Source organism: Flavobacterium poyangense (assembly GCF_011751075.1).
In the GTDB taxonomy this organism is placed as follows: domain Bacteria; phylum Bacteroidota; class Bacteroidia; order Flavobacteriales; family Flavobacteriaceae; genus Flavobacterium; species Flavobacterium poyangense.
Map to the genome: position 1 here is coordinate 287518 of NZ_JAALLN010000003.1, position 57671 is coordinate 345188.

General features: G+C 35.4%; 51 protein-coding genes and 1 riboswitch (2 of these 52 only partly in view). Of the genes, 19 read left to right on the plus strand and 32 right to left on the minus strand.

Going from position 1 to position 57671, the window contains the following annotated elements; genetic code table 11:
• The 3 genes from G3A47_RS09265 to G3A47_RS09275 form a co-directional block, all read left to right on the plus strand.
• Window positions 1-286 carry the 3' end of a porin family protein gene (locus G3A47_RS09265; protein WP_166921878.1) on the plus strand. It extends 293 nt beyond the left edge of the window, so the window shows 286 of its 579 coding nt (coding positions 294-579); its start codon lies off the left edge, out of view; its stop codon occupies window positions 284-286.
• 81 nt (window positions 287-367) lie between these two features.
• Complete coding sequence (xerD, locus tag G3A47_RS09270; RefSeq protein WP_166921938.1) at window positions 368-1264, plus strand: site-specific tyrosine recombinase XerD; 897 nt, start codon at window positions 368-370, stop codon at window positions 1262-1264.
• A gap of 230 nt (window positions 1265-1494) precedes the next feature.
• The gene (locus tag G3A47_RS09275) at window positions 1495-2943 is read left to right on the plus strand and encodes a sensor histidine kinase (protein ID WP_243860405.1); all 1449 of its coding nucleotides are present in this window, start codon (window positions 1495-1497) and stop codon (window positions 2941-2943) included.
• Between the two features lie 75 nt (window positions 2944-3018).
• On the opposite strand, the gene rny is transcribed toward G3A47_RS09275, so the two are convergent.
• From rny to G3A47_RS09290, 3 genes are all read right to left on the minus strand, one after another.
• Window positions 3019-4581 carry a ribonuclease Y gene (gene rny / locus G3A47_RS09280; protein WP_166921880.1) on the minus strand — a complete coding sequence of 521 codons (1563 nt, stop codon included), beginning with the start codon at window positions 4579-4581 and terminating at the stop codon, window positions 3019-3021.
• 207 nt (window positions 4582-4788) lie between these two features.
• Window positions 4789-5082 (minus strand): cell division protein ZapA, encoded by a 294-nt coding sequence (locus G3A47_RS09285; RefSeq protein WP_166921881.1) that lies wholly within the window; start codon window positions 5080-5082, stop codon window positions 4789-4791.
• Between the two features lie 5 nt (window positions 5083-5087).
• Complete coding sequence (locus tag G3A47_RS09290; protein ID WP_166921882.1) at window positions 5088-5378, minus strand: hypothetical protein; 291 nt, start codon at window positions 5376-5378, stop codon at window positions 5088-5090.
• Between the two features lie 179 nt (window positions 5379-5557).
• Between G3A47_RS09290 and G3A47_RS09295 the strand changes: the two genes are divergently transcribed.
• The 3 genes from G3A47_RS09295 to G3A47_RS09305 all read left to right on the plus strand — a co-directional run bounded on the left by G3A47_RS09295 (window position 5558) and on the right by G3A47_RS09305 (window position 10623).
• Window positions 5558-7255, plus strand: a complete 1698-nt coding sequence (locus G3A47_RS09295; RefSeq protein WP_166921883.1) for a M23 family metallopeptidase — start codon at window positions 5558-5560, stop codon at window positions 7253-7255.
• A gap of 10 nt (window positions 7256-7265) precedes the next feature.
• Window positions 7266-9731 carry a TonB-dependent receptor gene (locus tag G3A47_RS09300; RefSeq protein ID WP_166921939.1) on the plus strand — a complete coding sequence of 822 codons (2466 nt, stop codon included), beginning with the start codon at window positions 7266-7268 and terminating at the stop codon, window positions 9729-9731.
• A gap of 169 nt (window positions 9732-9900) precedes the next feature.
• Entirely contained in the window at window positions 9901-10623 is a 723-nt protein-coding gene (locus G3A47_RS09305; RefSeq protein WP_166921884.1) for a hypothetical protein, read from the plus strand.
• Window positions 10624-10909: 286 nt separating this feature from the next.
• Here G3A47_RS09305 and G3A47_RS09310 read toward each other — a convergent pair whose 3' ends face one another.
• The 6 genes from G3A47_RS09310 to G3A47_RS09335 all read right to left on the minus strand — a co-directional run bounded on the left by G3A47_RS09310 (window position 10910) and on the right by G3A47_RS09335 (window position 17849).
• Entirely contained in the window at window positions 10910-11611 is a 702-nt protein-coding gene (locus G3A47_RS09310; protein WP_166921885.1) for a DUF2971 domain-containing protein, read from the minus strand.
• A 56-nt stretch (window positions 11612-11667) separates the two neighbouring features.
• Window positions 11668-13494: an ABC transporter ATP-binding protein gene (locus G3A47_RS09315; protein WP_166921886.1), complete on the minus strand. Its 1827-nt coding sequence runs from the start codon at window positions 13492-13494 to the stop codon at window positions 11668-11670.
• On the minus strand, window positions 13491-14531 hold the full coding sequence (locus G3A47_RS09320) for a PDDEXK nuclease domain-containing protein (RefSeq protein ID WP_166921887.1): 1041 nt from the start codon (window positions 14529-14531) through the stop codon (window positions 13491-13493). The genes G3A47_RS09315 and G3A47_RS09320 overlap by 4 nt, the downstream gene beginning before the upstream one ends.
• 4 nt (window positions 14532-14535) lie before the next feature.
• Complete coding sequence (locus G3A47_RS09325) at window positions 14536-16263, minus strand: phospho-sugar mutase (protein WP_166921888.1); 1728 nt, start codon at window positions 16261-16263, stop codon at window positions 14536-14538.
• An 87-nt stretch (window positions 16264-16350) separates the two neighbouring features.
• Window positions 16351-17307 (minus strand): glycosyltransferase family 2 protein, encoded by a 957-nt coding sequence (locus G3A47_RS09330; RefSeq protein ID WP_166921889.1) that lies wholly within the window; start codon window positions 17305-17307, stop codon window positions 16351-16353.
• 8 nt (window positions 17308-17315) lie between these two features.
• A complete protein-coding gene (locus G3A47_RS09335; protein ID WP_166921890.1) occupies window positions 17316-17849 on the minus strand; it encodes a DUF4199 domain-containing protein in 534 nt (177 codons plus the stop codon).
• 266 nt (window positions 17850-18115) lie between these two features.
• Here G3A47_RS09335 and G3A47_RS09340 point away from each other — a divergent pair, with 266 nt between their 5' ends.
• The 3 genes from G3A47_RS09340 to G3A47_RS09350 all read left to right on the plus strand — a co-directional run bounded on the left by G3A47_RS09340 (window position 18116) and on the right by G3A47_RS09350 (window position 22021).
• Window positions 18116-18370, plus strand: a complete 255-nt coding sequence (locus G3A47_RS09340) for a type B 50S ribosomal protein L31 (RefSeq protein ID WP_011921626.1) — start codon at window positions 18116-18118, stop codon at window positions 18368-18370.
• Window positions 18371-18690: 320 nt separating this feature from the next.
• Window positions 18691-19866, plus strand: a complete 1176-nt coding sequence (locus tag G3A47_RS09345; protein ID WP_166921891.1) for a GlmU family protein — start codon at window positions 18691-18693, stop codon at window positions 19864-19866.
• A 520-nt stretch (window positions 19867-20386) separates the two neighbouring features.
• The gene (locus tag G3A47_RS09350) at window positions 20387-22021 is read left to right on the plus strand and encodes an ABC-F family ATP-binding cassette domain-containing protein (protein WP_166921892.1); all 1635 of its coding nucleotides are present in this window, start codon (window positions 20387-20389) and stop codon (window positions 22019-22021) included.
• A gap of 68 nt (window positions 22022-22089) precedes the next feature.
• Here G3A47_RS09350 and G3A47_RS09355 read toward each other — a convergent pair whose 3' ends face one another.
• From G3A47_RS09355 to G3A47_RS09365, 3 genes are read right to left on the minus strand one after another with little or no spacing between them, the layout of a single operon-like run.
• Window positions 22090-23247, minus strand: coding sequence for an ABC transporter permease (locus G3A47_RS09355; protein WP_166921893.1), 1158 nt, complete (start codon window positions 23245-23247; stop codon window positions 22090-22092).
• 2 nt (window positions 23248-23249) lie between these two features.
• Window positions 23250-24203 (minus strand): HlyD family secretion protein, encoded by a 954-nt coding sequence (locus G3A47_RS09360; protein WP_166921894.1) that lies wholly within the window; start codon window positions 24201-24203, stop codon window positions 23250-23252.
• Window positions 24204-24215: 12 nt separating this feature from the next.
• Window positions 24216-25598, minus strand: a complete 1383-nt coding sequence (locus G3A47_RS09365; protein WP_243860406.1) for a TolC family protein — start codon at window positions 25596-25598, stop codon at window positions 24216-24218.
• A gap of 491 nt (window positions 25599-26089) precedes the next feature.
• Between G3A47_RS09365 and G3A47_RS09370 the strand changes: the two genes are divergently transcribed.
• Complete coding sequence (locus G3A47_RS09370) at window positions 26090-27241, plus strand: porin (RefSeq protein WP_166921895.1); 1152 nt, start codon at window positions 26090-26092, stop codon at window positions 27239-27241.
• Window positions 27242-27262: 21 nt separating this feature from the next.
• Window positions 27263-28693: an anion permease gene (locus G3A47_RS09375; protein ID WP_166921896.1), complete on the plus strand. Its 1431-nt coding sequence runs from the start codon at window positions 27263-27265 to the stop codon at window positions 28691-28693.
• A gap of 5 nt (window positions 28694-28698) precedes the next feature.
• Here G3A47_RS09375 and G3A47_RS09380 read toward each other — a convergent pair whose 3' ends face one another.
• Window positions 28699-29004: a GNAT family N-acetyltransferase gene (locus G3A47_RS09380; RefSeq protein WP_409994007.1), complete on the minus strand. Its 306-nt coding sequence runs from the start codon at window positions 29002-29004 to the stop codon at window positions 28699-28701.
• A gap of 296 nt (window positions 29005-29300) precedes the next feature.
• Between G3A47_RS09380 and G3A47_RS09385 the strand changes: the two genes are divergently transcribed.
• Window positions 29301-29960, plus strand: a complete 660-nt coding sequence (locus G3A47_RS09385; RefSeq protein ID WP_166921897.1) for an alpha/beta hydrolase — start codon at window positions 29301-29303, stop codon at window positions 29958-29960.
• A gap of 203 nt (window positions 29961-30163) precedes the next feature.
• On the opposite strand, the gene G3A47_RS09390 is transcribed toward G3A47_RS09385, so the two are convergent.
• Window positions 30164-30679 carry a DUF2892 domain-containing protein gene (locus tag G3A47_RS09390; protein WP_166921898.1) on the minus strand — a complete coding sequence of 172 codons (516 nt, stop codon included), beginning with the start codon at window positions 30677-30679 and terminating at the stop codon, window positions 30164-30166.
• Window positions 30680-30845: 166 nt separating this feature from the next.
• Here G3A47_RS09390 and rpmH point away from each other — a divergent pair, with 166 nt between their 5' ends.
• Window positions 30846-31007: a 50S ribosomal protein L34 gene (gene rpmH / locus G3A47_RS09395; protein WP_008464848.1), complete on the plus strand. Its 162-nt coding sequence runs from the start codon at window positions 30846-30848 to the stop codon at window positions 31005-31007.
• Window positions 31008-31152: 145 nt separating this feature from the next.
• Entirely contained in the window at window positions 31153-34008 is a 2856-nt protein-coding gene (gene carB / locus G3A47_RS09400; RefSeq protein ID WP_166921899.1) for a carbamoyl-phosphate synthase large subunit, read from the plus strand.
• A gap of 68 nt (window positions 34009-34076) precedes the next feature.
• Here carB and G3A47_RS09405 read toward each other — a convergent pair whose 3' ends face one another.
• From G3A47_RS09405 to G3A47_RS09435, 7 genes are all read right to left on the minus strand, one after another.
• Entirely contained in the window at window positions 34077-34637 is a 561-nt protein-coding gene (locus G3A47_RS09405; RefSeq protein ID WP_166921900.1) for a DUF6252 family protein, read from the minus strand.
• A 145-nt stretch (window positions 34638-34782) separates the two neighbouring features.
• Window positions 34783-35181 (minus strand): inner membrane protein YiaA, encoded by a 399-nt coding sequence (gene yiaA / locus G3A47_RS09410; protein ID WP_166921901.1) that lies wholly within the window; start codon window positions 35179-35181, stop codon window positions 34783-34785.
• A 15-nt stretch (window positions 35182-35196) separates the two neighbouring features.
• Window positions 35197-35871 carry a TIGR02117 family protein gene (locus tag G3A47_RS09415; RefSeq protein ID WP_166921902.1) on the minus strand — a complete coding sequence of 225 codons (675 nt, stop codon included), beginning with the start codon at window positions 35869-35871 and terminating at the stop codon, window positions 35197-35199.
• A 486-nt stretch (window positions 35872-36357) separates the two neighbouring features.
• Window positions 36358-36897, minus strand: coding sequence for a DUF4252 domain-containing protein (locus G3A47_RS09420; RefSeq protein WP_166921903.1), 540 nt, complete (start codon window positions 36895-36897; stop codon window positions 36358-36360).
• Window position 36898: 1 nt separating this feature from the next.
• A complete protein-coding gene (locus G3A47_RS09425; protein ID WP_166921904.1) occupies window positions 36899-37426 on the minus strand; it encodes a DUF4252 domain-containing protein in 528 nt (175 codons plus the stop codon).
• A gap of 16 nt (window positions 37427-37442) precedes the next feature.
• Complete coding sequence (locus G3A47_RS09430; protein ID WP_166921905.1) at window positions 37443-37901, minus strand: hypothetical protein; 459 nt, start codon at window positions 37899-37901, stop codon at window positions 37443-37445.
• The gene (locus G3A47_RS09435) at window positions 37888-38397 is read right to left on the minus strand and encodes an RNA polymerase sigma factor (RefSeq protein ID WP_166921906.1); all 510 of its coding nucleotides are present in this window, start codon (window positions 38395-38397) and stop codon (window positions 37888-37890) included. The genes G3A47_RS09430 and G3A47_RS09435 overlap by 14 nt, the downstream gene beginning before the upstream one ends.
• A gap of 163 nt (window positions 38398-38560) precedes the next feature.
• Between G3A47_RS09435 and G3A47_RS09440 the strand changes: the two genes are divergently transcribed.
• Entirely contained in the window at window positions 38561-40036 is a 1476-nt protein-coding gene (locus G3A47_RS09440) for a S41 family peptidase (protein WP_166921907.1), read from the plus strand.
• A gap of 286 nt (window positions 40037-40322) precedes the next feature.
• Here the strand turns inward: G3A47_RS09440 and G3A47_RS09445 are convergent, their stop codons facing one another.
• From G3A47_RS09445 to G3A47_RS09475, 7 genes are all read right to left on the minus strand, one after another.
• Entirely contained in the window at window positions 40323-41396 is a 1074-nt protein-coding gene (locus G3A47_RS09445) for a YncE family protein (RefSeq protein WP_166921908.1), read from the minus strand.
• 5 nt (window positions 41397-41401) lie between these two features.
• A complete protein-coding gene (locus tag G3A47_RS09450; protein ID WP_166921909.1) occupies window positions 41402-43264 on the minus strand; it encodes a TonB-dependent receptor plug domain-containing protein in 1863 nt (620 codons plus the stop codon).
• Window positions 43265-43291: 27 nt separating this feature from the next.
• Window positions 43292-43499, minus strand: a riboswitch (cobalamin riboswitch).
• A gap of 68 nt (window positions 43500-43567) precedes the next feature.
• Window positions 43568-44104, minus strand: a complete 537-nt coding sequence (gene cobC / locus G3A47_RS09455; RefSeq protein WP_166921910.1) for an alpha-ribazole phosphatase — start codon at window positions 44102-44104, stop codon at window positions 43568-43570.
• A complete protein-coding gene (locus G3A47_RS09460) occupies window positions 44089-44886 on the minus strand; it encodes an adenosylcobinamide-GDP ribazoletransferase (RefSeq protein ID WP_166921911.1) in 798 nt (265 codons plus the stop codon). The genes cobC and G3A47_RS09460 overlap by 16 nt, the downstream gene beginning before the upstream one ends.
• A 353-nt stretch (window positions 44887-45239) precedes the next feature.
• A complete protein-coding gene (gene cobT, locus G3A47_RS09465) occupies window positions 45240-46919 on the minus strand; it encodes a nicotinate-nucleotide--dimethylbenzimidazole phosphoribosyltransferase (protein WP_166921912.1) in 1680 nt (559 codons plus the stop codon).
• Between the two features lie 82 nt (window positions 46920-47001).
• Window positions 47002-47526 (minus strand): bifunctional adenosylcobinamide kinase/adenosylcobinamide-phosphate guanylyltransferase, encoded by a 525-nt coding sequence (cobU, locus tag G3A47_RS09470; RefSeq protein ID WP_166921913.1) that lies wholly within the window; start codon window positions 47524-47526, stop codon window positions 47002-47004.
• 162 nt (window positions 47527-47688) lie between these two features.
• On the minus strand, window positions 47689-48051 hold the full coding sequence (locus tag G3A47_RS09475; RefSeq protein WP_166921914.1) for a DUF5522 domain-containing protein: 363 nt from the start codon (window positions 48049-48051) through the stop codon (window positions 47689-47691).
• Window positions 48052-48217: 166 nt separating this feature from the next.
• On the opposite strand from G3A47_RS09475, the gene G3A47_RS09480 reads away from it, so the two are divergent.
• Genes G3A47_RS09480 through G3A47_RS09490 form a run of 3 tightly spaced genes read left to right on the plus strand, consistent with a single transcriptional unit; the run spans window position 48218 to window position 51212 of the window.
• The gene (locus G3A47_RS09480; protein WP_166921915.1) at window positions 48218-49360 is read left to right on the plus strand and encodes an ABC transporter substrate-binding protein; all 1143 of its coding nucleotides are present in this window, start codon (window positions 48218-48220) and stop codon (window positions 49358-49360) included.
• Window position 49361: 1 nt separating this feature from the next.
• A complete protein-coding gene (locus G3A47_RS09485) occupies window positions 49362-50390 on the plus strand; it encodes a FecCD family ABC transporter permease (protein ID WP_409994008.1) in 1029 nt (342 codons plus the stop codon).
• Window positions 50391-50435: 45 nt separating this feature from the next.
• The gene (locus G3A47_RS09490) at window positions 50436-51212 is read left to right on the plus strand and encodes an ABC transporter ATP-binding protein (protein WP_166921916.1); all 777 of its coding nucleotides are present in this window, start codon (window positions 50436-50438) and stop codon (window positions 51210-51212) included.
• A 356-nt stretch (window positions 51213-51568) separates the two neighbouring features.
• Here G3A47_RS09490 and G3A47_RS09495 read toward each other — a convergent pair whose 3' ends face one another.
• Genes G3A47_RS09495 through G3A47_RS09505 form a run of 3 tightly spaced genes read right to left on the minus strand, consistent with a single transcriptional unit; the run spans window position 51569 to window position 53192 of the window.
• Window positions 51569-52024, minus strand: coding sequence for a tRNA (cytidine(34)-2'-O)-methyltransferase (locus tag G3A47_RS09495; protein WP_166921917.1), 456 nt, complete (start codon window positions 52022-52024; stop codon window positions 51569-51571).
• A 57-nt stretch (window positions 52025-52081) separates the two neighbouring features.
• Window positions 52082-52663 carry a pseudouridine synthase gene (locus G3A47_RS09500; protein ID WP_166921918.1) on the minus strand — a complete coding sequence of 194 codons (582 nt, stop codon included), beginning with the start codon at window positions 52661-52663 and terminating at the stop codon, window positions 52082-52084.
• 49 nt (window positions 52664-52712) lie between these two features.
• Complete coding sequence (locus tag G3A47_RS09505; RefSeq protein ID WP_166921919.1) at window positions 52713-53192, minus strand: copper resistance protein NlpE; 480 nt, start codon at window positions 53190-53192, stop codon at window positions 52713-52715.
• Window positions 53193-53720: 528 nt separating this feature from the next.
• Between G3A47_RS09505 and G3A47_RS09510 the strand changes: the two genes are divergently transcribed.
• Window positions 53721-57164: a T9SS type A sorting domain-containing protein gene (locus G3A47_RS09510; protein WP_166921920.1), complete on the plus strand. Its 3444-nt coding sequence runs from the start codon at window positions 53721-53723 to the stop codon at window positions 57162-57164.
• A 260-nt stretch (window positions 57165-57424) separates the two neighbouring features.
• Here G3A47_RS09510 and G3A47_RS09515 read toward each other — a convergent pair whose 3' ends face one another.
• Window positions 57425-57671 carry the 3' end of a MepB family protein gene (locus G3A47_RS09515; RefSeq protein WP_166921921.1) on the minus strand. Its footprint extends 290 nt past the window's final position, so only the last 247 of its 537 coding nucleotides appear in the window; the start codon falls outside the window, past its right edge; its stop codon occupies window positions 57425-57427.

Below are 57671 nucleotides of genomic sequence, written 5' to 3' on the forward strand. Positions count from 1 at the left end.
AGCAAAGTACTATATTGTAGATAAATTTAGTGTTGAAGCTGGTCCGCAAATTGGATTTTTATTATCGGCTAAGGCAGAAGGAGAAGATATTAAAGATTTTACAAGATCAGTTGATCTAGGGTTTAATTTAGGTGCAGGATACAATTTTACTGATAATTTTTCAGTAGGAATTCGTTATACTGTTGGTTTATCTCCTCTTACAGATAAAGATATAGACAATACAGACGATTATTACGACAGTGCTAAAAACAGTAATCTTGCTTTATCATTGGCGTATAAATTCTAAATTTAAATTTTTAGCTATAGCTTAAAACCTTCCGGATAACGGAAGGTTTTTTTATATCCAAAAATGTTTTACTTTGCAGCTATGAATTGGAATACCTACATAAAAGATTATCAATCGTATTTGCGAATCGAGAGAGGTTTGTCTAAAAATACGATTGAGAATTATGGTTTTGATATCGGGCGATTGTGTCTTTTTTTAGAGACCAACGGTATAGATGTATCTCCGTTGAAAATTACAGACGAAACGGTACAGCAATTTATTTATGAGGTGTCAAAAGAAGTGAATCCGAGGTCTCAGGCTCGTATTATTTCGGGCTTAAAGAGTTTTTTTAATTATCTGGTTTTTGAAGATTACAGAAAGGATAGTCCGTTAGAGTTAATTGAATCCCCAAAAACGGGACGAAAATTGCCGGATACCTTGTCGGTTGCTGAGATCGATTCTTTAATTGCAGCTATAGATCTGAGTTCAAAGGAAGGGGAAAGAAACCGTGCCATTTTAGAGACTCTGTACGGCTGTGGACTCCGGGTTTCGGAGTTGGTTTCGCTTAAAATTTCGGATTTGTATTTTGAGGAAGGCTTTGTTAAAATCCGTGGAAAAGGAAACAAAGAACGTTTTGTTCCGATTGGTAAGTTTACCGAAAAGTATATTCGCATCTATCAGAGCAGTATCAGAAATTCATTAAATATAAAAAAAGGTCACGAAGACACTTTGTTTTTAAACCGAAGAGGTAGTCAGCTTACCCGCTCGATGATTTTTGCTATTATAAAAGATCTGGCCGTGAAGGTTAGTTTGAATAAAAACATAAGTCCCCATACTTTGCGGCATTCGTTTGCTACGCACCTGCTCGAAAATGGAGCCGATTTAAGATCGATTCAGTTAATGCTTGGGCATGAGTCGATTACCACTACCGAAATTTACGTTCATTTAGACAGAAGTTTTCTTAAAGAAGTGATACATTCTTTTCATCCCAGAAAATAATTCCAAATAATATTTGTGATCAACTATCGTTTTTCTTTCTAAATTTTAATATATTGGATATATATTTTACACGAAAGAAGAATTTAAGGGTTATTTTCTTACTTTTATTAACTTAAATGCTGTTGTTAAGTGGTTCAAATTACATAAATAAGTAATATATGGTTTTTGATTTGTATGGGAATGAGGATTGCTTAGAGGTGAATAATTTTTATAAAAAGCTATTTGCTGAAATGCCGGATTTACTTTTTCAATTTATTATTGATCGCGATAATAAATATTCTTTTCCACTGGTAAGTAAGTCTGCTGATGATATTTTTGAACTTGCTGTCAGTGAGTTTACCAACGATATTATTTATGTTATTTACGACAGGATATTTCCTCAGGATAGAGAGTTGTTTTTTCAGTCTTTGGTAGCTGCCAGGAAAGAAATAAAGCCGTGGGAGATAGAATTCAGGGCCGTCTTACCCAAAAAAGGACTGCGTTGGTTTAAGGTTTCGTCTAAAACCGAATTGACTGTGGGTGGGGGCGTTACTTTCTTCGGACATGTTTCTGATATTACAGATCTGAAAGATAAGGAAGAGAGTCTTCGTATTTCTGAGGAGCGTTTTCAATTTGCTCTAGAGGCTTCAACTGCGGGTATTTGGGATTGGGATATGGTGACCAATAGGGTTTTTTATTCTTCGTTATCATTGAAAATTTTAGAGCTCGAATCGACCGATATTTTTGATGATCCGGAACGTTGGGATAAAATTGTGCATCCTGAGGATCTTCCGAAGTATTATTCGGATATCAGAGACCATTTTGAGAATAGGATTCCGTACTATGAAAATTACCATCGTGTCATGACATCCAGTGGTAATTATAAATGGATATTAGATAGGGGAAAGGTAATCAAACGGGATGAGAACGGTAAACCTTTACGTGTGATCGGAACGCATACAGATGTCTCTTCACAAAAAGAAAAAGAACTGGATTTGTTGAAAACAATGAAATTATACAGCGATCAGAACAGTCGATTGTTAAATTTCTCTCATATTGTTTCGCATAATTTAAACACACAGGCCGGGAATATAAAATCGATATTGGATTTTATAGATGAAGATGTCAGCAAACAAACTGTTGACGAAATGTTAGAGCATTTGCGAACCGTTTCTAATGATCTGAACGAAACTATTTCTAATCTGACCCAAATTGTAAAAACCCAAAGTAACATTAATATCATTGTGGTTCCTTTAAGATTAAGTGAATATATTGACAAAACCATTTTCACGATTAGAGGGCATGACAAACAAAAAAATGTTTCTATTGTAAATAATGTTCCTAAATATGTCAGCATCAATTTTAATCCCGCTTATCTTGAAAGTGTATTGCTGAACTTTACAACAAATGCTATAAAGTACGCACACCCCGATCGGGATCCTGTCATTATTTTTGATTTTGCAATTGAACCGGACGGCTTAAAATCACTTAAGATTACCGATAACGGTTTAGGGATTGATTTGAATGTTTATGGGGAGCTGTTGTTCGGAATGTATAAAACATTTCATAAAAATAGAGAAGCACGCGGAATTGGATTATACATTACCCGAAATCAAATTGAAGCCATGAAAGGGACTATTTCTGTAGAAAGTGAGGTAGGGGTAGGAACTAGTTTTAAAATTGTATTTAGTGATATATAAAAGCTGAATTTTGGACTATAAAACAACAAGAGCTGTCTTGAAAAAGACAGCTCTTGTTGTTTATGATAATTTAGATTACTTCGCAATATTAACTGCTCTTGTTTCTCTAATTACGGTTACTTTTACCTGACCCGGATAAGTCATTTCGGTTTGAATTTTTTGAGAAATCTCAAAAGATAAGTTTGCAGCGTTATCGTCTGAAACTTTTTCGCTTTCTACGATTACACGAAGTTCTCTACCGGCCTGAATGGCGTAAGCATTTTTAACACCGCTGAAGCCGTAGGCTACATCTTCAAGATCTTTCAAACGTTGGATATAAGAATCTAAAACCTGACGTCTTGCTCCCGGTCTTGCTCCCGAAATAGCATCACAAACCTGTACAATTGGTGATAACAATGATTTCATTTCGATCTCGTCGTGGTGCGCTCCAATTGCATTGCAAACCTCTTCTTTTTCACCATATTTTTCAGCCCATTGCATTCCTAATAAGGCGTGAGGTAAATCACTTTCTGTATCAGGCACTTTACCAATATCGTGAAGTAAACCGGCTCTTTTTGCCAGTTTTACATTTAGGCCTAATTCAGCTGCCATGATACCGCAAAGTTTAGAAACTTCTCTCGAGTGTTGCAGTAAGTTTTGTCCGTAAGAAGAACGGTATTTCATTCGACCTACCACTTTTATCAATTCAGGGTGTAATCCGTGAATTCCTAAGTCGATAACGGTACGTTTACCAACTTCAATAATTTCATCGTCAATTTGTTTAGCCGTTTTAGCAACAATTTCTTCGATTCTCGCCGGGTGAATACGTCCGTCTGTTACTAATTTATGTAATGACAAACGGGCAATTTCTCTACGTACAGGATCAAAACAAGAAAGTATAATTGCTTCCGGGGTATCGTCAACAATAATTTCTACTCCGGTTGCTGCTTCTAAAGCTCTAATGTTACGGCCTTCACGTCCGATAATTCTACCTTTTACATCATCAGATTCAATGTTAAATACAGAAACGCAGTTCTCAACTGCTTCTTCCGTTCCAACTCTTTGAATCGTGTTGATAATGATTTTTTTAGCCTCTTGCTGTGCAGTAAGTTTTGCTTCTTCAATAGTATCCTGAATATGCGACATTGCCTTGCTCTTAGCTTCGGCTTTCAAACCTTCTACTAATTGTTCTTTAGCTTCTTCTGCAGAAAGTCCTGATATTACCTCAAGCTGTTGTAATTGGCTTTTGTGTAATTTGTCAACTTCTGCTTGTTTTTTATCTAAAACTTCAATTTTGTTGTTGTACTCTTGTGTTTTAGCTTCAAAATCGTCATTTACTTTTTTAGCTTTAGAAAGCTCATTTGATACTTGTGATTCTTTGTCTCTAACTCTTTTTTCAACTTCAGCTACCTTTTTATCTCGGGCTAAGATTACTTGTTCGTGCTCTGATTTTAATTCGATAAAACGTTCTTTAGCTTGAAGAATTTTGTCTTTTTTAGTGTTTTCAGCTTCTAAATTGGCGTCTTTTAAGATTGAAGCAGCTTCTTTTTTAGCGTTTTTGATTAAATTAGAAATATTGCTTTTTTCGATAATTTTAGCGATTGCAAACCCTGCCGCAATTCCTATAATACCTGAAATAATGATCGTTATTATGTCCATGTTGTTAAAATTTATATATAAAAAAGCCTACATTAATTGCTTGAATAAACTCGTAAAGACAAGTTTTGAGCTAACTCACTGTTCAAGTTTCCTCGCAAAAAGCGTGGCATGCTATAGTAGTGATGATTCGCTCATTCTAAATTGTTAGTGTTGAGTTTACCAATAATGAACTAATGTAGGCAGTATCTTAGTTTCTGTAAAGAACGTTTAATTTTCGAGATATTGATCTAAAAGTAAATTTAATTTTTTAATTCTTTCGATGGTCTCGTGACCATCCACATTATAATCAATTTGTTTTTGTTCTACTTGTGAAGCAAATTGCAAAGCACACATGGCTAATACATCCTGCTTATCGCGAACAGCGTAACTTTCTTCGAATTGCTTTATCATAACATCAATTTTTTTAGAAGCACTTCTAAGTCCTTCTTCCTGATTAGGTTCTACCGTTAATGGGTAAACCCTATCTGCAATTGATATTTTAATTCTAAGCTTTTCGTCCATGTTTCCTAGTCTGATAGTTGTGCTATACAGTAATCAATTTCGCGAATTAATGAATTTATTTTAAGCTTTGTCTCTCTCTTGTTGTTGTCACTGCCCAGCAATGAATTGGCTATCTTAAGTGTCTCGTACTGCTTTCTCAAAGCCTCCATCTCTTCAGATTTTTTCTGAATAATTTGCGAAGCTTTGGCTAGTTCTAATCGTAATTCCTGATTGTTTTTCTCTAGTGCTTTTGATTTCTCAAAAAGCTTTTCGACTTTATATTCAAGAGTATCAATTATTTCGGCAATTACACTCATTATAAATCCTATTCATTACTTAATATTACAAAGTTAGTATTCCTTTTTATTAATGCAATTTTTTATCGATTTTTTTACATTAAAAATAGGCAATTAAATGAAATTCAATTCGTTGTATTTTTGTAGCTTTTTACTCGTTTTTAGTGTCATATTTCTTTATCTTAGCAAAAATGTTGGTTATGAGATTTTCGATACTTGTTCTGTTTTTGTCTAATTTTATTTGTGCTCAGACACAATATCCTAAAGATTATTTTCGTCCGCCTCTTGATATTCCGATGCAACTTTCGGGGAATTTCGGGGAGTTGCGACCGAATCATTTTCATGCGGGCTTCGATTTGAAAACCAATCAGAGAGAGGGATTAAATGTGTATGCCGTTGCAGACGGATATGTTTCGAGGATTAAAATTTCTACTTTTGGAAATGGAAAATGCATTTATATTACACATCCTAATGGCTATACTTCTGTTTATGGGCATTTGCAAACTACAGTCGGTCCGATTCAGGAATATGTGCAGAAAACGCATTATGCGGAACGTTCTTTTGAAATAGAAATGTTTCCAAAACCAAACGAATTGCCGGTTACAAAAGGGCAATTGATTGCACTTTCCGGAAATACAGGATCTTCAGAAGGGCCCCATCTGCATTTTGAAATTCGTGATTCTAAAACAGAATTTGTGATAAACCCAATGTTTTTTGGATTTGACAAAAATATAAAAGATACTAAAAAACCAACGATTTCAAGTTTGTTCGTTTACCCCGTAAGCGAAAATACAGTTGTCAATCTTTCTAAACAACCTTTATTGTTAAACCTTTCACTTCAGAAAGACGGAACCTATTTGGCAGGAAAAGTAAAAGCAAATGGTAAAATTGGCTTTGGGATTAATGCCGTTGATACCGATGATGTTTCTCATAATAAAAACGGAGTCTTTAATGTCTCTACTTTTTTAAACGGAAATCAAAACTACAATTATCAGTTTAATACCTATTCCTTTGATGAAATGCGTTACATAAATGCTTTGACTGATTATTCGAGGTATAAAAAAACAGGACAGCGTATTCAGAAACTTTTTATGAAGACGCCTTTTGCCTTGAGCATTATAAAAACAGACTCACTTCGTGGTATTATTCCTGTTGCGCCCAATTTAACATCGACTTACAGGATTGTAGTTTCTGATTATTACGGAAATCTAAATACTGTGACTGTTCCGATTGAATATGATACGGTGACAGCAGTTGTAAAGGAAGAGCCGGTAACGTCAAAGTATGCCGTTCGTTATAAAAAAGATGCTAATTTCGAAAAAGACAATATGTCGGTATTTTTTCCTGCGGGGACTTTTTATGATGATTTTAATCTGAATTTTGATGTAAAAAACAATCGTATTTATATTCATGAAGATGTTGTTCCGGTGCATTCCAATTTTACGGTTACCATAAAAGATGATACATATCCGGAAGAGTTACGGGATAAATTGTTTATCGCCAGATTTAGTGGGAATAGCAAGAGTTATAATGGGACCATACGAAAAAATGATGTTTTTACAACTAAATCAAAAATCTTAGGGCAGTTCGGGTTGGTTCTCGATACGATAGCGCCCGTAATTAAAATCGCAAAACCAATTCAGGACAAATGGATCAGTGATCAGAAAACAATTCAGTTTACGATAGGGGATAGTTTATCGGGAATTAAATCGTACAACGGTTATTTAAACGGGAACTGGATTTTGTTTGAATATGATAATAAAACAAGGAAAATAACGCATCGTTTTGAAGATGGGATGGTTGCAGAAGGTGCTAATGATTTAAAAATTGTAGTGGTGGATAATGTAGGTAATTCTACTACCTTTGAAACTCACTTTTTTAGAAGCCAACAAAAATAAAATCAGACATTTGAATCGTAGCAAGTTAATATTCGTCTTCTTTTTTTTGTGCATAGGTGCTGTTTCGCTTGCGCAAAATGCCCGTGTTAAAGGAATTATTTTAAATAATGAAAACCAGCCAGTTTCTAATGTGAATATTTCTTTTTTGGGAAATGTTTCGCAGACAGATTCAAAAGGTTTTTTTGAAGTTGTAGTTCCCTCGAATAAAAAAGTAGCATTGATTTTTACTCATGTTTCATTAAAAATGATGAGCCTCACGGTAAATTTAAAGTCCAATGAGGTTTTTGTCTTTAATCCTGTAATGAGTGCTTCTGAAGAACAAATGGGAGAGGTTTTTGTGTCTTCGAAAAATAAAAAGAGAGTACAGGGAATTACCGTCATAGATCCAGAGACAATTAAGAAGATTCCTGGAGCGAATGCCGGAATCGAGAATATTCTAAAGACTTTACCGGGAGTAAATTCAAACAACGAACTGAGTACACAATATGCTGTTCGTGGCGGGAATTATGATGAAAATCTGGTTTATGTAAACGAAATAGAAGTGTACCGTCCTTTTCTGATTCGTTCCGGGCAACAGGAGGGTCTGAGTTTTACCAATACCGATTTAGTTCAGAATGTTGATTTTTCTGCAGGAGGATTCCAGTCTAAATTTGGAGATAAATTATCCTCTGTTTTGGATATTACCTACAGAAAACCTACGGAGTTTGGAGCTTCATTAGAAGCAAGTTTGTTAGGAGGCAGCGTGTCGGTAGATGCGGTTTCTAAAAATAAAAAATGGTCAGCCGTAACTGGAGTACGATATCGAAATAATAGTTTGCTTGTAAACAGTCAGGATACGCAAACGAATTATACGCCCACTTTTGTCGATATTCAGACCAATGTAAATTATGATATTTCCGAAAAATGGCAAATGAGTTTTTTGGGAAATATTTCTCAGAACAAATATTTGTATCAGCCTTTAACACGTGAGACCAAATTTGGAACAATAGATCAGCCAATGGCGCTTGCGGTTTATTATGAAGGACAGGAGAAAGATCAATATGATACGTATTTTGGTGCGCTGAAAACCACTTATAAGGTGTCGCCAAGTTTTACTTTAAAATTTATTGGCTCTTTATTTCATACCACAGAAAAAGAACATTTTGATATTTTGGCCCAATATCGATTAGGAAATGTAAATCCTGATGGGACAACTAACCTCGATGATGTCGATTTTACACGTGGAATTGGTTCACAACTGAATCATGCCCGTAATGATCTCGATGCCTTAATAGCCAATGCAGAAATAAAAGGGTTTAAAGAATGGAGCGACGGTCAGTTAGAATTTGGCCTGAAGTATACCCGGGAATCCATTCGGGATCGAATAGCAGAGTGGGAAATGATTGATTCGGCAGGATTTTCTATCCGACCGCCAATTATTAATCTTCCAAAAAATAATCAGCCTTATGTGCCTTATGCAGGGCTGTTGTTGCCCTATCAGGATGTTCGCGCTACTAACTTTAATAGCATAAACCGATTTTCCGGTTATGCACAATGGAGCCAGAAGAAGACAATAGGTTCGAATCAGGTTTGGTACAATCTGGGGGCACGTTTTCAGAGTTGGATCGTTTTAGGAGCCTCTGAAGAAGGGAAAAATCAGATTGTTTTTAGTCCGAGAGGGCAGTTGGCTATAAAACCGGATTGGGATATGGATATGGTTTTCAGACTCTCCGGCGGATTGTACTACCAGCCTCCTTTTTATAGGGAACTTCGGAATTTAAATGGAGTTGTAAATCCAAATGTAAAAGCGCAGGAATCGATACATATTGTTTTGAGTAATGATTATAGCTTTAAAATGTGGGATCGTCCTTTTAAATGGGTGACTGAGTTGTATTATAAATCGCTTTCGGATGTAAATACCTATTCTATAGATAATGTTCGCATTCGTTATGTTGCGAATAACAATGCAAAAGCATACGCACAGGGTTTTGATTTTAGATTGAATGGAGAGTTTGTTCCCGGCACAGAATCCTGGATCAGTTTTGGATATTTGAAAACCGAAGAAAACTACGAAAATAAAGGGTATATCGCACGACCAACCGATCAACGATTGAAATTTGCTATGTTGTTTCAGGATTATATGCCTAATATTCCCAGCGTCAAAATGTATTTGAATTTAGTTTATAATACGGGTGTACCGGGAGGTTCTCCTGCATATTCGGACCCATATTTGTATCAGAACAGGCTTAATGATTATCGTAGAGCAGACATTGGTTTTGCAAAAGTTTTTGTAGACAGTAACACGAGAACGGCTAAAACAAGCTGGCTAAAAAACTTCAAAGAATTGTCGGTTGGTTTTGAAATCTTTAATCTTTTTAAAAATCAAAATGCGATAACCAATACTTGGGTTCGTGACGTATACTCTAAAACGGAATACGCAATTCCGAATTATATGACTTCGCGGGTTTTTAATATTAAGCTGAATGCGAGATTGTGATGAAGGAATATAAAAGCTGGAGCATAAATTTTTTTTAAGGACTGGATATTACTTTCGTTAGATTACTTCGGGATTGTATTTCTCAATATCTTTGCTTTAGTAAAATTCAATAAAAACAGATAATACAATCAAAAATACTATATTTGATATCCCATTATAATTAGCGTAAATGAAAAATTATTTAAAATATATAGCCTTAGCATTCATAGGAACAGTAGTAAGTTGTAAAGAGGATGTTAAAAAGCCAAAAGTAATTTATGATGCTGCTAATAAAGCAAGTGTTGTGGCTAAAGCAGATTCAACGCAAATAGAGGTTGCCGATTTGCCTATCCAAATGGAAGGGACAAACTATTTAATACACCCGGTTGGTGATTTGCGAGTGTTCGAAAAAGGTACAAAAGCACGTTACGGATCTTCAAGTGTCAATGACGTAAGCTTTACGATTTCTAATTTGGGTGAATTTGAAATCACAGGTTATTTGCAAAATCTTAAATTTCAAAAAACAGATTCAGACTCTATTCGTCCTTTGACAGATAAACCGGTTTTGATTTTAACAGCTACTTACTTAAAGACAGTTGCAGATAAAACACAAAATCAGGTTATGGTCTATACATTGGCCGATTCTGATACTAATAAAGACGGTAAAATAGATACAAGTGATATTAAAACTTTATACTTAAGTCATATTAGTGGCGAGGATTTTACCAAAATTTCAGAAGATTTTCAGGAATTGGTAGATTGGAATTTAATCGAATCAAAAAACCGCCTGTATTTCAGAACAATCGAAGACACCAATCAAAACGGTCAGTTTGATAAAAACGACGTTTTACACTATAGTTATATTGATTTAGCGTCTAAAAAATGGGAAGTTAAAAACTATAAGCCTATCTAAAAGGGGTGAGGTTGTAAGTTGGTTGTCCCTTTGTTATTTCAGTTGCAATGTTCCGACAAACCGTTGTCATTGTGAAGAATGAGGAATCACGCACGCAATTCGACAAAGGTTAGCAGTATGCAGCGAGGAGCTTCTAGTGTGACTCCTCCTTCGTCGGAGTGACAAGCTAAACGGTAATTCTGTTGTTTCGGGAGGATTTGACCCGAACGATAACGAAACAGATTAAGTAAATTACGTTACAAATCCCGTAAATTTTCAAGTCAGAATTCAATTCACGATAAAAAGATCAAATCAGTATATCGCTCTCTAAATCTGATTTCTCTATTTCAATTCCAAAACCTAAACGTTCTACCAATTCAATAACCAGTTTTTTATACCAGTTTTCTGATTTGGGATGAATGTATATTTTTTCAATTAACTGATTGATATCAACATTGATTTTTATTCCGTCATTTAGTTTTATACTGCTCTCAGAGGTATCTGTAATGATTCGTACTTCGCGCTCGTATTGAAAACTCTTTCGTTTGAATAAAAACGGAAAGAACGAATCATCAAAAGGAATGTATTCTTTTTTGTAATCGATATAATTTACTTTACCTATGTACTGATCGAAATTATTTTCGGGCTTTAATGCTTTTTGCAATCTTCCAATGGTAGATTGAATGGCTAATCCTTCGCTGTTCTGAGTGAAAATCTGCCACATGGCAAACGACTCATATTCGTTGATATGCCAACTGCTTATGGCTACTTTCTCGCGATGTGTTTTGTAATAATTTAAAAAGTCAGGATTGTCAATCGCCAGTTTTTTAATTTCTTCAAAAGTAGGCTCGCTGAAAGTACCTTCATATTGGTCCTCAAATTTATCCGAACGGGACATGAATAATTTCTTAGAAAGTAATATATCAAGAAATTTAGACAAGTCCAGATATTTCCAGACAACGGTGTCCGGATCTGCAGGCAGTTTTATGTTCGGATTATTGAGATACATTTGTCTAATTTAGAGATTCGTTTTTTGAGAAATCTAAAATCAGCAATCTAAAATTATCATTCAAAAGACTGCATTGTAACCAGTTTATTGTATGTTCCGTTATGTGTGATTAATTCTTCGTGCGTTCCTTGTTCAACGATTTTTCCTTTTTGCATCACCACAATCAGATCTGCTTTTTGAATCGTCGAAAGTCGGTGTGCAATTACAATCGAAGTTCTGTTTTGCATCATGTTTTCAAGCGCAATCTGAACAAATTTTTCGCTTTCCGTATCCAATGCAGAGGTAGCCTCGTCCAAAATCATAATCGGAGGGTTTTTTAATACCGCACGGGCAATAGATAAACGTTGTTTTTGTCCTCCCGAAAGTTTGTTTCCGCTATCTCCAATGTTGGTGTAAATTCCTAATGGCAGGTCTTTTACAAATTCATAGGCATTGGCAATTTTTAGTGCTTCGATAATCTCTTCGTCGGTTGCGTCTAATTTTCCTAACGAAATATTCGCTTTTATGGTATCGTTAAAAAGGATACTGTCCTGAGTAACCAATCCCATTAAGCTGCGAAGCGATTGCAGGTTCATGTCTTTGATGTTGATTCCGTCAATAGCAATTGTTCCGTCATTTACATCATAAAAACGGGTTAATAAATTGGCAATTGTACTTTTTCCACTTCCCGATTGACCTACCAGTGCAACGGTTTGTCCTTTTTTAACATTGAGAGAAAAGTCTTTCAGAACTGTTTCTTCTTCATATTTAAAGTTAATGTTTTTTATTTCAATAGCATCATCAAAAGATGCTTTTTTGATCGCATCCGGTTTCGAGGTAATTGTGTTTTCCTGATCCAGAATTTCTAAAACACGCTCTGCAGCTGCATTTCCTCTTTTTACGCCATAAGAAGCCTTAGAAATTGCTTTTGCAGGTGTCAGAATATTATAAGCCAATCCCATATAAGCGATGAAAGAAGCGCCATCCAGTGTTTTGTCAATCAAAACCATCTGACCTCCGTACCAAAGTAAAATGGCAATTACGGTAATTCCCATAAATTCACTGGCAGGAGAAGCTAAGTTCTGACGATTTCCAATAGTGTTTGACAGACTGAAAAAACGATCTGTTGAGTTTCTGAAAACAGAGTTAAAATAGTTTTCTGAATTGTATCCTTTTACCACTTTTAGTCCACCAATGGTTTCTTCAATGGTTGATAGAAAAGTTCCTTGTTCTTGTTGTGCTTTTGTAGATTGTTTTTTTAGTTGTTTTCCGATTAATGAAATGATATATCCTGAAACCGGAATGAAAATAAAAACAAATAAAGTCAGTTTGGCGCTAATAACTAACATGGCGCCTATTGTGAAAACGATTGTCAGAGGTTCTTTCACGATAAGTTCCAGAATAGCCAGAAAGGAGTTTTGAACCTCGTTTACGTCGGCGGAAATTCGGGAAATAACATCTCCTTTTCTTTTCTCGGAGTAAAAAGCCAAAGGCAACTCGAGCGTTTTTTTGTACATCGCATTTCGCATGTCTCTTAAAACACCATTTCTAAGAAAAGTGATAAAAAACATCGCTAAATAATCGACTAAGTTTTTTAGTAAAAATATCGAGATAATTACGGCAACCATTATAGATAGCGTATAACCAATATCATGTTTTTCGGTAGTAGTGGTGATATAATAGCTCAGGTATTTTTCCCCGTATTCTTTTATGTGTATCAGTCCTTCGTATTTAGGAATAACGGTGTTTCTTTTGGTCTGGTCAAATAATACCTGAATCATAGGAATTAAAGCCATAAAAGAAAGAGTGCTGAAAAGAGCGTACAAAACATTGAAAAAGATGTTTAAAACCGCATATTTTTTATATGGATATATAAAAGGAACTATTTTTTTGAAATTACTCATTTATTTTTGATGTTATTTTCTGCTATGGCGATGGCTCTTTCAAGCTTCTCCAGCAATAATTTTTTTTCAGGTAATTGGGTTAAGTATGCAGAGACTTTGATTTGTTCGTCATGGTCAAGCATTAGGTAATTAATTTGTTCAGGTGATTTTTCACTGCACAAAATTAATCCAATTGGTTTGTTTTCGCCTTCTTTTTGTTCATTTTTCTCTAACCAACGAAGATATAACTCCATTTGGCCTTTGTATGCGGCTTTAAATTTGCCTAATTTTAAGTCTATGGCAACCAAACGACGCAGACCACGGTGGTAAAAAAGCAGGTCAATATAGAAATCTTCGTCATCAATAGTTATTCTTTTTTGTCGGGAAAGAAAAGCAAATTCGCTGCCCATTTCGGTGATGAAGTTTTGTAATTGTGCCAGAATAGAGCTTTCTAAATCTTTTTCAGAATAACTGTCATGCAAGCCTAAGAAATCCAGAAAATAAGGATCCCGAAAAGTTAAATCGGGACTAATCTGCTTATTGTTTTTTAATAAGGCTAAGTCATTAATTATAGTTTCTTCGGGCTTTTTACTAATAGCTGTTCTTTCAAAAAGCATGCTGTCCATTCTCTCTTGAAGAGTTCTTACGCTCCATCTTTCATGAATGCTCATCTGAATGTAGAACTCACGTTTTATATGGTCTTCGATACTTAGTATGGAGTATAAGTGAGACCAGCTCAATTGTGCAGACACTGTCTGCACAATTGTAAGGTCTTTAAAAACAGTGTTTAGTTTTATAAAACTATGCAGGTTTCTTTTGCTGAATCCTACTCCGTATCTTTTGGATAATTCTAAGCTCAGGCCTTGAATTGTTTTCTTTCCGTAATCGGCACGATCGTTTTTTAAAATGTCATCATTGATAGATTTTCCGATCTTCCAGTAGAGTAAAGTTAATTCCTGATTGACTGTTTTGGCGACATAATGACGAGTTTGATCTATTAGCCCAATAATAGAGTCTAATAGTTTCGGATTGTCACTTATGTCAGACTGATCGCTCATGCTGTTATTTCAATTGCATTCCTGCAATGATGTTTTGTATTTTTTGATCTAAGAAATTTTCTGCTGCGTCAAAATCCTGTACAGATTCTAATTCGGCATTTACGCTGATGTAGAATTTAATTTTTGGTTCAGTTCCGCTAGGTCTTGCACAAATTTTAGATCCGTCTTCTGTGTAATAAATCAATACGTTAGATTTTGGTAAGTTCATTACAGATTCTTCACCTGTAAAAAGATTCAACGCTACAGAAGATTGGTAATCTTCAACCATAATAACACGTTGTCCACTGATTTCTTTCAAAGGATTCTCACGTAAACTAATCATCATCTGATTGATTTCTTCCAGACCTTCCATGCCTTTTTTGGTTAATGAAACCAAATGTTCTTTATAGAAACCATTTTCAACATAAAGTTGTAAAAGTTCTTTGTAAACAGAGCTTCCGGCTGCTTTTGCCTGTGCGGCTACTTCACAGATTAATAGGGTAGCGGCAACAGCATCTTTGTCTCTTACAGCGTCACCAACCATAAAGCCAAAGCTTTCTTCACCACCTCCAATAAATTGAAGTTCAGGGAAATCTTTGATCATTTTGGCAATCCATTTAAAGCCGGTAAGACCCACTTTGCATTCTACGCCATAGCTTGTCGCTAATTCCATCATCATTGGAGTGGAAACAATTGTAGAACCAATGAATTGTTTTCCATTAATTTTTCCGGCTTTTTTCCATTGTTTTAATAAAAAAGATGTCATTAAAACCATGGTCTGATTCCCGTTAAGCAAAATCATTTTGCCTTCGTTGTTTCTAACAGCAACACCTAGACGATCACAGTCAGGATCTGTTCCGACTACAAGATCAGAATTGGTTTTTTCTGCCAAAGCCAAAGCCATAGTCAAGGCTTCAGGTTCTTCCGGGTTTGGAGATTTTACTGTTGGAAAATTTCCGTCCGGAACAGCTTGTTCTGGAACAATGTGCACATTGGTATATCCGGCCTGAGACAAAGTCTCCGGGATCGATTTTATAGAAGTTCCGTGCAAAGAGGTGAAAACGATTTGCAGGTTTTCTTTTGCTTCTGTGGGTGTGTTAAAACTGGCATTTTCAATAGAAGACTTTATAAAAGCTTTGTCAATTTCAGTGTCTATATACTGAATCAGTTTTTCGTTAGCCTGATATTTGATTTTATCGTAGCTTAAATTTTCAATAATAGTGATGATTTCAGCATCTTGTGGAGGAACTATTTGCCCTCCGTCTTCCCAATACACTTTATAACCATTGTATTCCGGTGGATTATGCGAAGCGGTAAGTACAATTCCGCATTGGCAACCTAAATACTTAAGAGCAAAAGACAATTCAGGAGTAGGTCGTAAATCTGAAAACAAATAAACCTGAATTCCGTTTGCAGAAAAAACGTCTGCAACAACTTTGGCTAAGGTGTTGCTGTTATGACGACAATCATAAGCAATGACCACTTTTAAAGGTTGATTTGGAAATACCTGATGCATATAATCCGAAAGCCCTTGTGTGTTTTTACCGAGAGTGTATTTGTTGATTCTGTTGCTTCCAACACCCATAACACCACGCATTCCGCCAGTTCCAAACTCAAGGTTTTTGTAAAAGCTTTCCTCAAGTTCTTTTGGGGATGTGGTCATTAATTCTTTAACAGCTGCTTGTGTTTCGCTGTCAAATGTTGGGGTCAGCCATTCGTTTACAGCATTTAATATGTTAGGTGCTATATTCATCTTTCGTATTCTTTTATTTTAGATCAAAATAATTATCGTTCTCGGGAGCTGTTGTTTGCTCCCTTTGTTTCTTGTGCGGTTTTTGTGTTAAAAGTTAACTTCTCGAGCTACTTTGTAACGACCTTCGTTGCTTTTGGTTCTCAGAATAATTTCACCAAGAAAACCTGCCAAAAACAATTGAGTTCCCAAAATCATTGTGGTCAGGGCAATAAAAAACCAAGGGTTGTTGGTAACCAGACTGTATCTCATTCCGTTATACATATGGTATAATTTTGAAACACCAATATATCCGGCCAGAAAAAATCCGATAATAAACATTATCGAGCCCAATGCGCCAAACAAGTGCATAGGTCTTTTTCCGAATCTTGACAGGAACCAAATCGTAATCAAATCAAGAAAGCCGTTTATAAAACGTTCCATTCCAAATTTGGTTTCACCATATTTACGTGCCTGATGCTGTACTACTTTTTCACCAATTTTATTAAAACCGGCATTTTTTGCTAAAACCGGAATGTAGCGGTGCATTTCGCCCGAAACTTCTATGTTTTTTACAACAGTGTTTTTGTATGCTTTTAATCCGCAGTTAAAATCATTTAATTCTACTCCTGATGTTTTTCTTGCCGCCCAGTTGAATAATTTCGACGGAAGATTTTTGGCTACAACAGAGTCGTAACGTTTCTTTTTCCATCCCGAAACCAAATCAAATTTCTCGGCTGTAATCATTTCGTATAAGCCCGGGATTTCATCAGGACTATCTTGTAAATCGGCATCCATTGTAATAATTACATCACCTTTTGCTTTTGCAAAACCGGCATGTAAAGCTTGTGATTTTCCAAAATTCTTCATGAAACGAATTCCCTTTACATTCGGATTTTCGTTAGAGAAATTTTCAATAATATTCCAAGAATCATCTGTACTACCATCATCTACAAAAATGATTTCATAAGAGTAATTGTTAGATTGCATCACTTTAATAATCCAGGTATAGAGCTCTTGCAGTGATTCCTCCTCGTTTAGAAGCGGTATAAGTATAGATAAATTCATTTATTTTTTTATTCTTGTATTGTAGTTTTGCTTTTAAAAATTGCCGCGAAAATTAATCCTAAAACAGAACTGATTACTATGGTAAAAACGGATCCTTTTAACAATTCCAAAGTATCATAAGGATTACTTGATTTCATTTTAGCAATAGTTTCGTTAATAGCAGATGCGGGTGTTCCTAATTTTTGCAAGAACCCTACAGTATATTTGATCATTAATTCGCTTAAAGTGTCTTTTGCTCCGGGATCAATAACATTAAATAACATAATATTAAAAAAAGCAGAAATCAATATTCCAATTACAGCAGCAATGAAATAAGTTGTAAAAGCATCCTTAAAAGGAAAAACACCTTTTAGTTCTCTTTTGGTTTTAGTAAGTAGAATAATTGACAATGTAAGGCTAATAACGAGACCTAAAAGCCCCATCCACCACGAAGTGAACAAGTTTAAATCAATAGCATATATCGTAGCAGTAACTAATGAAGATGCAATTCCAATCATTACACCATAAGTAATCCCATTTTTCTTTATAACTTCATTGATCATATTTTCTATATGTTTTAAAATTAATCCACAAATATAGCAATTACCCTATATACAAAAGTGAGATATATATTAAAAATATTGATACACATGAAGAGAGTATTAAAAATATTGATTAAAAGATTTGTTTATTAAAAAATAAATGTAAATTTGCACACTCAAAAATAATTAAATTTTTAAACAAAAAAGAGTAGCGTTTGTTTACACCTTTTTCTAACCATGGAAAAGCTTCAAAATAAAAATGCTCTGAACAATAAATAAAAGAAAAGATGAAAAAAGGAATTCACCCAGAAAATTACAGATTAGTTGCATTTAAAGACATGTCAAACGATGACGTTTTTATCACTAAATCTACTGCAGATACAAAAGAAACAATTGAAGTTGACGGAGTTGAGTATCCAGTTGTAAAAATGGAGATTTCTAGAACATCTCACCCTTTTTATACTGGTAAATCTAAACTTATCGATACTGCAGGACGTATTGATAAATTCAAAACTAAATATGCTAAACACGCTAAAAAATAATAGCTGTTTTATTTCATACAAAAGCCTTCCATTCGGGAGGCTTTTTTTTATGTCTTTTTCTAGCGGAAGAAGGCATAACTTCTGTTTTAAACCATGTAAGTGATATAAGTTCATATCAATTTGGGGTTTTTCTTCGATGCGCTTACAGTACTTATATGGTTTAACTCTTCTTAAAAAAAAGTTGGTACTTTTTAAGCAAGACCTGAAATAATGTATGAATTAGTAGCGATATCACTTTGGCTGTATTTTCTTTCTTTAAAATAGTTGTAACTTTGAACCTGATAACCAAATCAAGATTTTAACAAATATTAAATTTATTTATGAACTACATTCTTTTTGACGGTCCCGTCCGGAATGCTTTATTGCCTTTTACTTTTACCAGACCTGTGGCTGATATTTTAATTGGAATTATGACCATTCGCCAAAAATGGGAAATGCGTTTAGGTTCAACAATAACAACCATTACAGAAGAATATTTGTCGGAAAAATTTCCGATGGTAGAATTAGAAGAAAATGTAATGATCAATGCTGCGTTTTTGCCAAATGAAACGCTTGCAGAAATGGTTTCTAATCTAACCGTGAATCAGGCGATTTTTAAAGGAGATGATGTAATTGCTTTTTTTGCAACAGAGAATCAGGAAGAAGTTGATTTTGATTCATATGAAATCATTTCCTATGAGGGCGAGTGTTTGACTGTAGAGCATACCTGGGATATATTTTCTAAAAATGATGCCGCCATCCGCGAAGATTTTAAATATCTGACGGAAGACAGGAAATCAATGCCAATCCCGAAAAGTGTAAATGCTATCGCCCCTGAGAATATATTTATTGAAGAGGGTGCTAAATTAGAATTCGTTACTTTAAACGCTTCAACAGGTCCTATATATATAGGTAAGAACAGCGAAATTATGGAAGGCTCAGCAATTCGTGGTCCTTTTGCTTTGTGTGAAAATGCACAGGTAAAATTAAATGCCAAAGTGTACGGAGCAACTACCGTTGGTGTGGGGTCAAGAATTGGAGGAGAAGTAAAGAATTCGGTTCTTTTTGCCAATTCCAATAAAGGACATGATGGGTTTTTAGGAGATTCTGTTTTAGGAGAATGGTGCAATATTGGTGCCGATTCTAACAATTCAAATCTAAAAAACAACTACGAAGAGGTGAAATTATGGAGCTACGAGACAGAAGGTTTTGCAAAAACCGGACTTCAGTTTTGTGGTTTGATGATGGGAGATCACAGTAAATGCGGAATTAACACTATGTTTAATACCGGAACTGTTATCGGAGTAAGTACTAATATTTTTGGTAGTGGCTTCCCGCGCAATTTTGTTCCGAGTTTTTCCTGGGGTGGTGCGGCCGGTTTTACAACCTATGTAACAAAAAAAGCTTTTGAAACCGCTAAACTGGTTATGGGGCGCAGAAATATAGACTTTGATGCAACTGAAGCTGCAATCCTGGAACACATTTTTGAGGAAACCAAAAAATGGAGAAAGGATTAATGAGATAATCAGATAATTTTTAAAATCGATATTTACTTTGTAAATGTCGATTTTGTTTTTTTAGTGAAGAGTAATGATTGCATTATCTAATTAACTCAAGTTGTTGATCGTGAAATGTGAAAAGTAATAAGTTTTGTTTAATTGATTGCTATCTTGCTTTGTGCGAACATATAGTTGCTTCGGATTACTGAAATAGAGTAACAATTCATCCAAATTCTATAGCTTCGTCCAGAGAAAAAAATCTGTTAATCAAAGCATACGGCCTTTCTGACCGACATGTCACATTTCACATGTTACATTTCACAACTCACAACTCACAACTCACAACTCACAACTCATAACTCATAACTCATAACTCATAACTCACATCTCACAAATAGAAACTCAAATTAATTATCAAATCCACACATTTTCTAATGATCTAATTGCCTAATTATCTAATTAATCTATCTTTGCACCTTCAAAAAAATGCTGTCGAGAAGTCTAAGAATCAAAGCAGTCTAAAATCTAAAAAATCAAAATGATTACAGTTAACGATATTTCAGTTCAGTTTGGTGGAACTACTCTTTTTAGCGATGTCTCTTTTGCTATAAATGAGAATGATAAAATTGCCCTTATGGGTAAAAATGGTGCGGGAAAATCGACACTTTTGAAAATAATTGCAGGAGTGAATAAGCCATCAACAGGAAATATTTCAGCTCCAAAAGAAGCGGTAATTGCCTATCTGCCGCAGCATTTGCTTGCAGAGGATGGTGCAACAGTTATGGAAGAGGCATCAAAAGCTTTTGGTGAAATCTTTAGCATGAAGGCCGAAATTGATGAAATCAATGAGCAGTTAACAGTTCGTACTGATTATGAAAGTGATGCATACATGAAATTGATCGAAAGAGTTTCTGACTTAAGCGAAAAATTTTATGCTATTGAAGAAATCAATTACGAAGCCGAAGTGGAGAAAATTTTAACAGGTCTGGGTTTTGAAAGAGAAGATTTTTCACGTCAGACGTCTGAATTTTCAGGAGGATGGAGAATGCGTATCGAATTGGCTAAGATCTTATTGAGAAAGCCGGATTTGATTTTGCTGGATGAGCCTACCAACCACATGGATATCGAAAGTATTCAATGGTTAGAAGATTTTTTATTGAATCAGGCAAAAGCGGTAGTAGTGATTTCGCACGACAGAGCTTTCGTAGATAATATTACCAATCGTACGATTGAGGTTACCATGGGAAGAATTTACGATTATAAAGCAAAATATTCTCATTATTTAGAATTGAGAAAAGACCGTCGTATTCACCAACAGAAAGCATATGATGAGCAACAAAAAATGATTGCGGATAACAGAGCTTTTATAGAGCGTTTTAAAGGAACATTTTCTAAAACCGATGCGGTTCAGTCTCGTGTAAAAATGCTTGAAAAACTGGAGATCGTTCAGGTTGATGAAGTAGATACTTCGGCTTTGCGATTGAAATTCCCACCAGCAGCACGTTCCGGACAATATCCGGTTATAGTAAAAGAAATGTCTAAATCGTATGGCGATCACGTAGTCTTTAAAGATGCTAATATTGTAATCGAAAGAGGGCAAAAAGTGGCTTTTGTTGGAAAGAATGGAGAAGGAAAATCGACTATGATCAAGGCCATCATGAAAGAAATTGGTGTTGATGAAGGAAGTGTTGAGATTGGTCATAATTCACAAATTGGATATTTTGCACAGAATCAGGCCTCTTTGTTAGATGAAAACGCTACGATTTTTGAAACAATTGATGGTATTGCAGTTGGAGACATCAGAACGCAAATCAAAAATATTTTGGGAGCCTTTATGTTCCAGGGTGATGATATCACCAAAAAAGTAAAAGTGCTTTCAGGTGGAGAAAAAACACGTCTGGCCATGATTAAATTATTGTTGGAACCTGTAAACCTTTTAATTCTGGATGAGCCTTCGAATCACCTGGACATGAAAACCAAAGATATTATTAAAGAAGCTTTACGTGATTTTGATGGTACTTTGATCCTGGTTTCTCACGACCGTGATTTCCTTGACGGACTGGCAACAAAGGTTTTTGAATTCGGAAACAAACGTGTAAAAGAGCATTTTGAAGATGTGGCCGGTTTCTTAGCACATAAAAAAATGGATTCTATGAGAGAGATTGAGAAATAATCTCGTAGTTGTTTAAATAAAAAAGGAGGCTGTTTTGCATTATAAAACAGTCTCCTTATTTTTTATAACTAAGTTTCTTTTAGCGTGTTTTTTTTCTTAAAGTATAAAGCAATATAAGCAAGTACAGAACAGACTAGACCAATAAGGATCATATTCCAGATGGAGTTTGTGGTTTGAGAAAAAGTTCCGTTTTCGATAATTAAGATTCGAAAAGCTTTTAAAAAATGTGTTAGGGGAATTACATTGGCAATAATCTGAATTGCATAGGGCATCTGACTTAATGGCCAGGTAAATCCGCTTAGAATAAAACTTGGTGTGGCTATAACCATCAGAATCTCGGTAGCTTTTAGCTGATTCGGTACAATAATACTGACTAAGATGCCAATAAAAGATACCGAAAGCACAAATACGCCCGCAACAAAAGTTAGTGGAAGTAAATTTTCGTAGAAAGGAATCCGGAACCATATAGTAAAAAGCCAATAGATGAGCCAAACGCCGAAACTCATAATCAGATAAGGAATAATTTTTACAGCCAGCATTTTTAAGATGGAGGGACATCTCTGTACTAAAGTTAAAAAAGTTCCATTTTCAAATTCCGAAGCAAAAGATAATGCCAGTCCTAATAATAAGACTTGTTGTAAAACTGTTGCTAAAACACCTGGCCAAAGAAAATACATATAATTGGTACTGCGGTTGTATTTTTTTACAAAAGTAGTTTTAAAAGGTTCGTATTGTGAGCCCAGTAAATTCTCCGGAACACCTTGTTTTCTTAAGGTTTCGATTTGACCCCCCGCTTTTAAAGTGCCCAGACAAATTTGTATGGCTGTAGAGGCATAATTGGCAGTTAAGACGTTTGAGGTGTTTACAATGGTGGTAATTTCCGGATATTTTTTGGTCAATGTCATTTTTTCAAAATCTTTCGGAATAATAACAACACAAACCGCTTCTTTTTGTATGGCAATTTGGGAAAGCTTATTTTGATCGTATAAAATAGAGGCAATAGACAAAACTTCATTGTCTTCAAACATTTGAATCGCTTTCGAACTTAACTCAGATTGATCCTGATCGATAACGAGTATCGGTAAATCGGTTACTTTTCCTTTGCCGTACACATAACCCAGTAAAACACCGTAGAGTATAGGGGCACCGATAAAAAGAATTCGAAGCACCTTGTTTTTCCAAAACAATTGAAATTCCCGCTTAAGCAATGAAAAGAAGTTTCGCATGATTAAAGAGATAAAGTAACGGTTGTTTTTGTAATCAGATCTTTTGTTTCTTGGGTGTTGGAAGGTGTTATTTTTATTTCAAACAAACTTTCCTGCATCTCATAGTCGGGATAGGCTGTCGCAATATTTCCATAAGCGCCCAGTTGTTTTATTGTGCTGATGGTTCCTTTGATGGTGGTTTTTTGATAAGGAATCTGAACAGTTATTTCCTGTCCCTTTTTAAATTTAGCCAATTGACTTTCGGGTATAGTAAATCGAAAGTAAGTACTGTTTACAAGGTAGCCATTAAATAAGGTATAACCCGGAAGTGCCAATTCGCCAATTTTTAAAGTGATGCTTTCGATACTCATAGGTTGTGGTGCAATAATATAGCGTTCTTTATCTGCCGTTTCTACTTCCTGCAAGGCACCAAGGGCTCTGTCCTGTTGTCCCAGTGCCATAGTTTGTTGTTCGATTCGGGCTCCTTTTTTGGCATCGTCCAGCTCCGCAATTACGGCATTGTATTGTGCCTGTGCCCCTTGGTATTTGGCAAAAGTCTCATCGTAAGTTTGTTGTGAAATTAAAGAGTCTTTGAGCATATTGGTTAATCGTCGAATCGATTTTTGAGCAAACTCATATTGTTCTTTTAGACCTGTTTTTTTAGCTTCAAGCTGTTTGATCTGATTTTCGGTGGCTCCTTTTACGGCCATATTGTATTGCGCTTTTGCTGAGACGACAGCTCCTTCTGCCTGACTTTTTTTGGCGTCAACTTCCGGAATATCGAGTATGGCAAGCGTATCACCTTTTTGAACAATGTCGCCTTCCTTTACAAATAGTTTTAAAATTTTACCGGGAATTTTGCTGACAACAGCGATCTGCTCTTTTTCTATTTTTCCCTGAATTAAATCTTCCTTTTTTGTTTTTTGACATCCGATAAAAATAAAAAGTAATTGGATGATGATAAGTGCTTTTTTCATAAAACAGAACTTTTATTTGGATATTTTTTTTGATAGATTGCCGGTAGCGATGATGGTTTCAATAGCGGCTAATCGCTGATCGATTAAAGTAGTGGTTTTGTTTACAGTAGCCCTGTAAGAGTCGTTTTCCGCTTCCAGACGTTCAGATATATTAATCAGACCTTCTTTGTATTGTTTGATAGCCAGATTTAAATTATTGCCCGCGACTTTTTCCTGTTGCTGAGTAATTTCGATTTTTTGAGTCAGAACAGTATAGTCTGCTAAGTTTTTTTCGAGGAGTAATTCCAGTTTTTCTTTAGTATCGTCTATTTGATTTTGTACTTGTGCGATGTTTATTTTAGCTTCATGAACTTTGTGTTTTCGCTCAAAACCCGAGAAAACTTCCCATTTTACAGCAGCGCCAATTACCCAGTTTTGACTTATTGTAAATTCATTCAACCCCAGATAAAGAGGTTGATTTATAGCTGAGATGATTGGAGTTGTAACATTCGCGTTAAATAAACTGGAATATGCAACACCTCCAAAGGCTCCTAAAGTAGGTAAATAAGTGCCTTTTTCTTTCTTTAACAAATACTCATAAGCGGTCTTGAAAGATTCTAAAGCTTTTATTTCCTGCTTGTTTTGAGTGCTAAGTTTTTCATCTGTCAGCAGATAAGGAACCAGATTGTACTGTACATGATCTATTTCTGAAGTCGAGTAACCGGTTAGATATTGGATTTTTTTATAAATCAGTTTTCTTTTTCCATCGAGTTCAATTTTTTTTGAAGTAAGTTCCAGAGTGGCTAGTTTTATTTTATCTCTGTCATAAGGTATGGCAAGTCCTTGTTCGATCGCTTTTGTGACCCGCTTGGTTTCAGTTTCTAACCTATTTTCACTTTCTTTTATTAGTCGGTCAATTTCTTTTAAAAGTGCCAGTTGATCAAAAGTGGTGATGACCTCTTTTATGATTCCGTCTTTTTCGGATTCTTTTAAAAATTGTGTCCCTTTTGTTTTTTCCTGAACAGCTTTGGCTCCGTTGGGAATTTGCATACCGCTGAACAATACTGTTTTCGCCATTACGCTTGCGTTAAAAAGATTTCCGTAGTTTTTAAAAGCTGTTTTTCCGTCAAATATGGGGTAGTCTATAATGGGTACGTTTGCCGTAGGGATGTCTACGGTTAATTTATTATCAAAATAGGAGTAGAGCGCACTGGCTTCTATAATTGGAATATATTTGTTCCAGATCCCTTTTTCCTGAAGATGTAATTTCTCGATATCAAGTTCTTTATTTTTTAGAGAGATGCTTTTTTCTATCGCTTTGTTAATAGCATCTTCAAGGGTAACAGAGACTTCTATCTGAGCCGACCCAGAGAACAGGCAAAGGAAGAAAAGAATAATTGACAGGTATTTTCTCATTGTAATTTTTGTTTGAATGCATTATAAATGGTAAACAAATTTTGTAGGATATTACAAATAGAATAAGAGCTGCGTACTAGACGGTTAATTACAAAGTTATACATATTCGTCTTATATTGTGTGTTTTATGGAGAATAATTTTTTTAGGGTTAAAATTGTTTTATCAGTTTTTACTGTGAAACAGAAAGTTGCAAGTTGGTGTTGTACGTGGTCTGTTTTTTTATATCTTAGTAGGAATATTTCTAATTTAACGATTCATTAATATGAAAAAAGCTATGATGTTCCCGTTTCTTTTGACAAGGGGTTTGCCTAATTTTTTTGTGTTTTTTGAATGCAATAAGAGTCTTAACGTTTTGGATTTTCCGAGCGAAAGTATTGGTTGAAAGGTAGATTTGGGAATTTTTCAAAGACCAAAATTATGGGAGAATTTTGAAGAAGTACAAAAGGATTTGAAGTTTATAGGGTAAGTTTTTTAATTGAAAATCTATTTTATGAGGAAATTTATAAGAATCAAAATCATTTTTATTTTTTTAATAGTGCCGTTTTTTATATACGCTCAGAACGATGTAAATCAGGCCACAACCAATTCTGATGAAGCGGTCAAATTTCCTCAGTTTCAGTTTAAAGGGCTTTTTCAAGCCAGATTTCTCGGAGCACTCTCTGAGGATGTTGACGTTCTCGGAGTTCATCATTCCACAGGAGAGGTTACGCAGTCGTCTTTTGATATTAAAAGAATGCGTGTGGGGCTTAATACCAAATTAAGTGAAAATACAGAGGTCGTAATTTTGGTAAACCTGGCCGATTTTAAATCGGATCCTAAAACCAAAGTGCTTGAAAACGCTTATGCAAAATATACCTTCAATAAATATTTTGCAGTAACAGGAGGGCAGTTTCGTCCTGCATTTGGAATCGAGGAGCTTGTACCCGTTGATATCATTAAATCTTTTGATTTCTCTAATCAATATTATGAATTTGGAAAAAACGGCTGGACAAGTTTTCAAATCGGAGCCTCAGCGACGGGGTCTTTTGCTCTTGGAAAAATTCCGCTAAGTTATGCCGTTTCTGTTTTAAATGGCAATGGAAAAAATCAGGAAAAAGACAAAGACAACGGAAAACTCTATTCGACTCGATTGGTTTTTGGATTGTCTAAGCTGCATAAGATTAACTTAGGTTTAAACGGGGGGACAGGGAAAGTATTCAATCAGGACGTTTTTGCTTTGGGAGCCGATATCACCAGTGATTTTGTGCTTAGTGATGCTTTTACTTTTGATCTTCAAATAGAATACAAACAAGGAACAAATCATAATCTGTATTTCTCCCTACCAACAGACGCGAGAACAGCAAACGTAAATGATTATCAGATGCGTGGATATTACATTATGCCCAATTTGAGATACCGTATAAATTATAAAAAATTGAGTTCTTTAGAATTGTCATGCCGTTATGAATCTTTTGATACCAGTTTTAAATTAAATTCTAATGTTCGTCAAACCTATACCCCTATGATCAGTCTGGAGTTTGGAAAAGCCTATACGGGAAGAATTGAAATGGGATTCGAAATAGACAGGTTTGACAAAAATATTCCGGATACCTCCACGTATAAAGACAATTTGTTTATTGTACAGTTTCAATGCAGACTTTAACATAACCTAATTTTTTGCCTTATGAAAGAAATAAAAATCCCTCAGATCTTAATTACATTGGCAGTTGGAATTGCAATTTGGTTGATTCCCGCACCTGATGGTGTGGTTATAGAAGCCTGGCATCTGTTTGCCATTTTCGTAGCGACAATTCTCGGAATTATTTTAAAAGCTGCTCCAATGGGAACCATGTGTATGATTGCTATTGCGTTGACAGCTTTTTCACAGGTTTTAGCGCCGGGGGATGCCGGAAAATCAATAACATTAGCTTTGAAGGGTTTTGGGGATAAAGTAATCTGGCTAATTGGAATCTCCTTTTTTATTGCCAGAGGATTTATTAAAACCGGTTTAGGAAACAGAATTGCATTTTTGTTTGTAAAGATATTCGGAAAGAGCTCACTTGGATTGGCTTATGGTCTTGGATTGGCAGATTTGGTTCTGGCTCCGGCTGTACCAAGTAATACGGCAAGAGGAGGAGGGATTATTTATCCGATTATGAAATCCATGTCAATGAGTTTTGGTTCGGTGCCGGATCAACCGGATACACATAGAAAATTAGGGGCGTTTTTGACGCTGAACAGTTATAATATGAATCTGATTGCTTCGTCTATGTTTTTAACAGGGACGGCCAGTAATCCGATGTGCCAGAAATTTGCACTCAACTTAGGAATTAAAATTACTTGGATTTCCTGGGCCGTAGCAGCAATTGTTCCGGGTTTGGTTGCCTTTTTTGTGATTCCTTTTGTATTGTATAAAATTTATCCGCCCGAACTTAAAAAGACGGGAGATGCACCACAAATTGCAAGTCAGAAACTTAAAGAAATGGGCCCTATTACACGCAATGAATGGATGATGTTGCTGACCTTTTTTATTTTATTATTTCTTTGGATGACCGGTGATTTGTTTTCTATTGACGCTACAACAACCGCTTTTATTGGTTTAGTGATTTTGCTTTTAACTTCTGTTCTTAGTTGGGACGACGTAAAAGCCGAAAAAGGAGCCTGGGATACGATTGTCTGGTTTTCGGTTTTAGTAATGATGGCGAGTTCGCTCAACGAGTTAGGATTTATTGGCTGGTTTAGTAATTTGGTAAAAGCCGAAATAGGAGGCTTAAGCTGGCAGATGGCTTTTCCGATTATTGTTTTGGTTTATTTCTTTAGTCATTATCTTTTCGCAAGTGCCACAGCGCATGTAGCAGCAATGTATGCGGCATTGCTGGGCGTTGGTATTTCACTCGGAATTCCCGGGTTGCTTTTGGCCTTTATGCTTGGTTTTATAGGATCGTTGTACGGAACGCTAACACATTATGGTCACGGACCTGCACCGGTTTTCTTTGGGAGCGGTTATGTCGATCTAAAAGATTGGTGGGTAAAAGGTTTAGTGACCGGAGTAGTGATGCTTTTTATTTATATGACGATCGGAGGGGCATGGCTTCGGGTTATCGGTTATTTCTAAAAAGGTTAAATCCTGATTCCGGGAGGAAGTAATTCTTTATACTTTGGATTTTTCTTAATGAATTGAGCGATTTTTGGAGAAATAGGCATTAATCTGAATTTCTTTTCGATAACAATTTCCATGATGCTTTTTAGTAATCCATCAATTACAGCTTGATTATCGAAGCCTTCCGGGGTATTAATTTTGGTTAAGAAGATTTTTTTTTCCTGAAAAGAATATTCAACAGTAAGCATTCCTTCTGGTACTATGGTCTCAAATTGTCTTGCAAAAGTATTGTCTTTGATTTCCATAATTTCAATAGATTGTTCCATAATGTAATAATGTGTTTTTGGTCATGTTTAAATGCAAATAATTTTGGGGCGAAATAGTTGTGAAAGAAAATTCTGTATAAGATTTCTAATCGTAATTTATTTCAATTGTAAAGGTAATCAATTGATTTTCAATAATGAATTATTTTTTGAAGGAGAAGTTCTAAAGCTTGTTACTTTACTGTGTTGAATTTTATTTTGATGTTAAGATTACGGTCTGAAATTTGCTTGAAGTTTATAAAAAAAAGTAACTTTAGCTTTTATAAGTAAGGGTCGTAATTGAAATTTCTGTTTATCTAATGAGTAAAATTCCGGTTTATTTTATGCCTGGTCTGGCGGCAAGTTCATCTATTTTTGAAAGAATTCAATTGGATGATTCTGTTTTTGAAATCTGTTTGTTGGAGTGGGAGATTCCGTTTCCAAAAGAATCGCTATCCGATTATGCACTTCGCATCACTAAAAAAATCAAACATTCAAATCCTGTTTTAATTGGAGTTTCGTTTGGAGGTATTTTAGTACAGGAGATAGCAAAACATATCAATGCTCGAAAAGTGATTATTATTTCAAGTGTTAGAAGCAATCTCGAATTTCCGAAAAGAATGAAAATTGGCAAAACGACGAAAGCTTACAAGCTAATTCCAATGCAGTTGTTGCTGAATGTAGAGAAGCTGGCTAAATTTTCATTTGGAGAAAAAATAAACAAACGGATTAAACTGTATGAAAAGTTCTTGTCCGTTCGTGATATCAATTATCTGCAATGGGCTGTAGAAACCGTAATCCGTTGGGACAGAAACCAAATTGATGAAAAAGTGATTCATATTCATGGCGATCAGGATGATGTTTTTCCTATAAAATACATCAAAAGTTGTATCATAGTAAAAGGAGGAACTCATGTCATGATTCTTAATAAATACAAATGGCTTAATGAAAATTTGCCATCTATTATACTGGAGGAATAAATAGTAAAAATTCCAAATTCCAATAGCTGGGGTAAATCAATTTCGGATGTCAGGCTGAGCGAAGTCGAAGCCACTTTTAACCAATGAAGGGCTTCGACTTCGCTCAGCCTGACATCTCGTTTTAGGGTTTAATCCAAAAAAAATCCCAAATTCCAATAAGCTTTGGAATTTGGGATTTTAAATATTTGAAATTTCAGAAAATTTTAAATTTTCTTCATTTGTTCTTTCATCATTGAAATTTGCTCTTTCAGCATACCTTGTTTGTCTAATTTCTTAGCTTCGTTCAATAAGTTAGTAGCTTCAAGTTTTCTTCTGCGTGACATTGCAACTCCGGCAAGGTTTAATTTAGCTACGGCTAAATCCATATCCATAGACAATCCTAATTCGATTGCTTTTTTGAAATGTTTCTCAGCTTGATTGATATTGGTTTGAGATAACATGATCCCGTGTAAGTAGTTAAAATAACCTTGTTGTTTTCTAACCAGTGCAGCTTCAGGGTTTTTAATATAGGATAGCCATTTTTTAGCGCCTTCAAAATCTTGTTTTCTTAATTTAAGGAAGGCTAAAAGGATAAATTCGTTTTTAAAGTAAAGAAAGATTGGAATTGCGGTCAATAAAATAAGAAAAATACCATTCCCGATATTGCTCTCTGTAAATTGCCAAATGCCTGCGACTACTAGAAGTCCGGCCAAAATAAGTTTAATATTTTTGTGAAACATAATAGATGTATATTTGTGATTGCAAAGATAGTAAAAGGAATTAAAAATATTTTTATAAAACTGCTTGCCAGAAAAAAAAGTCTTTGTATATTTGCACTCGGTTTTGGAATAACGAAATTCTAAAACAGAAAAGAGATATTAGATACCATTTTAAAGATACAAAGCAATGAGCAAAAGAACATTTCAACCATCGAAAAGAAAAAGAAGAAATAAGCACGGATTTATGGACAGAATGGCTTCTGCGAATGGAAGAAAAGTTCTGGCGCGTAGAAGAGCTAAAGGAAGACATAAATTAACTGTTTCTAGCGAACCTAGACACAAGAAATAATGTTTCTATAAACATAAATAAGGCGTTACTTTTTTAGTATCGCCTTTTTTTATACCTTGTCGGTAAAAAAGAATGCAACATTCTAGTTTTTAAAGTACTACGAATGTTTTTGAATGCAATATAATAACTACACAATACAAATAAAATGCCTAAAGACACATCAATAAAATCCGTTTTAATAATAGGTTCAGGTCCTATTGTTATTGGTCAAGCTTGCGAATTTGATTATGCAGGTTCTCAATCTGCACGTTCTATTCGTGAAGAAGGAATTGAAGTTATCTTAATAAACTCAAATCCGGCGACTATTATGACCGACCCAAGTATGGCCGATCATATTTATTTGAAACCATTAACTACAAAATCGATTATTGAAATTCTAAAGGAACATCCACAAATTGATGCTGTTTTGCCAACTATGGGGGGACAAACAGCTTTAAATTTATGTTTGGAAGCTGAGGAAAAAGGAATCTGGCAGGATTTCGGAGTAAAATTAATCGGAGTTGATGTAAATGCGATTAATATTACCGAAGACAGAGAGCAGTTTAAACAGCTTTTAGAAAGAATTAATGTGCCTACTGCACCGGCAAAAACAGCTACTTCTTACTTAGAAGGTAAAGAAATTGCGCAGGAATTTGGTTTCCCGTTAGTAATTCGTCCTTCGTTTACACTTGGAGGAACAGGAGCGGCAGTAGTTTATAAAAAAGAAGATTTCGATGAGCTTTTAACCAGAGGTTTAGAAGCTTCTCCTATACATGAGGTTTTAATTGATAAAGCCTTAATGGGATGGAAAGAATATGAATTGGAGCTTTTGAGAGATAAAAATGATAACGTAGTAATCATTTGTTCAATTGAAAATATGGACCCGATGGGTATTCATACCGGAGATTCGATTACAGTGGCACCGGCCATGACTTTATCAGATACAACTTTTCAAAAATTACGTGACTATGCAATCTTGATGATGCGTAGTATCGGAAACTTTGCAGGAGGTTGTAATGTGCAATTCGCCGTTTCACCGGACGAAAAAGAAGATATCGTTGCAATCGAAATCAACCCTCGTGTATCTCGTTCTTCTGCATTAGCATCAAAAGCAACAGGTTACCCGATCGCAAAAATTGCTTCTAAATTGGCTTTAGGATACAATTTAGATGAATTGCAAAACCAGATTACAAAATCTACTTCGGCTCTTTTTGAACCAACTTTAGATTATGTAATTGTAAAAATACCACGTTGGAACTTTGATAAATTCGAAGGCGCTGACAGAACGCTTGGACTTCAGATGAAATCTGTTGGTGAGGTTATGGGTATCGGACGCTCTTTTCAGGAAGCGTTACACAAAGCGACTCAATCTTTAGAAATAAAACGTAACGGTTTAGGTGCCGACGGAAAAGGATATAAAAACTACGAACAAATTATCGAAAAACTGACTTTTGCAAGTTGGGATCGTGTTTTTGTAATTTATGATGCGATTGCAATGGGAATTCCGTTGAGCCGTATTCATGAAATCACAAAAATCGATATGTGGTTCCTGAAACAATATGAAGAGCTTTATACTTTAGAAAAAGAAATTTCTAACTATAAAGTAGCTAATCTGCCTAAAGAGTTATTGCTTGAAGCAAAACAAAAAGGTTTTGCCGACAGACAAATTGCTCATATGGTAAATTGCCTTGAAAGTGAAGTACATGCTCTACGTATGAGCATGAATATAAATCGTGTGTTTAAGTTGGTAGATACTTGTGCTGCCGAATTTAAAGCAAAAACACCTTATTACTATTCTACTTTTGAAGCTGAAATCGAAAAAGCAAACGGAGAGCGTTATGTAGATAACGAAAGTGTAGTAACAGAGAAAAAGAAAATCATCGTTTTAGGTTCAGGACCAAACAGAATCGGACAAGGAATTGAATTTGATTATTCTTGTGTACACGGAGTTTTGGCAGCAAAAGAATGTGGTTATGAAACCATCATGATCAACTGTAATCCGGAAACTGTTTCGACAGATTTTGATACAGCAGATAAATTGTACTTCGAGCCGGTTTTCTGGGAGCACATCTACGATATTATTCAGCACGAAAAACCGGAAGGTGTAATTGTGCAATTAGGAGGTCAGACCGCTTTAAAATTAGCTGAAAAGCTTTCTAAATACGGAGTGAAAATCATCGGAACCAGTTTTGATGCACTTGATTTAGCTGAAGACAGAGGGCGTTTCTCTGATTTATTAAGAGAATTACACATTCCTTTCCCGCAATTCGGAATTGCTGAAACGGCTGATGAAGCTTCTGCGCTGGCAGATAAGTTGGACTTCCCGTTATTGATTCGTCCTTCTTATGTATTAGGAGGTCAGGGAATGAAGATTGTAATCAATAAAAAAGAACTGGAAGAACACGTTATCAATTTATTGAAAACGATTCCGGGGAACAAATTGCTTTTAGATCATTATTTGGCCGGAGCAATTGAAGCAGAAGCAGACGCCATTTGTGATGCTGACGGAAATGTGTACATCATCGGAATTATGGAGCATATCGAGCCTTGTGGAGTTCACTCGGGAGATAGTAATGCTACATTGCCTCCTTTTAACTTGGGAGAATTCGTGATGCAACAAATAAAAGATCATACGAAAAAAATCGCCAGAGCTTTAAAAACAGTAGGTTTAATCAATATTCAGTTTGCGATAAAAGACGATACGGTTTATATTATCGAAGCAAATCCAAGAGCTTCCAGAACAGTACCGTTTATTGCAAAAGCTTACGGAGAGCCTTATGTGAACTACGCTACAAAAGTAATGTTAGGGCATAATAAAGTAACGGACTTTGATTTCAATCCGCAGTTAAAAGGATACGCGATCAAACAACCGGTTTTCTCTTTCAGCAAATTCCACAATGTAAACAAAGCATTGGGGCCGGAAATGAAATCAACAGGAGAAAGCATCTTGTTTATTGATGATCTTAAAGACGATCAATTCTACGAATTGTATTCAAGAAGAAAAATGTATTTGAGTAAATAATCTCAAATCCACTGATAATAAAAAAGGCTCCAAATATTTTTGGAGCCTTTTTGTTGTTTTTATATTCTTTAGTAGGATACATCATATCGATAATTGAATGTACCTTCAGTTACCTTTGTTGTAATAGGATTGGTAGCGCTAATTGGTTCTGAAAAATCTTCTACACAATTAAATGAGAAGGTTCCTGCTACTGTTTTAGTGGTTAAATCAACTGAAGTTATAGATAAGGTACCTTCAACCGGATACTGAAGATTTTCTTTGCTGTGAATAGACATGTCAATTTGGGTTTTGGACGCATCAAAGGTTGATCGTGTAATAGGATAAGTGCCAACTTTAAGATCACTTCTTTTAATCATAAGTCTGATTTCATTGATCATGTTGTTTCTTCCTCCTAATTGAATATATTCTGTCGCAGGATAATAGGTAAACAATGGTTTTGTGGCAAAATTTGAATTAAATGCATTATTCATTTGCCATAATGTACCGTCAATTTTAGCGGTCATTGCATATTTTGATGTGGGTTTAGTGTTTTCAGAGGTTTCAGTATTCTCTAAAATGTTGCTATTGTCACTTGAACAGCTGTTTAGGATTAGAACTAAGAATAAGAATAAAACTTTGGTTGTTTTCATTTATGGGATTTATTTATTTGGCGGCAAATGTAAATTATTATTTGTTACTATTTATTTAGGTAAAAAAGAAAAATCTGACTATTTAAAGACGTAAAAAAAACTCCTAAGTAGGAGTTTTCTATGTTTTTGGATGAATTGTATACGTTTATTCGCCTTGGCTTAAAGACATATTATCTCTGGTGTTTTTCTGAACAGAAATGGCGCCAAAAAGAGCTAATAAAAAGGCAAATGCATAGAAACCTTTTTCGCTTGGAAGAATAGTGGCATTCCAAAGACCAACTGTTAACAATACAATTGATAAAAGGGTTCCGAACCAGCAAATTCCATAATAAATATCAGTTACCGGAAGATTTTCTAATCGGTCTCTAACACTTTTTTGCAAAGAGACTACAGCAAAAAGACCAAACATTAAAACGGTAAAATAATACCCTTTTTCGTTTAGTAACATTTCAGCTCTTGCAAGGCCTACTATAAATCCTACTGTTCCAGCTCCGAGAGCTATCCATGATGCCGCGATAAAGGCATTCGACGTTTTTTGTACCATGTTTTATATTTAATTTTAGTTGTATTTCGAAAAAATCGGAGTATCCATAGGTGTCCAAAAGCAACATTTCTGACCACTGGCTTTTAAGGCATTATTGGCCCAGGTATTGCAAGTGTGTGTTAGGCTGTAACTGCCGTTTGCTTCATAAAAAGCATCTGTTCGACCATACAGAGCATCTGTTTTTACAGGTATGAAATTTCCGGATGCGTCTTTTTGAAAACTGTTTGTGATATAAGTAATTAAACGATTGTATTGTTCTTTGCTAATCATTATAGATTTGCAGTGGTCGCTCAATCTCATTTGTCTGAAATACGTGGCATGAATAGCAGTTTTGCCCAAACCTGTTGCGGCTTTAAGAGCCGTCGAGGCCTTAAGATCTGACCATTCGGGTGTTTCCAGATAAAAACCTTTGTCACCCCATCCCATTGCTATATAGTTGTAAGTAGAATCTGCAGCTTTTGTGTTTTTAAATTGTATTTGTTGGCTCCAGTCTATCTGGTCGTTTTTTACTGGCATTACAACATCGGTATGAACGCCATTAGTAAGGATGAAAATCTCAACTTCCGGTTTTGTACCTGCTTCCTGATCAATGGTGATTTTAGAAAGTATGTAAGCCGATAAGACATAGAGTGCTAAGAATCCTAAAAGGACTAAGATTGATTTTAAAAGAATTTTAAATGCTTTTTTCAAGTGAAGTTGGTTGGTTACTTTTCTTCAAATGTAACTAAATTAAGTTTATATCAAAATCATGAACCAGTAAATTACAAAGAAAAATCTTTTTAAAATAGAACCTGATTTTAGTTGATAAGGAAAAAAAACGTTTCACTTATTGAGAAACGCATAGCTTGAATTTTTTGTAAAGTAAGGTCTTTGATTTGTGTCGAGAAGAAGGGCCAAATTCAAAAGCTTCGGATTTTTTATAAAGCCTCTTGTCCTGTCAGAATACACAGTTTGTTTATAGGTAAAGGTTGCAAAGATTTTTGTTTGCTCTATCTGTTCACTATTGTTCGGGTTGCAATTTATTTAGATTATTTTTATCAGGACTGCAAAACAAAATATCAGCATAATCAGCAAGATCTGCGTGAAAAAAAATGCATTAAAGTGATTACAAGGCACAAAAAAAGAGCGAAAATCTACAGTAGTTTTTCACTCTTTTTTTTTGATTTTAAAGTAAGATTATTTTTTAAGCAGCTGCTCTAAAGGTTTTAGCTGTTCCATGTCTATTTTTGATTTTTGAAGAACGCTCATTAAATTGATAATGTGTGTTGGATTCATGTCTTTACCTAAAACGCGTACTACTGCAAATCCGTTTTCTTTTCTGTTGAGAAAAACTACAAATTCTTCTATGTGATCTTCTGTGCCAACGTAACTTATAGAAGCGCCTTCTTTACCGGAGCCAAATTTCATTAATTCCTGATATTTTGGGTCTTTTAAAATGGCTTTGACCTTTGTTCTTTCCGTTTCAAACTCTTTTCCATTTGTTGCATTTACTTTGAAGGCAAGAATGTTCATTTTTTCAAAAGAATTTAAAGCATCGGATTGTTCTGTAGACAATTTTGCTTTGTCTAAGTTTAAGATACTGGGAGAAATATCAAGAGAAATGAAATTTTTGTTATCTGTATTCTCTACAAAATACTTTTGTAGAGAAGGTTCAGAGTTACAACTTATTAAAGTTAGTAAAGCTAAAAGGGCTGAGGTAAAGACGCTGACTTTCATGTTATTTTTTGTTTTTAGAAGCTTTTTTCAAGTCAGAACCACCGGGAAGCTGCATTTTGTCGGTAAGTACTGAAATTTCGTTTAAGTCAAAATTACCGGTAAGGGATAACAAAACAGTTTCGTCATTTTTAGCACCGTCTATATACATTAGCAATTCTTTTACCTGTGTATCGCTGGCGCCTGATTTGATTAGTATTCTAACGTTTTTACCACCGTCATTTACTCGCATTAATTCTTCTAAGCCGGCAGTTCTAATGTATTTGTCAGCAGAAGCTTTCATATCGGCTTCAATTTTTGGATTTTTGGTAGTGAATACTTTTAAATAGTCTAATTTTTTAATCAGGTTAACATATTGTTGCGTGTCCTTGTCTTTCGCGTCAACTTTTACTTTGCTCATTAAATCGAACATTTTTTTGTTAACAATTACTGAGGTTACATCGTCCTGGCCATCGTATTTGTCAAAAGCGCCCTGAGCGTGAAAAATAGTGGTAACGAATGTGAAAACGAGTGTTATGATGAAATTTTTCATTTTATTTAGATTTTAATTATTGTTTAAAGATTTTGTTTTTTGATTGTTCGTATTCCTTAATGTATTGTACACTTTCTATACCTACATTAACATTGTTTGACAATAACGCTAAAGCTTTTTGCGTTGCAGCTAAGGCTTCCTCGGGATCGTCGTAGGTTCCTAATTCTGATTGCGCTACAACCGGAGTTGCGTTTTGATCGCTTACATAAAAATAGGTTCCAATTCCCAGTAAAATAACAGCAGAGGCAGCAATTGATAACCACATAACATTTCGTTTTTTAGTTTGTAGTGGAATCTCCTGTGTCGACTTTTGTTCTTTTACCTGAGAGAAATAACCAAACATGGGCTGGTATTGCTCCAAATGCTGCGCAACATTCGGTGAAGAAAAATAGTCTTTTAATTCGTTTTCTTCGGCAATAGTCGTTTCTCCCTGAAAGTATTTGTCTAGTATATATTCTATTTTATTTAATTCCATAATGGTGTGTATTAAGCATTGACTCTCTTATTTTTTTTCTCGCTCTAGATAGGGCTACCCGGATAGCCGTTTCATTCATGTTGACAATTTTGGCAATTTCGTCAAACTCATATTGTTCGACATCGCGTAATTGAATTAATATTTGTAATTGTTCCGGTAATTGACCGATTATTTTCTCTACCCATTCTAAGCTGTCTGCATCTTCCAGTTTTTTATCTAACTGAGGCTGGCGGTCTGTAAAATTGTTGTGTACAATTTGTAGATTTCCTGCTCTTTTAGATTTTAGCTGATCGAGACAATAATTTTTGGTCATCGTCATCGCTAATGCTTCAACACTGTTATAGGTACCCAGATTTTCCTTTTTATTCCATAATTTAACCAGTACTTCTTGCGTTGCATCCTCTGCTTCTTCCGTGCTGGTAAGCAGTCTTTTTGCCAGACGAAATACTTTGTCTTTAAAAGGATTTATTAACTCTATAAACACAATCTGATTCATAAATCAAGGTTATTGGTTAGCATATATAAATCAAGACGAGGTACAATTTATTTTGTTACATCGGTTTTGAAAAAAATGATTAAAAAAAGATTAATAAATTTTTAATTGTTAAAACTAAAGATAGTATTTTTACGTTATTACATTTATATAGATATCACGGTTTATGAAAACAATATTAAGAAGTTTACTATTTTTATGCGTACTTCTCTTTTCTTTACAATCCTGTGAAGACCAGGACGATGTTGCCGCTCCGGCAAATTTGCAAGTGAATGACTTTATCTGGAAAGGGTTGAATCAGTTTTATCTGTGGCAGGCAGATGTCCCTAATTTGGGGGATAATCGCTTTAGCAATCAAGGGGCTCTGAATTCTTTTTTGAATGGTTATTCCAACCCTGAAAGTTTATTTCAAAGTTTACTAAATAAACCGGCCAGTAAATTTCCAAAAGGAGAAGCAATTGATCGATTCAGTTGGATTGTTGACGATTATACCGTTTTAGAGCAGGAACTTCAGGGAACCAGTAAAAATAGCGGAATTGATTTTAAATTGAATTATATAACAGGAAGCAATACAGATTTAGTTGGTTTCGTGCGTTATGTTATTCCTAATTCAGATGCTTCAAACAAAGATATAAAACGTGGAGATCTTTTTACGGCAGTAAACGGAACTAAACTTACGGTTTCTAACTACAGGCAATTACTTTTAGATTCAGATAGTTATACTTTAAATTTAGCTCAATATAATGAAGGCGTACTGCAATCGAATGGGAAATCAGTTACGTTGGTTAAAACATCTTTGAATGAAAATCCGATTTTGATTAACAAAGTTATTGCTTCCGGAAGTCATAAGATTGGTTATATCATGTATAATGGTTTTTATGCTAATTATGATTCACAATTAAATGATGCTTTTGGAGAATTTGCAGCACAAGGAGTTACAGACTTAGTTTTGGATTTAAGATACAATGGAGGAGGATCAGTTCAGACGGCTACACGTTTGGCGAGTATGATTACTGGTCAATTTAAAGATAAGATTTTTGCCAAAGAAAGATGGAATGATAAAGTGAATGCTTATTTTGAAACAGAAGATGCAGAATCTTTAAATAATAGATTTGTGGACCATGTTGACGGAAGAGCGTTGAACAGTTTACGTTTAAGTAAAGTTTACGTTCTGACAACAAATGGTACTGCTTCTGCGAGTGAGTTGATTATAAACGGATTGGCTCCTTATATCAGTGTGGTGCAAATTGGTGATTATACCGTTGGTAAAAATGTAGGGTCTATTACATTGTATGATTCTGAAACATTTACAAAGAATAAAGTCAATCCAAATCATAAGTATGCTATGCAGCCTTTGGTACTTAAAATTGTTAATTCAACCGGTTTTGGAGATTATACCAATGGTTTGAAACCAACCTATGAACAATTGGAGTATCTTTCTAATTTAGGCGTTTTAGGTGATCCGTCCGAACCTTTGTTGAATACTGCTATTGCTAAGATTACGGGTTCTGCAGGCAAAAAAGTGCAGCAGGATAGAGGCAAGGTACTTCGCCCTTTTATCGATGCTAAAGAAATGAATGGTATTCGAAACCAGATGTATGTAGAGAAAGCTCCGGAAGGACTTTTAAGAGCGTTAAAATAGTATAGTTTTCTAATACAGATTTATCGATTATAAAAACATCTTCAAGAAACATTCTTGAGGATGTTTTTTGTTTATAGGATCTCTAAGGTTTTTCTTCTCGGCAAAATATGTATTTCATGAAGAAGCCTGTTGTTTTTTAACTATTAAAAAAGATTAGAGAGTATTGTCAAAAAAAAGAGGCCGCCTTTTTTAAATTAGGCAACCTCTTTTTATCAAAAAATTAAAATAAAGGATGAATTAATTGATCTTAAAAATAATTACAGAATTATTTTCCTAGACGTCTTCCTTAATTATTAAAGTAAAAACCGTTTGGTGATATTTGCGCGCTAAATACGTTAGTTTCAGTTCCTGTTAAAGAATAGATGTAAAGATCACCGTTATCTTGATTGTTAATGGCATCGGCTACATATACTTTATTGTTTCTTACTGCAAAACCATAAAGATTTCTAACTTTCGTAGCTTTAAATGCTGCTGCAGTAGGCAGAGTTGTGGCACTTGTAGCAGCTGAATAAATATCGCTTCCAACTGTATAATAAAGTTTGTTGTTTTCAATGTCTAATAACCCTGGATGTGTTTTACCCGGGAAATCAATTGTTGAGGTCACGGCATTAGTACTTAAACTAACTTTAACTATTTTACCTGGAGTTTCTACATCAGCATAAGATGGTTTTCCGTTACATAAAATATATAAAGTGGTATTGTCTTTTACTAATGAACCTGGGACATCTCCAACTACAAAATTTGTAGCAACTGTATTGGTTGTGGTGTTGATTACTGATAGAGAGTTCCCTTGATTCCATCCGCCTTTGTGGGCTACATAAAGTTTACCTTCATTGGCTATGATTTTTTCAGGACCTTCCACAACAGGGATTTTAGAGGTAATCTTATTTGTTGCAGGATCAAGTATAGCGACATAATCATCTGTTGCACTTGCTCCGTCACCCCAGTTGGTTACATATCCCTTTCCATTTGCAAAAGCAATATATCTAGGGTTCTTTAAGTCTGCAGTAATAGTTGCGATGCTTTTGAATGTATATCGGTTAACAACTTCAACTGTATTAGAAACGTTTACAACAATGTAAGCAAAATCGCCGTTAAAGCCAATGCATTGTGGTGTGTCACCAACCTTTTTCCCTGCATTAACTAATGAAAACACATTGTTTTCGATTTTTAAATCATTTGATAAATAAGAGATAGATCCGTTGTTTTTTCCAAAGTTTCCTTCATTTACAATGAATAATCCACCTTCATAGTTACCACGTGGTTCTTGGGTTGTGTTATCATCGTCATCACTACTACAAGAGGCAAAAAAAGCCGAACTTATAATGACAGCTAAGAATAGTTTGTTTAATTTTTTCATGTTTTTTAAAAGTTAAGGTTAATGTATATCGTGTAATTTCGCCCTGGCATTTGCCTGTTAAGGATCGGCTGATAATTTTCATTCCAGATATTTAGCATTTGAAATCCAAGTTTATAGCTATTTTTTCTGCCAAAATCATAATCGACACCTAAATTACCAATGCTGTATGCTTTTACTTTTGTATTAGGGTTGTTAAAAGGAGTGGTGTAGGCATCTCCTGTATATAAATACTGGAAATAGGAGGATATCTTTTTCCAATTATAAGAAGCAGCTCCTGTTAGTTTATGATAAGGAACATATATTAATTGTTTGTAAATTGATTCTCCGCGAATCAATTGTTTGCTTTCTGAAATGGTGTACGCATAAGTTCCGTTAAGAGTGAAATTATGGTTTTCTATTTTTGTTCTCCATTCTAAAAGTACTTCGGCACCATACGCTCTAACTTTATCTGTGTTTTCGGGAGACCAAACATCACCGCCGCCTTCTTTAGGTACCCAGCGCAATAAATCCCGAATGTCATTATAATATGTTGTTACAGAAAGCGAGAAGTTTTTTGTGAAAAACTCATTGCCAATTTCGCCTTGATAAGAAGTTTCAGGTTTTAAATTAGGATTGCCGCTTCCTTGCCAAAATAAATCATTGTAAGTCGGCATTCTGAAATTCTTTGATGCATTTAATTTGATGCGATAGAAGTCAGTGAATTGGTATCTTGTTCCAAAAGAAAAAAGAAAAGGGTTTCCGTAATTATCAGTCATTTCCTGACGTATACTGGCGGTATAATCCCATTTGTCTGTTACCAAATGACGCAATAGCAAACTGGCAGACCCGATCTCTCTTTTTACATTATTAATATTGGAGCCATATCCTTTATTTCGGGTATAATCGATTATAGAATTTAATTTGATTTTATCATTTACATCAAATGCCAAATCATATTTTATAATAGAGGTTTCGACTTTTCCGTAAGTAAAAAGTTCCGAATCAATGTTGGGGAAATATTTATAAGACTCTCCAATATGTGCAGCTCTTACTTTAGAAGTAAAATGACCAAAGATACTTTCCCATTCTAAAAGATTACGGGTGTTAAAGTCATTGTATTTTGTTTTAGTCTCATTTGGCGAAATGAGGGAGAAGTGACGTTCTGAATCGTAAAACTGACTGTATGCCTTTAATGTATTATTCGGGTCAATTTTATATCCAAATGAGGTATTCATACTGGTATTATAGTATTCTCCGTTGAGATTCTTTTCATTGATTGTGCCCGGATATTTAAAATCATTATCCGAACTGTTTCTGGAGATATTTACCTGTAGACTGTATTTTTTTGAAGACAGTGCGAGACGATAATTAGCACTCAATGTGTTGTAACTTCCTAAGCTTAAGAATAAATGGTTGGAGAGCTCTTTTTTAAAATTAAGATCATTGTTGAGGTGAATACTCCCACCGATGGCACCGCTTCCGTACAAAATACTCCCTCCTCCGGCTTTTACAGCTATCGAATTAAAATCTCGTGTTCCAATGGTGTTAAAGTCAGCTTGCCCTAAAAATTGTGAATTAATATTGATTCCGTTCCAGATTACAGCTGTTTGCGCTCCGGTAGTTCCTCTAAAAGAAGGAGCTGAAGTCATGCCAAGTCCGTTTTCTTTAAAATAGATAACAGTATTGTAGTTTAACAGCGAAGTTAATGAGGCTTGATTTTTATTGATAATAGAATCATTCAATACCTGAATGGACTGGGAGTCAGAATATTTCTTAAGATTGGTATCTGAAACAATAACTTCTTTCAATTTTGTAATAGAGTCATTCTGTGACAAAAGGATCTGACACAACAAAAACAAACAAAAAGACAACCAATTTTTTAAAGTCATAATTTCTACACTCTTGTTCCCGAGAGCTCGATATTAGTTACAAAGGCAGGTCTCCTGGCTCGCGTCTTGTTGTTTACCTTCCCATTCGCCGCAGCGAGCAGTGGTTTTGTAGTTAACAACAAGCATTCATTAATGAACTAAGCTTACAGTTGCGGGTACAGCTCAAGTTTTTACTTGATTCCCTTTTTAATGTGTTAAATAAATCAGTAACACAACCTTAAATTTTTTGCAAAGATAAAGTTTAAATTATTGAATTTTCAAATTTGTTTTAGTTTTGAAGCGAAATTTTAAACAAACGACTGTTTAAAGTTCAATTTTGATGACTTGTCCAAAATCTACTTTATTCTCAAAAGCATCTTTCAACGGCAGTGCGGTATGATGACACAGTAAACTTCTAATGACTCCTGCATGGGTGACTATAATGATTGGCTTGCTTGTTTTTTTTGAAATCTGTTCTGAAAAAAACTCTGTTGTTCTTGCGTGTAATTCGATAAAAGATTCTCCGTTTGTAGCGCGAATAGTTACGAAATCTTCCATCCACGGATTAAGCTGCTCCGGTTGAATGTCATTCCAGTTTTTCATTTCCCAATCTCCAAAATTCATTTCCATTAGTCTTTTGTCTTCCTGATAAGAAATGGTTTCGATTTTACTTCGAATGTAGTTTGCCAGAATAACACAGCGTTGTAAAGGACTGGAAAAAAGAATAGCTTCCTGTGGTAATTGTGAAATAATATTTTCAAAAACAAGATCAAAAGGTTTTGCTAAGGCAACATCAGATTGGCCATAACAAATGCCTTTTTCGCAAACTGTTTCAGTATGACGGACTAGATAAATTTCCATACCAAAAGAAGGGCTAAATAATAAACAACTTCACATACCTGCTGTGTAGCACCCAGACAGTCACCCGTATAGCCATCAATCCATTTCTGAAAATAGCGAGCCAGGAAATAACGAGTTAAAAAAACAGGAATTAGGACCAAAAGAATCTGATATTTAAAGTAGGACAGCACCAATAAAGGAGCTAATCCGAAGAAAAAAGCACCTAATACTTCTTTCCAGGTATTGCTTTTGGCAATAGGTTTGCTTTTACTTGAAGCATCATCGCGCGAATATTCATGGGTGAAAATTATACTTATCGCTGCCAAACGACTCAATGAATGGGCAGAAATAAACAACAGGAAAATTTGAAAAAGCGCAGTTGAATCAGGAGTTTGATAAAGTATGATTGATTCTGAAAGTAGTTTGAATTTTAATAAAAAAAGCAAAACCAACCCAATTGCTCCGTAAGCACCAATGGCACTATCCTTCATAATCAGCAGTATTTTTTCTTTGGTCCAGCCTCCGCCAAAACCATCACAAACATCGGCGAAGCCATCCTCATGAAAGGCTCCTGTAGTTAGTATAGCCGCAATAAAGGCTAAGATGACAGCAGTTTCTACAGACAGAAAAAGCGAAAAAACAGAAAAAGCGAAAAAGGAAATACTCCCAACAATCCATCCAATCAAAGGGAAATAGCGTGTGGCTTTATTTAGGTAATCCGGATTGTGATCGATGTTTTTTGGGCATGGGATTCGGGTGTAAAACATTAAAGCAGTAAAGAATATATGTAGTTCTTTTTTCATTGAAAAGAGTATGAGGTTGTTTGGCTAAAGCCTTTTTGATTGTTTTAAATGGACCAACATCTAAAGATGTTGGCAGTTGATTTTTGATAAGGGATTAAATTTTTTAAAATTAATGCTTTTTACTGAATTGGTTTAAGATTTTTAGCAAAGTGGTTTTTTTGCAAAATTATAATATCTAAAAACCTGAATTCGATTGTTGAATGTTGATATTGAATCAGAAAAAAAATCCTTTAAATCAGTGCAATCTGTGGCGGCTTTTTATTTTGCCACAGATTAGAAGAATTAGAAGGATTGTTTCTTAGTTAAAAAAGATAAATATAGATTTTAAGAAAAGGCATATCATATATAAAAAATCATTTTTTGCTAACCCCGGCATTTTCAAAAGTGGCCATTTCATTCAAAAAGGCTTCAGCAGATTTTATAATTGGTAGTGCAATAGCACAGCCGGTTCCTTCTCCGAGACGCAGATCCAGATTTAAAATGGGTTTTACATCCAAATAGTTCACCAGCTTCTGATGTGCCTGTTCCGCCGAAACATGACAAAAAATAGCATTGTTTTTAATCGCCGGATTTATTTTTGTGGCAATCAAATAAGCCACGCTGCAAATAAATCCATCGACTAAAATCAGCATTTTATGATCATAAGCGGCTAGCATGCCACCGGCCATTTGTATAATTTCAAAACCTCCGAAATAGGCTAGTTGCTGCAGTATTTCGGGTTGACCGGAGTAATTCTCAATTGCTTTTTTTAGTAAATTTTGTTTATGAATCAATTTCTCATCTTCAACACCTGTTCCTTTTCCAACGCATTCTTCAATCGGAAAATCCGTTAGAAGACTCATTAATACTGCTGCGGTAGAAGTATTGCCGATTCCCATTTCGCCAAAACCAATACAATTAGATCCTGTCTTTGCGATAGAATTTACGATAGATTTCCCTTTTTCAAAGCACAATTGCAGTTCCGTTTCGCTCATGGCAGGAGCATGGAGAAAGGATTGTGTTCCTTTCGCGATTTTGGCATCAATTAATTTGGCATTTGTCGGAAAATCATAATTGACCCCGGCATCTACAATTGATAATATGATGTCGTTTTGTTTGCAGAAAACATTTATTGCGGCGCCATCTTCCAGAAAATTAGAGACCATTTGTCGGGTAACATCTTGCGGATAAGCACTGACGCCATGATTTGCAATTCCGTGATCGGCTGCAAAAACCACAATGTTTGGATTCTTTATTTTAGGATTTAAAGTTTCAAAAACATGTCCCATTTGCAAAGCCAAAGTTTCTAAAACGCCTAAGGCACCAATAGGTTTGGTTTTAGAATCGATTTTTTCCTGTAAAAGCGTATTGAAATCTGATTTATTATTAATGGATGATTGCGGATTTATCTGAAGATTTGAAATTTTATTTTCAAACACATTTTTAATTTCAGTGACATCGGGAACTTCCGATTTTTGTTTCCAGTTTAGTTGTTGTAACATCGGTTGGTTATCGTAATTCGTGGCGGGTTTTCCGATGCAGAAATAGCCAAGAGGTTCGATGTTCTCCGGTAAATCGATTATTTTCTTGAATTGATAATAGTTTAAAATTGAAACCCATCCCATTCCGTAACCTTGCTCGGTAAGGGAAAGCCAAATGTTTTGTGCGGCACAAACCGAACTGAATTTAACGGCTTCATTGCTACCAACGGTTCCAATAGTGAATTGATTTAAAACAGCCCTGTCATATGCAATGATAAGTCCAATTGGAGCTTCTTCAATCGCTTCTAATTTGAGTGATTTATAATGCTCTTTTTGCTCGGGATTATCGGTAAGAGACTCTGCTTTTTTGTTATATTCTAAAAATAAATTTTTGATGGCACTCTTAACTTCAGCAGATCTGATTATATAATATTTTGTTGCATCTGTAAGACCAACTGAAGGTGCCCAATGCCCGGCTTGTAACGCTTTGTTGATTACTTCATCGGGTACTTCCTCTGCTGTAAAATGTCGGGTGTCACGGCGTGATTTTAAAATATCGTCTAAATAACTCATGTAAAATAAAATTACAAATTTTTAAAATTCCAAACTCCAAAATTCCAGACTTTGGTAGGGTTTATGGATTGGAATTTGGAATTTAAGAGTTGGAATTTTCACCCTTTATTTTGACCGGAATTCCGGATACCATCAATACAACCTGATCTGCTTTTGAGGCTAAAAATTGATTCATCCAGCCTTGCAACTCTGTGAATTTTCTTCCAATGTGGGTTTCAGCGTGAACGCCCATTCCAATTTCATTAGTAACAATGATCAAAGTTGCCTCTTTTTGGCTGGCTATTTTTTCAAATTCGGCTTTGGCTTCTTCTAAAGATGCTGACACTTCATTTTTAGTATCAACAAAAAAATTGGTGAGCCATAGGGTAACACAATCAATTAGAGCTACTTTTCCGGTGAAGTCAATTTCGCTCAAATATTTTTCTTTTTCGATATTAGTCCAACGTTCGTCACGTTCTAATTGATGTCTGTCTATTCTATTCTGGAAATCGGCATCCCATTTCCTTGCCGTCGCAACATATAGGGGAGTATCAGAAAGTTGCAAAGCTAAATTTTGAGCGTAACTGCTTTTTCCGGATCGTTCGCCTCCTGTAATTAGATATATCATTTTTTTGTTAGCTGTTTTTTTGTTAGAAGTGAGTTATGGGTTGTGAGTTTCGAATCGTATAATTTAAAGATGTTTTGAAGGATGTAATAAACAATAATAGACTAAGGATAATTCGGGATTCTATTTTAATAAGTTAGCTTTCACATCTCACAATTCACACGATTAGTACGGGCAATGCCTGCAACCATTTCCGCAGCAGCTTCCTCTTTTTAGATGAAACCAGGCTTTAAAAACATATTTATTGTCTTCGAGGTAATAATCGATTCCCTCGATTAATTGCTCTGATTTGGGTAGGGCTGCGGCTTTATTATGAATTGCTGTTTCCGGAGTTAAAGTTTCTACATAGGCATCAATTTTATCTTCACAGGCTTCTTTGAAGCAGCTGGGGCAAAGACAATCGCTACCTTCAGAGATATTAAAAATAGGAGGGTAGTTATTGCACCAACATTTGTTCTCGAGAGAAAGGTCTCCGCAGCTGAAAGTAGATTGACAGCTTGAACAAACTTTTGTTTTTAAGGTATTCATGTAGGTAAAGATAATATTTATTTAATTTTGTCGGATTAAGGAGGGGTAAAAAAAATAGAAATTGATTTACCTTTGCCGTTAATTGAAATAGGTATCAGAGAATTATAATGATTCAAAAAGACCTATATTTATCCGAAATTACAAATATCATACCTATAAGCTACCTATGAAACATTTAGTATCTAAATTTATTTTTGTCCTTTCTTTTTTTATTCTGGTTGGATGTAAAAAGAACGAAAAGACAGAGAATGTAAACTCAGAAATTGCAAAAAACAGTATAGAATATGCTTCCGGACTTTCTATTGTAAAACATGAAGGGTATTCTGTGGTGACGGTTTCTAACCCGTGGCCAAATGCCAATAAGAATTACACTTACATTTTAAAAGAAAAGTTAGCATTAGTTCCGGATAGTTTAAAATCGTATCCTCTTATAAAAGTTCCTTTGGAGTCTGTTGTGGTGACTTCAACTACAAATATTCCATTTTTGGAGATGTTGGAAGTAGAAAGTAAACTGGTAGGTTTCCCGCATACAGATTATATCTCTTCTGAAAAAACCAGAGCCTTAATTGATAAAGGGGCAGTTAAAAATGTGGGACAAAACGAAAAATTGAACATCGAACAATTAATAGAATTGACACCGGATTTGATCGTAACCTTTGGCGTAGACAACAATAATCCCATGTTGGATAATTTGAAAAAAAGTGGGTTAAATGTGTTCATTCAGGCAGATTGGATGGAGCAGTCTCCACTTGGAAAAGCAGAATGGATTAAACTCTACGGTGCTTTGTTTGGTAAAGAAGAAAAAGCAAAAGAATTGTTTGATAAAATTGTTTTGAGCTACAATCAAGCCAAGAAATTGGTGGCGGATAAAAAAGCATCTTCAACGGTTTTATATGGTTCTATGTACGAAGATATCTGGTATGTGGCAAAAGGAAATAGTTGGGTGGCTGAATTTATGAAAGATGCACATGCAAATTACCTGTGGGATGATCTTAAAGGGACCGGAAGTGAAGGTTTGTCTTTTGAAAAAGTGCTGGTAAAAGCAAAAACGGCTAATTTTTGGATTGCAACAGGAGCAGTTAAAAATCTGGAAGAATTAGGGAAGAGCAATCCGCACTACACAGAATTTGACGCTTTTAAGAATAAGAATGTTTATAATTTTGAAGGTAAGTTAGGGGCAACCGGAGGTACCATTTATTATGAATTATCACCAAGCCGACCTGATTTGGTTTTAAAAGATTATATCAAGATTTTTCATCCGGATTTACTTCCTGGTTATGAGTTTACATTTGCTGCTAAATTGAATTAAATTGGCAGATAAAAAACGAAATACGATTTTATTTTTAATGCTGGGTCTGGGCTTAGTTTTTATGTTTCTGGCCAGCATTAGTCTGGGTTCTGTTACCATTCCGTTAAAAGAAGTGTATACGAGTCTGACTGGCGGGCACGCGAGTAAGTCTGCATGGGAATATATTATAATAAATTATAGATTACCAAAAGCGATTACGGCTGTTTTAGTAGGTGCCGGTTTGTCTATCAGTGGTTTGTTGATGCAGACTTTGTTCCGAAATCCGCTTGCGGGGCCTTATGTTTTAGGGTTGAGTTCAGGTGCCAGTTTAGGTGTGGCCTTTGTGATTTTAGGAGCCGGGTTTTTGCCTTCTTTTTTAAGCGCAATTGCTTTATCGTCTTACGGAATTGTGATCGCTTCTACTTTAGGGAGTACCTTGGTTTTAGTATTGGTTTTGGTCGTTTCGCAGAAATTACGGGACACTATGGCAATCTTAATTGTTGGACTTATGTTTGGAAGCTTTACCACGGCCATTGTTAGTGTTTTAACGTATTTTAGTACAGCAGAGCAGCTTCAGAAATTTACCTTCTGGTCCATGGGAAGTTTAGGGAATCTCTCTTGGTCTTCTATTGGTGTTTTTACGGTTTGTGTTAGTATTGGTTTGCTTTTGAGTGCCAGTAGTATAAAGCCTTTAAATGCGTTGCTTTTAGGAGAAAATTATGCCAAAAGTGTGGGTCTGAATTTTAAAAAAGCCCGATTGATTATCTTGTTCGCAACCAGTATTCTGGCAGGAAGTATCACGGCTTTTGCAGGTCCGATTGCTTTTATTGGTTTGGCAGTACCGCATATCGCAAAACTAACTTTCCAGACAAGTAACCATACTATTTTGTTTTGGAGCACTTTGTTTTTTGGTGCTACGATTATGCTGTTTTGTGATATCGTTTCAGAAATGCCGGGATTTGAAGTTACACTTCCTATAAATGCAATTACCTCTATTATCGGAGCGCCGGTAGTGATCTGGCTTTTAGTAAGGAAAAGGAGTTTTAATTAGAAACTCAGAAGCTTAGTAACTCAGAATCTCAGCAACTTTAAAAAAATGAAAAATATCTTAACAACTTCGGATTTAAGTATTGGCTACAAGTCCAAAAAAGGAAGTGTACTTATCGCAGAGCATCTGAATTTAAATCTGGTATCTGGAAAACTTATTTCATTAATAGGAGCAAACGGAATTGGGAAATCAACTTTGTTGCGAACAATTACCGGAATTCAAAAGCCACTATCCGGAAAAGTCTTTCTTAGTGATAAAGATATAACCACATTTAAGCCTTTAGATTTAGCTCAAAATTTAAGTGTTGTTTTAACTGAAAAACTGCCACCGAGTAATTTATCGGTTTTTGAATTAGTGGCATTGGGTCGTCAGCCCTACACCAACTGGATTGGCACTTTGACTTCTGAGGACATTACAAAAGTAAATGAGGCTTTAGTGCTAACTCAAATAAGTCATTTAGCACGAAAAAAACATTTCGAAATAAGTGACGGACAGTTACAAAAAGTATTAGTCGCAAGAGCATTAGCACAGGATACACCATTAATTATCTTGGATGAGCCCACGACGCATCTTGATTTACTGCATAAAGTATCGCTGTTTAAATTGCTGAAAAGGTTAACTGAGGAAACTCAAAAATGTATTTTATTTTCAACACACGATATTGATCTGGCGATACAATTAAGTGATGAAATGATTATCATGACACCCGATTTATTTGTGCAAGACGAACCTTGTAATTTAATTTCAAAAGGAAGTTTTGCGACTTTATTTAAAGACGAACACATCATTTTTGATGCCGAAAAAGGGAAGTTTGTAATTACTTAGTCCCAAAATGTCATTTCGACGAAGGAGAAATCGCACCAGTAATTCGACAACAATTAGCGATATACTGTGCGGAATTTCTAGTGTGATTCCTCATACTTCGGAATGACACCGGTAATTCGACAACAATTAGCGACATACTGCGCGGAGTTTCTTATGTTATTCCTCATACTTCGGAATGACACTAATAGTTCGACAACAATTAGCGACATACTGTGCGGAGTTTCTTGTATGATTCCTCATACTTCGGAATGACAGAGGAATGTATTAAATCACAAAGTTCTGGGCTTGACACAAAATTACTCACCTCCAAGTTTTATCCTCGATCTATAGGAACATTATCAGGAATTAGTAGAAAACTAAACTTTTAAACCAATCTGTCTTTTAGCCTCACCAACCACAAAAGCAACGGAATTGGCAATGTTAAAACTTCGAATTAGTTTAGACATCGGAATCGTTAAATGATTCTCAAAGCGAGCTAGTACCTCTTTGCTCAGACCTACGCTTTCTTTTCCAAAAACTAACCAGTCGCCGTCTTGAAATTCGGTCTCCAGATAAGATTTTTCGGCATGAGAACTCATCAAAAAAACACGAGACTGATCCGGTATTTGTTTGATCCATTCCTCAACATTGGCATATTCGGTAACATCAAGATGTACCCAATAATCTAAACCGGAACGTTTCAGGTTTTTGTCATTGATTACAAATCCAAACGGGTGTACCAAATGCAGGCGACTTTCGGTGCCCACACATAATCTTCCGATATTTCCGGTGTTATTTGGAATTTCAGGTTCTACAAGAACAATATTCAGCATTTTATAGATAGTTATAGTTTGAAAAAATTAGAACAGTCGAAAAGAAATTTCTAATTTTCAGATGGATTTATTTTCAAATTTAAAATCGGAGACTTCAAGAACTTCCCCGGCTTTTAGGTTTTGCAAATATACATTTCCTACCCGAACGCGAACCAATCTTAAAGTAGGAAAACCAACTGCAGCGGTCATTTTTCGAACCTGACGAAATTTGCCCTCATTTACGGTAATCGAGGCCCATGAAGTTGGCCCGTGGCGTTCGTCCCTGATTTTTTTGGCTCTCAGTCCAAAATCAGGAATTTCGGTAACGATAAAAGCTTTGCAGGGTTTGGTGGTGTATTTGCCACCGTCAAAACCAATTTCAACGCCTTTTTGCAATTGCTCAATAGCGTCGGGAGTTATAACACCATCAACTTGCACATAGTATTCTTTGTCTACTTTTTTACTCCTTATCTGTTCGCTTACTTTTCCATCCGTAGTTAGTAAAAGTAAGCCTTCAGAATCTTCATCTAATCGGCCAATAGCCATTGTACCTGCTGGGAAATCATATAGTTCTCCCAGTAGTTTTTTCTTTCTTTTTAATTCATAGATAAACTGGCTTAAGTAGCCATAAGGTTTAAAAAGAATAAAGTGCTGATGCATGTTTTTTTAGGGCAAAGATAACTTTGTTTTAGGAGTACTAAAAGAAGAATTACTTTCTCTTTATTAAAAAATAATTCAATTCCGATTTGATTATTTTTCTATCGCTATCTAATAAGTATATTTTTTCGGGATTTGCGCTATAATATCCGTAGTAGATTTGCTTTTCCAGCGGCTGATCCCAGTTTAGAACATAAATGGTACCATCAGGGTCATTGCCCAATCCTCTTTCGATATTGAAATTTCCCTTTTCACTAAATTCTTTTTCAGGCTCTTTTCCCTGATAAACCGTAATCAATTCGAATCGGTTGTTTTGTGCTACGCCATAATCGGCATCGATTTTTAAAGTTGTTTTAATTCCGCTGCAATCTGCGCACGGCAGTACACCCTCAAAGACCGTGCTTTTATTGAAGCGCTCATTAGTTTTGGTTACTGTTTTTTCATTTTCCGGCGCTGTGACTTGGTCTTCTTTTTTAGAGTGACAAGCAAATAACAAAGAAGCAATTGTTGCAATAAATATGGATTTTTTCATAGTGTTGAGGTATTTTAATGATGGAGTAAAAACGAGATTAATTTACAAAAATTATGTGAGAAAGTAAAGGGGGGAATTTGTGAGTTGTGAGATGTGAGCTGGGAAACAAAGAGAGAAATGCTGTTTGCATTTCAGAATGTAATTTTTGTTTACTATTGGAGAGGGATTAGTTAGGGGAGTAAAGTACGATTACGATTAGAAAATGAATAGTATTTAGAGGTGTATTCGTACATATACTTGGCGTTTATTTGTTTTTATAAGCTCTTTTTTTGTTTTATTTTTAAATAAATTGCGTTATTTTTGTGTGTTATTACATGTTAAAAATATTGTGTAAGTAAATTTTTCTAAAAACATATAATAACGTTAATAGCTTGTTTTATTGATGATAATTGATTTTTTAGGCAAATAATTTGGTTAATCGTAGTAAATGTCTGCAAAAACGATAGTAGTAAGTTTAAGATTTTGCAATATTCTCTTAACTTTAAAGACTATAAATTTGGTCTCTAAAACCTTAAATTTTTTAAATATATGAAAAACATTTACTCAATGCGCTACCTTTTGGCCCTTTTAGGTTTTTTTTATTGCTATTCTGCGAGTATTGTGGCTCAGGTTACTATGCCGGTCCCTCAGTCTTTGCCTTACACACAAAATTTTGATGGTTTGCTACCTAATGCGACAACATATCCTGCAGGATTACAAGGTTGGAGTGCAGCCAATGTACCCGGGAACAATTATGTTACAGCTGCTACATTGATTACAGATAAAGCTTTGACGGCCGGAAGTACAAATAGTAGTACAGCGGCAACTACCAGTGGAAATGTTCATAATTATAATGGTAAAATCGGTTTTCTTAATACCGGATCAGCAGATCTTACCATTGGCCTGGCTTTTTCAAGTACAGGACAAACAGGTATTCAGGTACAATATGATGCTATGAATATTCGAAATCCATATGGTTTGGTGTCCGGTACCAGTACCTCGGATCGTATAAATGAGATGGTTTTGCAGTATCGTGTTGGAACCACCTCCACTTTTACCTCCTTATTGGAGACAGCTTATATCAATAACACAACGCTACAAGTAGGAGCTGTCACAGATCCGCAAAATGTCAGAAGGATAAAAGTAACCTTACCTGCAGAATGCGACAATCAGAGCGTGGTTCAGATCAGGTGGATTTCTAAACAAAATTCCGGTGCGGGGTCTCGTCCGTCTTTTGCAATCGATAATATTGATGTTCGCAGTGATAGTAGTGCTCCGGTCAATGCTGTAGGTTATCCGAATGCTACGAATGTTTTGTCTCAAAGTTTTGATTTCTCCGCTAAAATAGATGAAAAAGGAAAGACCTATTATATATTAGTATCCGGTGGAAGTGCAGAACCTACTGCAGCACAACTTAAAACCGGTCTTGATGCAAATGGAACAGCAGCTTTGCAATCCGGATTTTTTGAAGTTACAGATGCCTCTCAGGCGTATGTGAGAAATTTTAATGGTCTGGCCCTTAATACAGCCTATACCGTGTTCTCCATTTCTGAGGATTTATTTAATAATATTCAGTCTTCTGCAGCTAAAGTTGAGGTTACAACTTCAAGTGTAGCCGTTCCATCTTTACAACCTACGAAAACTTCGCTTGATTTAGGGTTTTCCGAAGCTAGTTTTGATTCCGATATTGCAAGCTATCAGATTCGGGGCAACAATCTTACGCATGAGGTTGTTGTTAGCGCTTCAAATAATTTTACAATTTCTAAGGATAATATAACTTTTCAATCTTCATTAACTTATAATTTGTCTGAGTTTGATCAGAATACAAGTCCAACGGTTTATGTTAAGTTTACTCCAAATGCTATCGGTAATTTCTCAGGGCAGTTAACCCATGAATCAACAGGAGCAACAACTAAAACCATTGCAGTAACGGGAACAGGAATTAACCCTTATGTACAAGGGTTTAATGATCTAAATGTCCTTACCAATAGTGGGTGGACGCAATACAATGCAGCCGGAATCGCCAACAAATGGACGGTAACGACTATGACCCGAAATGTGAATTCGGGAACTGGCGCAGTGGTTATGAACGGTTTTACTGATAATGGACCCAGCAAAGATTGGTTGATCTCGCCAAAATTACGCCTCGATAATTTTAATCAATTTCCTTTATTGTCTTTCTACTCCCGTAAATTTTATGCAGGACCGGGTCTGAAACTAATGGTTTCTGTTGACTATGACGGAAAAGGTAATCCTGAAACAGCGACATGGACAGAGTTAAATGGTAACTTTCCAATTGCAACAGGAACTTATGTACAATCACAATTTATAAATTTAGGTGATTACAAAACAAATCATACTTATCTGGCCTGGGTTTATGAAACGGTAGCAGGAGGAACTAATAATGCTGCGGAGTGGTCGTTTGATGATTTTGCCGTTACGAACGATGGTGGATACGTAGATTCGAATCCGAATTTAAATTTTGGAGAAGTCACTCTCAATACCCTATCAACAAGTCAGTCCTTTGGTTTTAAAGCTGATGGATATGGAGATCTTACCATTACTGCTCCCGCCGACTACCAATTGTCTTTAGATAATACTTTATTTCAATCCAGTATCGTGGTTAGTAATGCTGATGCGGCAGCAGGGAAAACACTTTATGCAAGATTCGTCCCTACTGTAAGAGCATTAGCCATTTCAGGACGGTTAACGGTAACAGGTACAGGATTAAACAAACAAATTGGGGCATTGACAGGTTCTTCTTTGCCAAAAGCAGAAACGTTTGACGTTGTAACCTATAACTTAGAATTTTTTGGAAGTGATGTAAAAGGTACGGATGGCGCTGAGTTCGGACCAATCGATGATGCTTTGCAAATTGAGAATGTGGCCAAAGTAATGAATACGTTAAATGCAGATGTTTATGTAGTGCAGGAAGTTTCAGATGACCCTTCTATAGATGCTTTAATTCAAAAAATAAGTGTTAACGGGAAGACATTCGATAAAACCATTTCAACATCGTGGTCTTATTCGTTTAATACGCCTGATCCGAATTTTCCTCCTCAAAAATTAGTGGTACTTTATAATACTCAGACAACGACAGTAAAAAATACTCGCGTGATGTTTAAAGAACTATACGATGATGTGCGTTCAGGAGCGGTAACATTGCCTAATTATCCGGGAGGTAACGGAGCCAGTTTTTTCTCTTCAGGACGTTTGCCTTATATGGTTACTATAGAAACTAATATTGGTGGTATTCAAAAAGAAATTAATCTGATTGATCTTCACGCACGTGCTAACAGTGGAACCGACATCTCCAGATACAATATGCGCAAATACGATGTTGAATTACTAAAAGACAGTTTAGATGTTCATTATCCAAATGCAAATTTTATGATTTTGGGTGATTTTAATGATGATGTAAAGATATCGGTTGTAGGTACCAATATACCTTCCTCTTACCAGAAAATAGTGGAAGACACAAACCGTTACAATGCATTGACTTTAGGGATTAGTCAGGCCGGAGCCTATAGTTTTTTAAGTTCCGGAGGTTTTTTAGATCATATTGTAATTTCTAATGAGTTGAACGATCAGTATATTCCAAATTCTATTGGTGTGTATGATCCGCGTACCGATATTGCAAATTACGTAAATACAACTTCAGACCATGGACCGGTAATCGCTCGTTTTGAATTGAAGCCGGATAACTTGTCCACAATTGATTTCGAATCTAAAAACGGATATTTTGTACAAGCATATCCTAATCCTGCATCAGATGTAGTACATATTGTCGTGAAGACAAATGACGATAAAAGCCTGAAGGTAAGACTTTACGATATGTCTGGACGTTTGGTTACAAGCCCGGTTGAGGTAAAAGGAACTTCTGAAAAAAGTGATTCTGTAATTCAGATTAGCAACCTTAAAACAGGAATCTATATCTATACAGTAACAGAAAATAATAAGGTTATATACAGTAACAAGATTGTTAAAAAGTAAATGATTTCCGGTTGGATAAGATTGTCTTATTGTACAAATAACCGGATTCTAAGAGTACAATAATAAACAGAATGTCATCCTGAGGGAAGTTGAAGACTCTAGAGTAGAAAAGGTCTTCGGCTTCGCTCAGACTGACAACTGTAGTTTTGATGAGATTTTGGTAATAGACAGATTGTAACTAATAGCGTATATTAGAAGAAGGTTTATAGTATATGAAACAGGCAGTCTAAACAACTCGTCTGTTTTTTTATAAAAGAATTTTAAATCGAGTCGAATAAACTTTTAGCACGATCTAAATCGACAGCTTCTGAAGTTGGGATTTCAATAAAGTAATTCAACTGCCATAGCTGCGTTTTTTGGGCTTGTTTGTTGGTAGTTTCATCCCAGGGCGGATAGACTCGGGTGGCTCTTTTTCCTTCTTTGGTAGCAGTTGAAAAGATTCCGCGTTCTAATAAAACAGATTTAGGAAATATAAACTGTCCGAATAAGTCCTCTTTTCGAACACTG

Bases quoted from the DNA above. Each gene is read 5' to 3' on its own strand.
- G3A47_RS09475 (WP_166921914.1), bottom strand. From the start codon at position 48,051: ATGAATACCTTAAAAACAAAAGTTTGTTCAAGCTGTCAATCTACTTTC.
- G3A47_RS09350 (WP_166921892.1), top strand. From the start codon at position 20,387: ATGATTACAGTTAACGATATTTCAGTTCAGTTTGGTGGAACTACTCTT.
- G3A47_RS09345 (WP_166921891.1), top strand. From the start codon at position 18,691: ATGAACTACATTCTTTTTGACGGTCCCGTCCGGAATGCTTTATTGCCT.
- G3A47_RS09355 (WP_166921893.1), bottom strand. From the start codon at position 23,247: ATGCGAAACTTCTTTTCATTGCTTAAGCGGGAATTTCAATTGTTTTGG.
- G3A47_RS09460 (WP_166921911.1), bottom strand. From the start codon at position 44,886: ATGAAAAAAGAACTACATATATTCTTTACTGCTTTAATGTTTTACACC.
- G3A47_RS09325 (WP_166921888.1), bottom strand. From the start codon at position 16,263: ATGAATATAGCACCTAACATATTAAATGCTGTAAACGAATGGCTGACC.
- G3A47_RS09330 (WP_166921889.1), bottom strand. From the start codon at position 17,307: ATGAATTTATCTATACTTATACCGCTTCTAAACGAGGAGGAATCACTG.
- G3A47_RS09310 (WP_166921885.1), bottom strand. From the start codon at position 11,611: ATGTATCTCAATAATCCGAACATAAAACTGCCTGCAGATCCGGACACC.
- G3A47_RS09295 (WP_166921883.1), top strand. From the start codon at position 5,558: ATGAGATTTTCGATACTTGTTCTGTTTTTGTCTAATTTTATTTGTGCT.
- G3A47_RS09275 (WP_243860405.1), top strand. From the start codon at position 1,495: ATGCCGGATTTACTTTTTCAATTTATTATTGATCGCGATAATAAATAT.
- G3A47_RS09490 (WP_166921916.1), top strand. From the start codon at position 50,436: ATGAAAAATATCTTAACAACTTCGGATTTAAGTATTGGCTACAAGTCC.
- yiaA (WP_166921901.1), bottom strand. From the start codon at position 35,181: ATGGTACAAAAAACGTCGAATGCCTTTATCGCGGCATCATGGATAGCT.
- G3A47_RS09505 (WP_166921919.1), bottom strand. From the start codon at position 53,192: ATGAAAAAATCCATATTTATTGCAACAATTGCTTCTTTGTTATTTGCT.
- G3A47_RS09285 (WP_166921881.1), bottom strand. From the start codon at position 5,082: ATGGACGAAAAGCTTAGAATTAAAATATCAATTGCAGATAGGGTTTAC.
- G3A47_RS09375 (WP_166921896.1), top strand. From the start codon at position 27,263: ATGAAAGAAATAAAAATCCCTCAGATCTTAATTACATTGGCAGTTGGA.
- G3A47_RS09340 (WP_011921626.1), top strand. From the start codon at position 18,116: ATGAAAAAAGGAATTCACCCAGAAAATTACAGATTAGTTGCATTTAAA.
- cobC (WP_166921910.1), bottom strand. From the start codon at position 44,104: ATGGAAATTTATCTAGTCCGTCATACTGAAACAGTTTGCGAAAAAGGC.
- rny (WP_166921880.1), bottom strand. From the start codon at position 4,581: ATGGACATAATAACGATCATTATTTCAGGTATTATAGGAATTGCGGCA.
- cobT (WP_166921912.1), bottom strand. From the start codon at position 46,919: ATGAGTTATTTAGACGATATTTTAAAATCACGCCGTGACACCCGACAT.
- G3A47_RS09500 (WP_166921918.1), bottom strand. From the start codon at position 52,663: ATGCATCAGCACTTTATTCTTTTTAAACCTTATGGCTACTTAAGCCAG.
- G3A47_RS09495 (WP_166921917.1), bottom strand. From the start codon at position 52,024: ATGCTGAATATTGTTCTTGTAGAACCTGAAATTCCAAATAACACCGGA.
- G3A47_RS09480 (WP_166921915.1), top strand. From the start codon at position 48,218: ATGAAACATTTAGTATCTAAATTTATTTTTGTCCTTTCTTTTTTTATT.
- G3A47_RS09370 (WP_166921895.1), top strand. From the start codon at position 26,090: ATGAGGAAATTTATAAGAATCAAAATCATTTTTATTTTTTTAATAGTG.
- G3A47_RS09390 (WP_166921898.1), bottom strand. From the start codon at position 30,679: ATGTTTCACAAAAATATTAAACTTATTTTGGCCGGACTTCTAGTAGTC.
- cobU (WP_166921913.1), bottom strand. From the start codon at position 47,526: ATGATATATCTAATTACAGGAGGCGAACGATCCGGAAAAAGCAGTTAC.
- G3A47_RS09420 (WP_166921903.1), bottom strand. From the start codon at position 36,897: ATGAAAGTCAGCGTCTTTACCTCAGCCCTTTTAGCTTTACTAACTTTA.
- G3A47_RS09335 (WP_166921890.1), bottom strand. From the start codon at position 17,849: ATGATCAATGAAGTTATAAAGAAAAATGGGATTACTTATGGTGTAATG.
- G3A47_RS09360 (WP_166921894.1), bottom strand. From the start codon at position 24,203: ATGAAAAAAGCACTTATCATCATCCAATTACTTTTTATTTTTATCGGA.
- G3A47_RS09430 (WP_166921905.1), bottom strand. From the start codon at position 37,901: ATGGAATTAAATAAAATAGAATATATACTAGACAAATACTTTCAGGGA.
- G3A47_RS09305 (WP_166921884.1), top strand. From the start codon at position 9,901: ATGAAAAATTATTTAAAATATATAGCCTTAGCATTCATAGGAACAGTA.
- G3A47_RS09435 (WP_166921906.1), bottom strand. From the start codon at position 38,397: ATGAATCAGATTGTGTTTATAGAGTTAATAAATCCTTTTAAAGACAAA.
- G3A47_RS09290 (WP_166921882.1), bottom strand. From the start codon at position 5,378: ATGAGTGTAATTGCCGAAATAATTGATACTCTTGAATATAAAGTCGAA.
- G3A47_RS09380 (WP_409994007.1), bottom strand. From the start codon at position 29,004: ATGGAACAATCTATTGAAATTATGGAAATCAAAGACAATACTTTTGCA.
- G3A47_RS09365 (WP_243860406.1), bottom strand. From the start codon at position 25,598: ATGAGAAAATACCTGTCAATTATTCTTTTCTTCCTTTGCCTGTTCTCT.
- carB (WP_166921899.1), top strand. From the start codon at position 31,153: ATGCCTAAAGACACATCAATAAAATCCGTTTTAATAATAGGTTCAGGT.
- G3A47_RS09510 (WP_166921920.1), top strand. From the start codon at position 53,721: ATGAAAAACATTTACTCAATGCGCTACCTTTTGGCCCTTTTAGGTTTT.
- G3A47_RS09450 (WP_166921909.1), bottom strand. From the start codon at position 43,264: ATGACTTTAAAAAATTGGTTGTCTTTTTGTTTGTTTTTGTTGTGTCAG.
- G3A47_RS09445 (WP_166921908.1), bottom strand. From the start codon at position 41,396: ATGAAAAAATTAAACAAACTATTCTTAGCTGTCATTATAAGTTCGGCT.
- G3A47_RS09315 (WP_166921886.1), bottom strand. From the start codon at position 13,494: ATGAGTAATTTCAAAAAAATAGTTCCTTTTATATATCCATATAAAAAA.
- G3A47_RS09405 (WP_166921900.1), bottom strand. From the start codon at position 34,637: ATGAAAACAACCAAAGTTTTATTCTTATTCTTAGTTCTAATCCTAAAC.
- rpmH (WP_008464848.1), top strand. From the start codon at position 30,846: ATGAGCAAAAGAACATTTCAACCATCGAAAAGAAAAAGAAGAAATAAG.
- G3A47_RS09385 (WP_166921897.1), top strand. From the start codon at position 29,301: ATGAGTAAAATTCCGGTTTATTTTATGCCTGGTCTGGCGGCAAGTTCA.
- xerD (WP_166921938.1), top strand. From the start codon at position 368: ATGAATTGGAATACCTACATAAAAGATTATCAATCGTATTTGCGAATC.
- G3A47_RS09440 (WP_166921907.1), top strand. From the start codon at position 38,561: ATGAAAACAATATTAAGAAGTTTACTATTTTTATGCGTACTTCTCTTT.
- G3A47_RS09320 (WP_166921887.1), bottom strand. From the start codon at position 14,531: ATGAGCGATCAGTCTGACATAAGTGACAATCCGAAACTATTAGACTCT.
- G3A47_RS09425 (WP_166921904.1), bottom strand. From the start codon at position 37,426: ATGAAAAATTTCATCATAACACTCGTTTTCACATTCGTTACCACTATT.